We start from the raw sequence: 54,624 nt of genomic DNA, 5'->3' as shown, positions 1-54,624 counted from the left end.
ATCGCGGAAATCCTCCAGCAGGAGGGCTTCATCACGGGCTGGAAGGTCGAGGACGCCGAGGTCGGCAAGAACCTCGTCCTCGAGCTCAAGTTCGGTCCGAACCGTGAGCGCTCCATCGCGGGCATCAAGCGGATCTCGAAGCCCGGTCTCCGGGTTTACGCGAAGTCCACCAACCTGCCGAAGGTCCTCGGCGGCCTGGGCGTGGCGATCATCTCCACGTCCCACGGTCTCCTGACCGGCCAGCAGGCAGGCAAGAAGGGCGTAGGTGGGGAAGTCCTCGCCTACGTCTGGTAGTCGGGAACGGAGGAATAGCTAATGTCGCGTATTGGCAAGCTGCCTATCCAGGTTCCCGCCGGCGTGGACGTCACCATCGATGGCCGCACGGTCACGGTCAAGGGTTCCAAGGGCACCCTGAGCCACACCGTCGCCGCGCCGATCGAGATCGTTAAGGGCGAGGACGGCGTTCTCAACGTCACCCGCCCGAACGACGAGCGTCAGAACAAGGCCCTCCACGGCCTGTCCCGCACGCTGGTGGCCAACATGATCACCGGTGTGACCCAGGGTTACGTGAAGGCGCTCGAGATCAGCGGTGTCGGTTACCGCGTCGCCGCGAAGGGCTCCAACCTGGAGTTCCAGCTCGGTTACAGCCACCCGATCCTGGTCGAGGCGCCCGAGGGCATCTCGTTCAAGGTCGAGTCGCCGACCAAGTTCTCGGTCGAGGGCATCGACAAGCAGAAGGTCGGCGAGGTCGCGGCGAACATCCGCAAGCTGCGGAAGCCCGACCCGTACAAGGCCAAGGGCGTCAAGTACGCCGGCGAGGTCATCCGCCGCAAGGTCGGAAAGGCTGGTAAGTAAGCCATGGCATACGGTGTGAAGATCGCCAAGGGCGACGCTTACAAGCGTGCCGCCAAGGCGCGCCGCCACATCCGCATCCGCAAGAGCGTGTCGGGTACGGCGGAGCGTCCGCGCCTCGTCGTGACGCGTTCGAACCGCGGTATCACCGCTCAGGTCATCGACGACCTCAAGGGTCACACCCTTGCGTCGGCGTCGACCCTGGACGCGTCGATCCGTGGCGGCGAGGGTGACAAGTCCGCGCAGGCCAAGCAGGTCGGAGCCCTCGTCGCCGAGCGCGCCAAGGCCGCTGGTGTCGAGGCTGTCGTGTTCGACCGTGGTGGCAACAGGTACGCCGGGCGCATTGCCGCTCTGGCTGACGCCGCCCGCGAAGCCGGGCTGAAGTTCTAAGCCCCGGTTCCGGGACTAACGGACGTAACAGAGAGAGGTAAATCCAATGGCTGGACCCCAGCGCCGCGGAAGCGGTGCCGGTGGCGGCGAGCGGCGGGACCGGAAGGGCCGCGACGGTGGCGCTGCCGCCGAGAAGACCGCGTACGTTGAGCGCGTTGTCGCGATCAACCGCGTCGCCAAGGTTGTCAAGGGTGGTCGTCGCTTCAGCTTCACCGCGCTCGTCGTGGTGGGTGACGGTGACGGCACCGTAGGTGTCGGTTACGGCAAGGCCAAGGAAGTTCCCGCGGCCATCGCCAAGGGTGTCGAGGAAGCCAAGAAGAACTTCTTCAAGGTTCCGCGCATCCAGGGCACCATCCCTCACCCGATCACGGGCGAGCGTGCCGCGGGCGTCGTGCTCCTGAAGCCGGCTTCCCCCGGTACCGGTGTGATCGCCGGTGGCCCGGTGCGCGCCGTTCTGGAGTGCGCCGGCGTTCACGACATCCTGTCGAAGTCGCTCGGCTCGTCCAACGCGATCAACATCGTGCACGCGACCGTGGCGGCCCTCAAGGGCCTGCAGCGTCCCGAGGAGATCGCGGCCCGCCGCGGTCTGCCCCTCGAGGACGTCGCCCCCGCGGCTCTGCTCCGTGCGCGTGCTGGGGCGGGTGCGTAATGGCTCGCCTCAAGGTCACGCAGACGAAGTCGTACATCGGCAGCAAGCAGAACCACCGCGACACCCTGCGTTCGCTCGGCCTCAAGAAGGTCAACGACGTGGTTGTCAAGGAGGATCGTCCCGAGTTCCGCGGCATGGTGCACACCGTCCGCCACCTCGTGACGGTCGAGGAGGTTGACTGACATGGCGGAGAACAACCCGCTGAAGGCCCACAACCTCCGTCCCGCCCCCGGCGCCAAGACCGCGAAGACCCGTGTCGGTCGTGGTGAGGCGTCGAAGGGTAAGACGGCCGGTCGTGGTACGAAGGGCACGAAGGCCCGCTACCAGGTTCCGCAGCGCTTCGAGGGCGGGCAGATGCCCCTCCACATGCGTCTGCCGAAGCTGAAGGGCTTCAAGAACCCCTTCCGCACCGAGTACCAGGTCGTGAACCTGGACAAGCTCACCGCGCTCTACCCGCAGGGTGGCGAGGTCACGGTGGCCGATCTGGTCGCCAAGGGTGCCGTTCGCAAGAACCAGCTCGTCAAGGTCCTTGGCCAGGGCGAGGTCTCCGTGGCGCTGCAGGTGACGGTCGACGCCGTCTCCGGCTCCGCCAAGGAGAAGATCGCCGCCGCCGGCGGCACCGTCACCGAGCTCGTCTGAGACGACCGCTCGATGGCTTGAACATCCGACCGGGGATGCCTCTCAAAAGGGGCATCCCCGGTTGGTCGTTCCTAGGGGGGCATGGTCGCCGGTAAGGTGGCGTGCACTGTCCGGACTCCGTGTGCCGTGTGCGCGCGGGGTCGATGGCGGAAACCAACTATTCGTCGAACCTCAAGACCGTCACCCTTGACGCATTGCGCGGGGGTCGCAGGAGGCACCGTGCTCACCGCGTTCGCCCGGGCGTTCAAGACGCCCGACCTGCGCAAGAAGCTACTCTTCACGCTCGCCATCATCGTGCTGTACCGCCTCGGGGCCCACGTCCCCGTACCCGGCGTCAGCTACGAGGCCGTCCAGCAGTGCGTCAAGCAGGCCAGCGAGGGCAACAGCAGCCTGTTCGGCCTCGTCAACATGTTCAGCGGCGGGGCGCTGCTGCAGATCACCATCTTCGCGCTCGGCATCATGCCGTACATCACGGCGAGCATCATCCTGCAGCTGCTGACCGTCGTGATCCCGCGCCTCGAGGCCCTCAAGAAGGAGGGGCAGTCCGGTACCGCCAAGATCACGCAGTACACCCGGTACCTGACGATCGCCCTCGCCATCCTCCAGGGCACCGGTCTCGTCGCGACCGCCAAGAGCGGCGCGCTCTTCAGCGGCTGCGCCGTCGCCGACCAGGTCGTGCCCGACCAGTCGATCTTCACCATCGCCACGATGGTGATCACCATGACGGCCGGCACCGCGCTCGTCATGTGGCTCGGTGAGCTGATCACCGACCGCGGCATCGGCAACGGCATGTCGATCCTGATGTTCATCTCGATCGCCGCCGGCTTCCCGGGCGCCCTGTGGGCCATCAAGGAGAGCGGCAAGCTCGCCCAGGGCTGGATCGAGTTCGGCGTCGTCATCCTGGTCGGCTTCGTGATGGTGGCCCTCGTGGTCTTCGTCGAGCAGGCCCAGCGCCGCATCCCGGTCCAGTACGCGAAGCGCATGATCGGCCGGCGCTCCTACGGCGGTACGTCCACGTACATCCCGCTGAAGGTGAACCAGGCGGGTGTGATTCCCGTCATCTTCGCGTCGTCGCTGCTCTACATCCCGGCCCTCGTCGCCCAGTTCTCCAACTCCACCGCGGGCTGGAAGACCTGGATCGAAGCCCACTTCGTCAAGGGTGACCACCCGTACTACATCGCCACCTACTTCCTCCTGATCGTGTTCTTCGCCTTCTTCTACGTGGCGATCTCGTTCAACCCCGAGGAAGTCGCCGACAACATGAAGAAGTATGGTGGCTTCATCCCGGGTATCCGGGCCGGTCGACCTACTGCCGAGTACCTGAGCTACGTGCTCAACAGGATCACTTGGCCGGGCTCGCTGTACTTGGGTCTGATCGCTCTCGTGCCGACGATGGCGTTGGCAGGCTTCGGCGGCGCCAATGCCAACTTCCCCTTCGGCGGGACGAGCATCCTCATCATCGTGGGTGTGGGGCTGGAGACCGTGAAGCAGATCGAGAGCCAGCTCCAGCAGCGCAATTACGAAGGGTTCCTCCGCTGATGCGAATCGTCCTCGTCGGACCGCCCGGTGCGGGCAAGGGCACGCAGGCTGCGTTCCTCGCCAAGAACCTGGACATCCCGCACATCTCCACGGGTGATCTGTTCCGTGCCAACATCTCGCAGGGCACGGAGCTGGGACTCAGGGCCAAGGCGTTCATGGACGCCGGCGACCTGGTGCCCGACGAGGTGACCATCGGGATGGCCAAGGACCGGATGGACCAGCCGGACGCCGCCAACGGCTTCCTCCTGGACGGCTTCCCCCGGAACGTCGCCCAGGCCGAGGCGCTGGACGCCGTCCTGAAGGCCGGCGGCATGGAGCTGGACGCGGTCCTGGACCTGGAGGTCCCCGAGGACGAGGTCGTGAAGCGGATCGCGGGCCGCCGCATCTGCCGCAAGGACAGCGCGCACGTCTTCCACGTGACGTACAACGCGCCGAAGACCGAGGGCGTCTGCGACGTCTGCGGCGGTGAGCTCTACCAGCGCGACGACGACTCCGAGGAGACCGTCCGCCGGCGCCTGGAGGTCTACCACACGCAGACCGAGCCGATCATCGACTACTACCGGGCGCAGAACCTGGTCGTGACGATCTCGGCGCTCGGCAAGGTGGACGAGGTCACCGCCAAGGCGATGGCCGCGCTCAAGAAGTAACCCCGCTCCGTCCGATACGGCCGCGGTGCCCCTCGGGGGCGCCGCGGCCGTATCGTTGTTCTGCTCACCCGTACTCGATGGAAAGGCCCCGGCCACGATGGTGCAGATCAAGACCCCCGAGCAGATCGCGAAGATGCGCGAGGCGGGCCTGGTCGTCGCCGCCATCCACGCGGCGACCCGCGAGGCGGCCGTGCCGGGCGCCACGACGAAGGACCTGGACGAGGTCGCGCGCAAGGTCATCGCCGACCACGGGGCGAAGTCGAACTTCCTCGGTTACGGCGGGTTCCCCGCGACGATCTGCACCTCGGTGAACGAGGTCGTCGTCCACGGCATCCCGGATGACAAGACCGTCCTCAAGGACGGCGACGTCATCTCGGTCGACTGCGGCGCGATCGTGGACGGCTGGCACGGCGACGCGGCCTACACCGCCTTCGTGGGCACCGGACACGCGCCCGAGCTGGTCGAGCTCTCCCGGGTGACCGAGGAGTCCATGTGGGCCGGCATCGCGGCCATGAGGACCGGCAACCGCCTGGTGGACGTCTCGAAGGCGATCGAGACCTACATCAAGCGGCAGCCGCGCCCGGCGGTCGGCGACCACAGCCTCGGCCGGTACGGGATCATCGAGGACTACGGCGGCCACGGCATCGGCACCGAGATGCACATGGACCCGCACCTGCTGAACTACGTCTCCCGCAAGCGCGGCAAGGGCCCGAAGCTGGTCCCCGGCCTCTGCCTGGCGATCGAGCCGATGGTCTCCCTGGGCACCCCGCGCACGGAGGTCCTGGAGGACGACTGGACGGTCGTCACGACGGACGGCACCTGGTCCTCGCACTGGGAGCACAGCGTGGCGGTGACCGAGGAGGGCCCGCTGGTCCTGACGGCGGTCGACGGCGGGAAGGCGAAGCTGGCGGAGCTGGGCGTCACGGCGGCGCCGGACCCGCTGGCGTAGTCCGGACCCCGCGCGGCGGCCTCTCCGCGCGGATTTTCCGCCGCACGGTGGCCCGCGTAAGGATCACCCGGAGTGGGCAGACTTCCCGATTCGTCTTTCGCTTGCTCCTGACGTAGACTGATGCGTCGGCTCTCGTGTACCCGTGTGTCCGCATGCGGGGGCGAAAGTCGATCAAGGTAGCCGATTCGAAAGGCGAAGCGTGGCCAAGAAGCAAGGTGCCATCGAGATCGAGGGCACCGTGATCGAGTCCCTCCCGAACGCCATGTTCAAGGTGGAACTTCAGAACGGTCACAAGGTCCTCGCGCACATCTCCGGCAAGATGCGGATGCACTACATCCGTATCCTTCCGGACGACCGGGTCGTCGTGGAGCTCTCCCCGTACGACCTGACGCGTGGCCGGATCGTCTACCGGTACAAGTAGATCTTGCCCGCACCCCGCGTCCGCGCGCGGGTGGTGGCACTGACCCGGAGAACCTCACATCCCATGAAGGTCAAGCCGAGCGTCAAGAAGATCTGCGACAAGTGCAAGGTGATCCGCCGTCACGGCCGGGTCATGGTCATCTGCGACAACCTGCGCCACAAGCAGCGCCAGGGCTGACGCACGCCGACCGACCTGCAACTTCGCAGTTCTTCGCGCGACGCAAGCACATGTACATCGCAGAGCCCGTCGGACCGTGTTCCACGGTTGACGGCACCTCCGGCGGGGGCCGGGGACCCGATCTGTACCTCGTACGGCAGCCGGGAACGGTTCTGCAGCAGACCCCCGAGAACACAGGAGCCATTGAATGGCACGCGTTTCCGGTGTTGACATCCCGCGCGAAAAGCGTGTGGTGGTCGCACTCACCTACGTCTTCGGCATCGGGCGTACCCGGTCCGAGGAGATTCTCGCCGCGACCGGCGTGAACCCGTCCACCCGTGTCCGCGACCTTGCCGAGGAAGACCTCGTCAAGATCCGCGAGTACGTGGACGCCAACCTCCGTACCGAGGGTGACCTCCGCCGTGAGATCGCCGCCGACATCCGCCGCAAGGTCGAGATCGGCTGCTACCAGGGCCTCCGCCACCGTCGTGGCCTGCCCGTCCGCGGTCAGCGCACCAGCACGAACGCCCGTACCCGCAAGGGCCCGCGTCGCGCCATCGCCGGCAAGAAGAAGCCGGGCAAGAAGTAGTCCTCAGCGGACGCTTGACCAAGCGGTCTTCGCTGTAGGACCGACCACCTCCCGTAGGAGATATAGATGCCCCCCAAGGGTCGTCAGGGCGCTGCCAAGAAGGTGCGCCGCAAGGAAAAGAAGAACGTCGCTCACGGCCACGCGCACATCAAGAGCACGTTCAACAACACGATCGTCTCGATCACGGACCCCTCGGGCAACGTGATCTCCTGGGCCTCCGCCGGCCACGTCGGCTTCAAGGGCTCGCGCAAGTCCACCCCCTTCGCCGCGCAGATGGCCGCCGAGTCGGCCGCCCGCCGCGCGCAGGAGCACGGCATGCGCAAGGTCGACGTCTTCGTCAAGGGTCCCGGCTCCGGCCGTGAGACCGCGATCCGCTCCCTCCAGGCCACCGGCCTCGAGGTCGGCTCGATCCAGGACGTCACCCCCACGCCGCACAACGGCTGCCGTCCCCCCAAGCGCCGCCGCGTCTGACGCCGGCCGCGTGACGGACGCACCCGTGCGTCCTTGAGAGTCCGGGCGGTACGACCCCTCGCAGGGACGTGCCGCCCGTACCCTTGGCAGTACCTGTCGGGCGTCAAATAGTGGGCGTCCACGACTGAAGGAAAAGACATGCTTATCGCTCAGCGTCCGTCGCTGACCGAAGAGGTCGTCGACGAGTTCCGCTCCCGGTTCGTGATCGAGCCGCTGGAGCCGGGCTTCGGCTACACCCTCGGCAACTCCCTCCGCCGTACCCTCCTGTCCTCGATCCCGGGTGCCGCCGTCACCAGCATCCGCATCGACGGCGTCCTGCACGAGTTCACCACCGTGCCGGGCGTCAAGGAGGACGTCACCGACCTCATCCTGAACATCAAGCAGCTGGTCGTCTCCTCGGAGCACGACGAGCCGGTCGTGATGTACCTGCGCAAGCAGGGTCCGGGTCTGGTCACCGCCGCCGACATCGCGCCCCCGGCCGGTGTCGAGGTGCACAACCCCGACCTCGTCCTGGCCACCCTGAACGCCAAGGGCAAGCTGGAGATGGAGCTGACCGTCGAGCGCGGTCGCGGCTACGTCTCCGCCGTGCAGAACAAGCAGGCGGGCCAGGAGATCGGCCGCATCCCGGTCGACTCCATCTACTCGCCGGTGCTCAAGGTCACGTACAAGGTCGAGGCGACCCGTGTCGAGCAGCGCACCGACTTCGACAAGCTGATCGTCGACGTCGAGACCAAGCAGGCCATGCGCCCGCGCGACGCCATGGCGTCCGCCGGCAAGACCCTGGTCGAGCTGTTCGGTCTGGCGCGCGAGCTCAACATCGACGCCGAGGGCATCGACATGGGCCCGTCCCCCACGGACGCCGCCCTCGCCGCCGACCTGGCGCTGCCGATCGAGGAGCTGGAGCTCACGGTCCGCTCCTACAACTGCCTCAAGCGCGAGGGCATCCACTCCGTGGGTGAGCTCGTGGCGCGCTCCGAGGCGGACCTGCTCGACATCCGCAACTTCGGTGCGAAGTCGATCGACGAGGTCAAGGCGAAGCTGGCCGGCATGGGCCTGGCGCTCAAGGACAGCCCGCCCGGATTCGACCCGACCGCCGCCGCCGACGCCTTCGGCGCCGACGACGACGCGGACGCGGGCTTCGTCGAGACCGAGCAGTACTGATCCGCCCGGGGGCCCGCCCCCGGAGGATCGGAACGACTGCGGCCGCCGGCCGGCTCCGGCCGGCCGTGCGGTTCCCCGCGCCCCCCGGGAGCGCGGGTCTCCGACGGGCGACCGCCCGCTCGGACACTGACACCGGTACCTCGTACGGCCGGTGCAGATCACAAGGAGAAAGACCATGCCGCGTCCCGCCAAGGGTGCCCGTCTCGGCGGCAGCGCCGCTCACGAGCGTCTGCTGCTCGCCAACCTGGCGAAGTCCCTCTTCGAGCACGGCCGCATCACCACGACCGAGGCCAAGGCCCGCCGCCTGCGTCCGGTCGCCGAGCGCCTGATCACCAAGGCGAAGAAGGGCGACATCCACAACCGTCGCCTGGTGCTGCAGACGATCACCGACAAGGGCATCGTCCACACCCTCTTCACCGAGATCGCCCCGCGCTACGCGGAGCGCCCGGGTGGCTACACCCGCATCACCAAGATCGGCAACCGTCGTGGCGACAACGCCCCGATGGCCGTGATCGAGCTGGTCGAGGGCGAGATCGCCAAGAAGGCGACCGTCGCCGAGGCCGAGGCCGCCACCAAGCGCGCCGTCAAGGAGGCCGACGAGGCCCCCAAGGCCGAGGAGACCAAGGCCGACGAGGCCGCCGAGGAGTCGAAGGACGCGTAAGCGTTCTTCCGGCTGTTCCGTGTGCGGGCCCGTACCCCTCCGGGGGTGCGGGCCCGTTCCCGTGTGTTTGAGAGGATCTCCGCGTGAGCGACGACGTGCAGGACGGTTTCGTACGGGTCCGGCTGGACCTTGCGTACGACGGCAGGGACTTCTCCGGCTGGGCCAAGCAGGCCCGCGGGCAGCGGACCGTCCAGGGGGACATCGAGGACGCCCTGCGGACCGTGACCCGGTCCACGGAGACGTACGAGCTGACCGTGGCCGGCCGGACCGACGCCGGCGTCCACGCGCGCGGCCAGGTCGCCCACGTCGACCTGCCCGTGGAGCTGTGGGAGGAGCACCGCGACAAGCTGCTGCGGCGGCTCGCCGGGCGCCTGGCCCACGACGTGCGGATCCGGTCCCTGACCGAGGCCCCCAGCGGTTTCAACGCCCGCTTCTCCGCGATCTGGCGCCGCTACGCCTACCGCGTCACCGACGCCCCCGGCGGGGTCGACCCGCTGCTGCGCGGACACGTGCTCTGGCACGACTGGACCCTCGACGTGGACGCCATGAACGAGGCCGCCGCCGCACTCGTCGGCGAGCACGACTTCGCCGCGTACTGCAAGAAGCGCGAGGGCGCCACGACCATCCGCACCCTCCAGGAGCTGCGCTGGGAGCGGCGGCCCGACGGCGTCCTGGAAGCGACCGTCAGGGCGGACGCCTTCTGCCACAACATGGTCCGCTCGCTCGTCGGCGCGCTGCTCTTCGTCGGCGACGGCCACCGGCCCGTGGAGTGGCCGGGCAAGGTGCTCGCCGCCGGCGTCCGGGACTCGGCCGTGCACGTCGTACGGCCGCACGGCCTCACCCTCGAAGAGGTCGGCTACCCGGCCGACGAGCTGCTCGCCGCCCGCAGCAGGGAGGCGCGCAACAAGCGGTCACTGCCCGGGAGCGCCGGCTGCTGCTGACGCCTGGGCGCGCCCGCGGGCGTAGATCTGGTTGAAGGCGAAGGTGCCGAGGTCGTCGCTGGCCAGGAAGACGGCCCGGTCGGCCTTGGTGACCTTCCGGCCGTCGGCGAAGCCGGCCTGGGTGAAGTACGCGTACCGGCCGATGGCGTTCGACCGGCGCAGGCAGACGGTGGCGCGGCAGAAGTCGCCCACGCCCGCGCCGGCCAGCGGGGCGATGCCGCCGGTGGCCTCGTTCTTCGCCTTCAGGGCCGCCGCCTCGGAGGGGAAGACGGCGACGCCGACGGTGGTCGCCACGCCGTCCCGCACGTAGGTGGCGCGGAGCACCCGCTGACAGCCGTTCCCCTTCAGGACGGCGCCGAGGCCGCCCTGGGTGACGGCCGCGCAGTCGGTCGTGGCGGAGGTCGCGCCCTTCTGGTACGGGCGGCCGCTCATGGTCACCTTCCGGCCCGGGAAGAGGCCCTCGGCGGTGAGCGGGGCCCTGTCCTTCTTCGGGTCCGAGATGTAGTCCTTCGGGTTCGGCGGGGGCGGCGGCGCCACCGAGGAGAAGGTCGGTTCCGGGGTGGGGGTCCCGGTGGGGGAGGCCGTGAGGGTGGGGAGCGCCCCGCCCTTCCCGGCGGCCTCGTTCTTCTTGCCGGTGGCCACCACGGCGGTGGCGACGACCGCGCCGACGACCAGGGCGGCCAGGACGCCGCCGCCGATCATCAGCCGGCGCCTGCGGCGGTCGCGGGCGGCCGTGGCGTCGGCCAGGGCGCTCCAGTCGGGGGCCGGGCCGCCGCCGGGCTGTCCGGGCCCCTGTCCCCCCTGCCCGTACCCGGGCTGCTGCCACCCCGGCTGCCCGGGTGCGCCCGGCTGCTGCCACCCCGGCTGTGCGGGGTTCCCGGGCTGCTGCCCGCCCCCCGGCTGCGGACCGTGTCCCGGCTGCCCCTGCCCCTGTCGCTGCGGCTCCTGCGGCCACTGCGGTCCCCCAAAGCTCATGCCGCGCATCCTAAACCGCTTGGGTCCGGCCGGGGCGGGCGGCGACAATGCACTCCATGGGACACGTCGAGGCCGCACATCTTGAGTACTACCTTCCCGACGGGAGGGTCCTGCTCGGGGACGCCTCCTTCCGGGTGGGGGAGGGCGCCGTCGTCGCGCTCGTCGGGGCCAACGGCGCCGGGAAGACCACGCTCCTCCGGATGATCGCCGGGGAGCTCCAGCCGCACGGCGGCTCCGTCACCGTCAGCGGCGGCCTCGGCGTGATGCCGCAGTTCGTCGGCTCCGTACGGGACGGGTCCACCGTCCGCGACCTGCTCGTCTCGGTCGCGCAGCCCCGCGTCCGGGAGGCCGCGAAGGCGGTGGACGAGGCCGAGCACCTGATCATGACGGTGGACGACGAGGCCGCGCAGATGGGGTACGCGCAGGCCCTCTCCGACTGGGCCGAGGCGCAGGGGTACGAGGCGGAGACCCTGTGGGACATCTGCACCACGGCGGCGCTCGGCGTCCCGTACGAGAAGGCGCAGTTCCGGGAGGTCCGGACGCTCTCCGGCGGCGAGCAGAAGCGGCTGGTGCTCGAAGCGCTGCTGCGCGGCCCGGACGAGGTGCTGCTCCTCGACGAGCCGGACAACTACCTCGACGTGCCCGCCAAGCGGTGGCTGGAGGAGCGGCTGCGGGAGACCCGCAAGACCGTGCTCTTCATCTCCCACGACCGGGAGCTGCTCTCCCGGGCCGCGCAGAAGATCGTCGCGGTCGAGCCCGGCCCGGCCGGTTCGGACGTGTGGGTGCACGGCGGCGGCTTCGACACCTTCCACGAGGCGCGGCGGGAGCGGTTCGCCCGCTTCGAGGAGCTGAAGCGGCGCTGGGAGGAGAAGCACGCCCAGCTGAAGAAGCTGGTGGTGAACCTGCGGCAGGCGGCGGCGGTCAGCCACGAGATGGCCTCGCGGTACGCGGCGGCGCAGACCCGGCTGCGGAAGTTCGAGGAGGCGGGACCGCCCCCGGAGCCGCCGCGCGAGCAGGACATCCGGATGCGGCTGCGCGGCGGCCGGACCGGAGTCAGGGCCGTGACCTGCGAGAACCTCGAACTGACCGGGCTGATGAAGCCGTTCTCCCTGGAGATCTTCTACGGGGAGCGGGTCGCGGTCCTCGGCTCGAACGGTTCCGGCAAGTCGCACTTCCTGCGGCTGCTCGCCGGGGACGGGTCGGTCGCGCACACGGGGACGTGGAAGCTGGGCGCCCGGGTCGTGCCGGGGCACTTCGCGCAGACCCACGCCCACCCGGAGCTGGCGGGCCGCCCGCTCGTGGACATCCTGTGGACGGAGCACTCCAAGGACCGGGGCGGGGCGATGTCCGTCCTGCGCCGGTACGAGCTGGAGCGCCAGGGCGACCAGCCCTTCGACAAGCTCTCGGGCGGCCAGCAGGCCCGGTTCCAGATCCTCCTCCTGGAGCTGGCGGGCACCACCGCGCTGCTCCTGGACGAGCCGACGGACAACCTGGACCTGGAGTCGGCCGAGGCGCTCCAGGACGGCCTGGAGTCGTACGAGGGAACGGTGCTGGCCGTCACGCACGACCGCTGGTTCGCGAAGAGCTTCGACCGGTTCCTGGTCTTCGGCTCGGACGGGGTCGTACGGGAGACGGGCGAGCCGGTGTGGGACGAGCGGCGGGTGGAGCGGGCACGCTGACCCCGGGTCCCGGCCGGCGGGGGCGGGCGCGGCGGGGCCGACGCGTTTTGACCCGCCCGGGGCGGCGCGGGTACTGTGGCGGTTTGTTACGCGTAGGGGCTTCGCCGTGTCCGCACGAAGGGTCCCCGCGCAGGTTCCCTGGAGCAGTTACCAGTGGCTCGCATACGGGCGGCGTCCCGGCAGTGCAGGCCCCAGCTGCATGATCGCTTCAGGTGTGTCTGGACTCCATCCACTGAAGAAGCGAAGGCTACGAAGTGCGTACGTACAGCCCCAAGCCCGGCGATGTCACTCGCCAGTGGCACATCATCGACGCGCAGGACGTTGTCCTGGGCCGTCTCGCGACCACGGCTGCGAACCTCCTGCGAGGCAAGCACAAGCCCGTCTACGCGCCCCACATGGACATGGGCGACTTTGTCATCATCATCAACGCCGACAAGGTCCACCTCTCCGGCAACAAGAAGACCCAGAAGCTGGCGTACCGCCACTCCGGCTTCCCGGGCGGTCTGCGCTCCGTCCGTTACGACGAGCTGCTCTCCAAGAACCCCGAGAAGGCCGTCGAGAAGGCCATCAAGGGCATGATCCCCAAGAACACCCTGGGCCGTCAGATGCTCTCGAAGCTGAAGGTCTACGCGGGCGAGAACCACCCGCACGCTGCTCAGCAGCCGGTCCCGTTCGAGATCACCCAGGTCGCGCAGTAGTTCCGGCCACACCCCCTAAGAACGAAAGAAATCTGAGGAGCATCGTGGCCGAGACCACCCCCGAGACCCCCGTCGACGAGTTCGAGGGCGTCGAGGAGTACACCACCGAGACCGAGCTCGTCGAGGGTGAGTACACCTCCGAGTCGCTCGCCTCCCGCTTCGGCGACCCGCAGCCGGCCGCCGGCCTGGGCCGTCGCAAGAACGCCATCGCCCGCGTCCGGATCGTTCCGGGCACCGGCAAGTGGAAGATCAACGGGCGCACCCTCGAGGACTACTTCCCCAACAAGGTGCACCAGCAGGAAGTCAACGAGCCCTTCAAGGTGCTCGAGCTCGACAACCGCTACGACGTCATCGCCCGCATCGCGGGTGGCGGTGTCTCCGGCCAGGCCGGCGCCCTGCGCCTCGGCGTGGCCCGTGCGCTGAACGAGGCGGACGTCGAGAACAACCGCCCGGCGCTGAAGAAGGCCGGCTTCCTCTCCCGCGACGACCGTGCGGTCGAGCGCAAGAAGGCCGGTCTCAAGAAGGCCCGCAAGGCCCCGCAGTACAGCAAGCGTTAATCACGCCTGCTCGGTCTGTATCTCGTACGCCCCGGCGGCACTGCCCGTGCCGTCGGGGCGTACGTTTTTTCGTACTCTCCTTTCATAAGCCTCTCTTTCATGGGCCTCTCTTTCACGGGCCTGGGCACGTCATTCTCGGAGGACAGCTGTGGGACGACTCTTCGGCACGGACGGCGTACGGGGCGTCGCCAACGCGGACCTGACGGCGGAGCTGGCGCTCGGCCTGTCGGTCGCGGCGGCGCACGTACTCGCCGAGGCGGGCACCTTCGAGGGCCATCGCCCGACCGCCGTGGTCGGCCGTGACCCGCGCGCGTCCGGAGAGTTCCTGGAGGCCGCCGTCGTGGCCGGTCTCGCCAGCGCCGGCGTCGACGTGCTGCGCGTCGGCGTCCTGCCCACTCCGGCCGTGGCCCACCTCACCGGCGTCCTCGGCGCCGACCTCGGCGTGATGCTCTCCGCGAGCCACAACGCCATGCCCGACAACGGCATCAAGTTCTTCGCGCGCGGCGGCCACAAGCTGGCCGACGAACTGGAGGACAGGATCGAAGCCGTGTACGAGGAGCACCGCACCGGCGCCCCCTGGGAGCGCCCGACCGGCGCCGGCGTCGGCCGGGTCCGCGACTACGACGAGGGCTTCGACACGTACGTCGCCCACCTCATCGCGGTCCTCCCCAACCGGCTCGACGGCCTCAAGGTCGTCCTGGACGAGGCCCACGGCGCCGCCTCCCGCGTCTCGCCCGAGGCGTTCTCCCGGGCCGGTGCCGAGGTCGTCACCATCGGCGCCCGGCCGGACGGCCTCAACATCAACGACGGCTGCGGCTCCACCCACCTGGACCTGCTCCGCGCCGCCGTGGTCCAGCACGGCGCCGACCTGGGCATCGCGCACGACGGCGACGCCGACCGCTGCCTGGCCGTGGACGCGGAGGGCAACGAGGTCGACGGCGACCAGATCCTCGCCGTGCTCGCTCTCGCCATGCGCGAGGCCGGCACGCTGCGCGGCGACACCGTCGTCGCGACCGTCATGTCCAACCTGGGCTTCAAACTGGCCATGGAGCGCGAGGGCCTGACCCTCGTCCAGACGTCGGTCGGCGACCGCTACGTCCTGGAGGCCATGAAGGAGCACGGCTACGCGCTCGGCGGCGAGCAGTCGGGCCACGTCATCGTGCTCGACCACGCCACCACCGGCGACGGCACCCTCACCGGCCTCATGCTGGCCGCCCGGGTCGCCGCCACCGGCAGGCCGCTCGCGGAGCTCGCCGGGGTGATGGAGCGGCTGCCGCAGGTCCTCATCAACGTGAAGGACGTCGACAAGTCGCGCGTCGCCACCTCCGGCGACCTGGCCGCCGCCGTCACCGAGGCCGAGCGCGAACTCGGCTCGACCGGCCGCGTCCTGCTCCGCTCCTCCGGCACGGAGCCGCTGGTCCGCGTCATGGTCGAGGCCGCCGACATCGAGCAGGCCCGCGCGGTCGCGCAGCGCCTCGCGGACGTCGTGAAGTCCGCCCTGGGGTAACGGTGCCCGCCGGGGGAAGCCTCCCCGCGGCACCGTCGTGCGCAGTCGGCCCCGCCGTCCCGGAACCCGGGACGGCGGGGCCTCCTCCGTACGGGCCCCTACCGCTTCGCCGCCCGGCGGGGGCCCGCCGGGCGGCGCCCGGCCGCCGTCCGGCGCCAGCGGCCGCGCTGGGTGCGCCACAGCGCCCGCTGCGCGTACAGCGTCACCGTCCCGGCCAGCACGATGCCGAAGAGGTTCAGCGTCAGCTGTTCGAGCGAGCCCCACATCTGGCCCAGTTCGCCGTAGGCGAGCGCCACCGCCGCGTTCGCGCCCGCCGGGACCGTCGTCACCGAGATCGCCACGCCCACCAGGGCCCCCGACTTGGCGGAGGTCAGGGAGAGCGTGCCGGCGATGCCCGCGAGCACCGCCACGACGAACGAGAACAGGTCCGGCTGCCAGATGAAGCGGGTGTTGGGGCGGTCCGCGTCCAGCTGGGCCCGGCTGAACAGGTCGAAGGCGTCCATCGCCAGGCTGAACAGGGTGGTGGCGGCGATCGCCACCGCGAACCCCACGAACAGCGCGAGCAGCGAGCGCGCCGCCGCCCTCGGGGCGCGCCGCACCACCCCGGTGAAGATCCCGGCGAGCGGACCGAACTCCGGACCCACCGCCATCGCGCCCACGATCAGGATCGCGTTGTCCAGGACGACGCCGCAGGCCGCGATCATGGTGGCCAGGACCATGAACGCGCAGTACGTGAGCGAGAGCGTCGACTCCTCGTGGGTGGCCTCCGAGAGCTCCTCCCAGATCACCGCGTCGGCGGGGTCGCCCGGCGCCTCCGCCTCGGCCGCGTCGGCCCGCGCGGACAGCGTGAGGCCGATGTCCTGGACGGTGATCGCGCCGTCCCGGTCGATCCCGAGCCCGCGCAGCTCGGTCAGCAGTTCGTCGCCCGCCTCGCGGGCCACGTCGCACGTCACCAGGTCCCCGGCCGGGTCGCGGGCCGCGCCGGGGACGACCACCAGATGGGCGGTCCCGACGGTCGACTCGATCAGGCCGACCGCGGCCCGGGTGCGGGCGGGGGGAACGATCATCCGCAGATGCAGCATGCGGAGAGCTTACGGAGGCCCCGCCGGGTGCCGGGCGTTCAGAGCTTGCGGAGGCTCAGCCGCCGCACCTTGTGGTCGGGGCCCTTGCGGACCACCAGGGTCGCCCGGCCGCGCGTGGGCGCGACGTTCTCCAGGAGGTTCACCTTGTTGATGGTCCGCCACATGGTGCGCGCGTAGTCGAACGCCTCCTCCTCGGAGACCTGGGTGTAGCGCCGGAAGTACGAGGAGGGGTCCTGGAACGCGGTGTCGCGGAGCTTGCGGAAGCGGTTGAGGTACCACCGCTCGATGTCCTCCGGCCGCGCGTCCACGTACACCGAGAAGTCGAAGTAGTCGGCGAGGCCGACGCGGGTGCGGCCGTCCTTGCCGGGCAGGGCGGGCTGGAGGACGTTCAGGCCCTCCACGATGAGGATGTCCGGACGGCGCACGACGAGCCGTTCGCCGGGCACGCGGTCGTAGATCAGGTGCGAGTAGACCGGGGCCGAGACCTCGTCCCTGCCGGCCTTGATGTCCGCGACGAACCGGGTCAGGGCCCGGCGGTCGTACGACTCGGGGAAGCCCTTGCGGGACATCAGGCCGCGCGCCTTCAGCTCCTCCATCGGGTAGAGGAAGGCGTCCGTGGTCACCAGCTCCACGCGCGGGTGCTCCGGCCAGCGGGCGAGGAGCGCCTGGAGGAGGCGGGAGACCGTGGACTTGCCGACGGCGACCGACCCGGCGACCCCTATGACGAAGGGGGTGCCGCGCTGCTCGGCGCTCTCGCCGAGGAAGGTGTTCAGGGCGCCGCGCAGGCCGCTGGTGGCCTGCACGTACAGGTTCAGCAGCCGGGACAGCGGGAGGTAGACGTCCCGCACCTCGTCGAGGTCGATGACGTCCCCGAAGCCGCGCAGCCGCTCCACCTCCTCGGCGGTCAGGGGCAGCGGCGTCTTGTCGCGCAGGGCGCTCCACTCGGCGCGGGTGAGGTCGACGTAGGGGGTGGTGGCCTCGGAGGGGCGGCGGTGGCCGGACCGGGGACATTCCCCGGTCCCGGCGTCGTCGCGGGGGCCGTCTCCGTGCGGGGGGCCGTCCCCCTGCGGGGAGCCGCCTCCGTGGGAGGGACCGTTCCCGTCGGCGGGGCCGTCCCCGTGGGGGCTTCGTGGCGGCGAAGTGATCACACCGCCATTGTCGGGGGTCGGGGACGGCCGTGGGTGGTGGGGTCGGTCACGCGGCGCGGGGGTTGGTCCGGTCCGCGGGGGTGGGGGATCATGCGGGGGCCGCGTGTGCACGGATTCCACGCGGGGGGAGCCGCCGAGGGGCGGCACGAAGAGAAGCAGAGAGCCACACGCATGCGCACGTCCATCCGCACCGCCACCGTCGCCACCACCGCCGTCTCCCTCGCGCTGCTCGTCACCGCCTGCGGCGGGACGAAGAGCGACGACCGGGGCAAGGGCAAGGAGAGCACCCCCGCCGCCTCCGCCACGTCCGAGGCGCCCGCCGCCAAGGCGCTGTCCGCGGCCGAGCTGGAGAAGCTGATCGTCGAGCAGGGCGACGTCAAGGGCCACCAGGTGCGGAAGGCCGGCGCCGAGGACGTCGTGACGGCCGACAAGGTCACGACCGACAAGGCCGCCTGCGCGCCGATCGCCCACGCCATGTCCTTCATCTCGCCCGGCTCGCCCGCCGCGTCCGCGCAGCGCAAGGTGATGGAGGAGCCGAAGAAGAGCGCGACGGCCTCCCCGGAGGACGCGGTCCGCGAGGGGCTCGGCGTCCGGATCACCGCGGTGACCCTCGGCTCGTACGACGGCAAGGGCGCCCAGGACGCCTTCGCCTCGGTGAAGAAGGCCGGCGCCGAGTGCGCCGGCGGCTTCACGGTGACCCAGCTCACGGAGAAGACCAAGGTCACCAAGGTCGCCCCGGAGAGCGTCACCGCCGGGGACGAGGCGGTCGCCTTCACCGTCACCACCGACATCGAGGGCGAGCCGCTCGTCAGCAAGCTGGTCGTCGTCCGCAAGGGCGGCACGCTGGCGTCCTTCTCGACCGTCAGCGCGGCCCCCGGCGGGGTCAAGGAGCTGCCGAAGGCGGTCGTGGACGCGCAGGTCGCCAAGCTGGGCTGATCCGGCGGCGCCCCGGATTCCTCCCCGGCCGGAGGACGGCGCGACACGGGCCCCCGCGCCGTCTCCGGCCGTGGGGCCCCTTCGCCGTAGTCTTCCGGCATGTGCGGAATCGTGGGATATGTCGGCGGGCAGTCGGCACTTGATGTGGTGGTCGCGGGTCTCAAACGACTCGAATACCGGGGCTACGACTCGGCCGGTGTCGCGGTGCTCTCCGACGGGGGGCTCGCCGCGGCCAAGAAGGCGGGCAAGCTCGTCAACCTGGAGAAGGAGCTGGGCGAACGCCCCCTGGCCGACGGCTCCGTGGGCGTCGGGCACACCCGGTGGGCCACCCACGGCGGCCCGACCGACGCCAACGCCCATCCGCACCTGGACAACGCCGGGCGGGTCGCGGTCGTCCACAACGGCATCATCGAGAACTTCGCCGTCCTGCGCGGGGAACTGGCGGAGCGCGGTCACGACCTGGCCTCCGAGACGGACACCGAGGTCGTCGCGCACCTCCTCGCGGAGGAGTTCTCCTCCGCCGGGGACCTGGCGGAGGCCATGCGCCTGGTGTGCCGGCGGCTCGACGGGGCGTTCACCCTGGTCGCCGTGCACGCCGACCAGCCGGACGTGGTGGTCGGGGCCCGCCGGAACTCGCCGCTCGTCGTCGGCGTCGGCGAGGGCGAGAACTTCCTCGCCTCCGACGTGTCCGCCTTCATCGCCCACACCCGTTCCGCGATCGAGCTGGGCCAGGACCAGGTGGTCGAGCTGACCCGGGACGGCGTCACCGTCACCGACTTCGACGGGGTGCCCGCCGACGTGCGGGCCTACCACGTGGACTGGGACGCCTCCGCCGCCGAGAAGGGCGGCCACGACCACTTCATGCTCAAGGAGATCGCCGAGCAGCCCAAGGCCGTCGCGGACACCCTCCTCGGCCGGATCGACGCCTCCGGCCGGCTCACCCTGGACGAGCTGCGCATCCCCGCCGCCGTGCTCCGCGAGGCCGACAAGGTCGTCGTCGTCGCCTGCGGCACCGCCTTCCACGCCGGGCTCATCGCCAAGTACGCCATCGAGCACTGGACCCGCGTCCCCTGCGAGGTGGAGCTGGCCAGCGAGTTCCGCTACCGGGACCCGATCCTCGGCCCGCGCACCCTGGTCGTCGCGATCTCGCAGTCCGGCGAGACCATGGACACCCTGATGGCGGTCCGGCACGCGCGCGAGCAGGGCGCGAAGGTCCTCGCCGTCTGCAACACCAACGGCTCCACCATCCCGCGCGAGTCCGACGCCGTGCTCTACACGCACGCCGGGCCCGAGGTCGCCGTGGCCTCCACCAAGGCGTTCCTGACCCAGCTCGTCGCCTGCTACCTGCTCGCCCTCTACCTCGGGCAGGTGCGCGGCACCCAGTGGGGCGACGAGATCCGGGCCGTCGTCCGCGACCTGGCCCGGATCGGGGACGAGGTCGAGCGCGTCCTGGAGACGATGGAGCCGGTCCGGGCCCTCGCCCGCTCCCTCGCCCACAAGGACACCGTCCTCTTCCTCGGCCGGCACGTCGGCTACCCGGTGGCCCTGGAGGGCGCGCTGAAGCTGAAGGAGCTGGCGTACATGCACGCCGAGGGCTTCGCGGCGGGCGAGCTCAAGCACGGGCCGATCGCCCTGGTCGAGGAGGACCTGCCGGTCGTGGTCGTGGTGCCCTCGCCCCGGGGGCGCTCCGTCCTCCACGACAAGATCGTCTCCAACATCCAGGAGATCAGGGCGCGCGGCGCCCGCACGATCGTGATCGCGGAGGAGGGCGACGAGAGCGTGGTCCCGTACGCCGACCACCTCGTCCGCGTCCCCGCGACGCCTACGCTGCTCCAGCCGCTGGTCGCCACGGTGCCGCTCCAGGTCTTCGCCTGCGAGCTCGCCACGGCGCGGGGCAACGAGGTGGACCAGCCGCGCAACCTGGCCAAGTCCGTGACCGTGGAGTGAGGGGCCCCTCGGACGAGGGGGCCCGGGAGCGAGGGGACCCTTGAGCGAGGGGACCCGGGAGTGAGTGGGAAATGATCATCGGGGTGGGGATCGACGTGGCCGAGATCGACCGTTTCGCCGCGTCGATCGAACGGACGCCGGGGCTGCTCGGGCGTCTCTTCGTGGAGGAGGAGCTGCTGCTTCCCGGCGGGGAGCGGCGCGGGACCGCCTCGCTCGCGGTGCGGTTCGCCGCGAAGGAGGCCCTGGCGAAGGCGCTGGGCGCGCCGGCCGGACTGCACTGGACGGACGCCGAGGTGTACGTCGAGGAGTCGGGCCGGCCGAGGCTGCGGGTCCGGGGGACGGTGGCGGCGCGGGCGGAGGAGCTGGGCGTACGGCACTGGCACGTCTCGCTGAGCCACGACGCGGGAGTGGCGTCGGCGGTGGTGATCGCGGAGGGGTGAGGGACGGCGGGAGGCGCGCGGACGCGGCGCGGGCCCGGCCGCCGTACGTGGCCGGGGCGTGTGCGGCGCGCGGTTGCCGGAACGGGCCGGGGGCGTGGCGCGCCGCGCTTCCCGTGGTCCCGGAAGCGGGCGCCCCGGGCGGGCCCGGCCCGACGCGGCGCGGAGGCGGCGCCGGCCCCGCCCCGGGCGCCCGTCGGCCCCCGGGCATCCCGCCCGCCCCCGGGCGCCCGCCCGCCCCCTGCGGCAGACTGCTGCCCATGCGTACCGCTTACCGCGTGGAGACCGTACGGGCCGCCGAGGCCGCCCTCATGGCCCGCCTTCCGGAGGGCGCCCTGATGGGCCGGGCCGCCGCCGGACTCGCCGCCGCCTGCTGCTCGCTGCTCGGGAGGGGGCGGGTGTACGGGGCCCGGGTCGTCCTGCTCGTCGGGAGCGGCGACAACGGCGGGGACGCGCTGTACGCCGGGGCCCGGCTCGCCCGGCGGGGCGCGGGCGTGACCGCCGTGCTGCTCGGCGGGCGCGCCCACGAGGGCGGACTCGCGGCGCTCCGGGCGGCGGGCGGGCGGACCGCCGACGAGCCGTTCGGGCCGCTCGCCGAGGCCGACCTCGTCCTCGACGGGATCACCGGCATCGGCGGACGGGGCGGACTGCGCCCCGACGCCGTCCCCGTCGCCCGGGCCGCCCGGGGCTCCGGGGCCGTGGTCGTCGCCGTCGACCTGCCGAGCGGCGTCGACGCCGACACCGGGGAGGTCGCCGGGGAGGCGCTGCGGGCCGACGCCACGGTCACCTTCGGGACGTACAAGCCGGGGCTCCTCGTCGACCCGGCGCGGGAGTACGCGGGCGCGCTGCGCCTCGTGGACATCGGGCTCGGCGCGGCCCTGCCGGGGGTGCCGGACCTCGAAGCGCTCCAGCACGAGGACGTGGCGCGGCTGCTTCCGGTGCCGGGCGCCGAGAGCGACAAGTACCGGCGCGGGGTCGTCGGCGTCGCCGCCGGCTCCGCCCGCTACCCCGGCGCCGCCGTCCTCGCCGTGTCGGGGGCGCTGCGGGGCGGGGCGGGGGCCGTGCGGTACGCGGGGGACGGCGGGGACGCGGTGCTCGCCGCGCACCCCGAGACCCTGGTGCACGCGGGGCCGCCGCGGAAGGCCGGGCGGGTGCAGGCGTGGGCCGTCGGGCCGGGGCTCGGCGAGGAGGCCGGGGCGCGGGCGGCGGTGGCCGACGTCCTCGCCTCGGACGTGCCGGTCCTGGTCGACGCGGACGGACTGCGGGGCCTCGACCCGGCGGCGGTGCGGGGCCGCGACGCCCCCACCCTGCTCACCCCGCACGCGGGCGAGGCGGCGGCGCTGCTCGGCACCGGGCGGGAGGAGGTCGAGGCGGGCCGCCTCGCGGCGGTGCGGGAGCTGGCGGAACGGTTCGGCGCGACGGTCCTCCTGAAGGGCTCCACGACGCTGGTGTGCGGGCCGGACGGCGGACCCGTACGGGTCAACCCCACCGGGACGTCCTGGCTGGCCACGGCCGGGAGCGGCGACGTCCTCTCCGGCCTCGCGGGTTCCCTCCTCGCGGCGGGTCTCCCCCCGCTGGACGCGGCCTCCTGCGCCGCCTACCTCCACGGCCTGGCGGCGCGCCGCGCCGTGTCGCGGGGGACCCCGATCACGGCGACGGAGGTCGCGGACGCGCTGCGGGAGGCGTGGCGGGACGTGACGGGACCGGCGTAGAGCCCGCCCGCCCTCCTGGCCTCGCCCGCCCTCCTGGTCCTGCCCGCTCTCCTGGTCCTGCCCGGCCTCCTGGCCCCGTCCGTCCTCCCGCCCCGTCCCGACCCGTCCTCCCGCCCCGCCCTCCCGCACCGGCCCCTCCCGGGCCGCGGACGCCGGGCGCCGGGGACGCCGGAAGCGCGCGGCGCTCCCGCGAGGGTGACCGGTGCCGCACCGGGCGGAAAACGGGTCCGGCCCCCGCACCTGAGAGACTGTGCGCGATGACTGAGACACCGCCGCCCCGCAGAGCCCGCGCCGAGATCGACCTCGGCGCGCTGCGTGCGAACGTCCGCACGCTGCGCGCCCGCGTCGCCCCCCACGTCCGGATCATGGCCGTGGTCAAGGCTGACGCGTACGGACACGGCGCCCTGCGCTGTGCCCGCGCCGCCCTGGACGCGGGCGCGGACTGGCTCGGCACGGCCACCCCGCACGAGGCCCTGGCCCTGCGCGCCGCCGGGATCACGGACGTGCCGGTCATGTGCTGGCTCTGGACCCCCGGCGACCCCTGGGACGAGGGCATCGAGGCCGGGCTCGACATGTCCGTCAGCGGGATGTGGGCCCTGGAGGAGGTCGTCGCGGCCGCACGGGCCACCGGGAAGCCGGCCAGGATCCAGCTCAAGGCCGACACCGGGCTCGGCCGCAACGGCTGCCAGCCCGCCGACTGGCCCGAGCTGGTCGGCGCGGCGCTCGACGCCGAGGCCGGGGAGCTCCTCAAGGTCACCGGCCTCTGGTCGCACTTCGCCTGCGCCGACGAACCCCACCACCCCTCCATCGCCGCCCAGCTCGACGTCTTCCGCTCGATGCTCGACCACGCCGAGAAGGCCGGCGTCGAGCCCGAGGTCCGGCACATCGCCAACTCGCCGGCCACCCTCACCCTCCCCGAGGCCCACTTCGACCTGGTCCGGCCCGGCATCGCCGTCTACGGCGTCTCGCCCGCCCCCGAGCTGGGCACCTCCGCCGAACTCGGCCTGCGGCCCGTCATGTCGCTCAAGGCGGGCGTCGCGCTCGTCAAGCGGGTCCCGGCCGGGCACGGCGTGAGCTACGGCCACCACTACGTCACCGACCGCGAGACCACCCTCGGTCTCGTCCCCCTCGGGTACGCCGACGGGGTTCCCCGGCACGCCTCCGGCCGCGGCCCCGTCCTCGTCGGGGACACCGTCCGCACGGTTGCCGGGCGCGTCGCCATGGACCAGTTCGTGGTCGACCTCGGCGGGGACGCCCCCGAGCCCGGCACCGAGGCCGTGCTCTTCGGCCCCGGCGACCGGGGCGAGCCGACGGCCCAGGACTGGGCGGTGGCCGCCGACACCATCGCGTACGAGATCGTCACCCGGATCGGGGCGCGCGTCCCGCGCGTCTACCTGGACGACTGAAGGGGGAGTGACCGTGGGGGAGTCCAGCGGGGGCGGCGTCTGGCGGCGCGCCGGGTTCGCCGGTGCCGCGCTGGGCGTCCTGGCGGCCGGCGCGGCCGCCGGCGTCGCCGTCGAACGGCTCACCGTCGGCCGTTCCGTACGCCAGAAGGCGCGGCTCGCCCTGGACGCCACCGGCCCCTACGGCGGCCTGCGCGGCACCCCGGGCCGGGCGCTCGCGGACGACGGCACCGTCCTGTACTACGAGATCGACGAGGTGGAGGGGGACGGGACGGACGACGCGTCCGCCCCCCGGCGTCCCCGCGGGGCCGGGGCGCCCGCCCCCCTCACCGTCGTCTTCAGCCACGGCTACTGCCTCAACCAGGACTCCTGGCACTTCCAGCGGGCCGCCCTGCGCGGCCTCGTGCGGACCGTCCACTGGGACCAGCGCAGCCACGGCCGCTCCGGCCGGGGCGTCGCCCAGGACGGCCCGGCCGGCGTGCCCGTCTCCATCGACCGGCTCGGCCGCGACCTCGGGGCCGTCATCGACGCCGCCGCCCCGGAGGGCCCGCTCGTCCTCGTGGGGCACTCCATGGGCGGCATGACGGTGATGGCGTTCGCCGAGCAGTACCCGGAGACGGTGCGCGACCGGGTCGTCGGCGTCGCCTTCGTGGGCACCTCGGCCGGAAAGCTGAACGAGGTGACGTACGGGCTCCCCGTCATGGGCGTCAACGCCGCCCGGCGCGTCCTGCCGGGCGTCCTGCGCACCCTCGGCGCCCGGACGGAGCTGGTCGAGCGCGGCCGCCGGGCGACGGCGGACCTCTTCGCCGGGCTGGTGAAGAAGTACTCGTTCGCCTCGGAGGACGTGGACCCGGCGGTCGCCCGCTTCGCGGAGCGCATGATCGAGTCCACCCCCATCGACGTCGTCGCCGCCTTCTACCCCGCCTTCGCGGAACACGACAAGTCGGCCTCCCTGCCCGCCCTCCGCGGCCTGCCGGTGCTGGCGCTCGCGGGGGAGCGGGACCTCATCACCCCCAGCTCCCACACCGAGGCCATCGCCGCCCTCCTCCCCGACGCGGAACTGGTGATCGTCCCCGACGGGGGCCACCTGGTGATGCTGGAGCACCCGGAGACGGTCACCGCCCGGCTGACCGACCTGCTCGTGCGGGCCGGGGCCGGGCCGGGGGCGACGGCGGCGGGGACGGGTCCCGCCACGGGCTAAATTGGCGGGTATGGAAGCAGCGCACCCGTCCGTGGCCGGTGGCACCACCTCCGTCTCCGAGGCCACCCTCTCCGTCGACTCCCCCCAGCGGATGCAGGACCTGGGCCGCCGGCTCGCGGAAGTCCTCCGCCCCGGCGACCTCGTCATGCTCACCGGCGAACTGGGCGCCGGGAAGACCACCCTCACCCGCGGCCTCGGCGAGGGGCTGGGGGTGCGCGGCGCCGTCACCTCGCCGACCTTCGTCATCGCCCGCGTCCACCCGTCCCTGGTCGGCGGCCCGGCCCTGGTCCACGTGGACGCGTACCGCCTCGGCGGCGGCCTCGACGAGATGGAGGACCTGGACCTGGACGTCTCGCTCCCCGAGTCCGTCGTGGTCGTGGAGTGGGGCGACGGCAAGGTCGAGGAGCTGACCGACGACCGGCTGCACCTCCTGATCCACCGCGTCACCGGCGACACCGACGACGACCGGCGCACGGTCGTGCTGCGCGGCATCGGCGCGCGCTGGGCCGGGGAGGACCTGGACGCCCTTGGGGAGCCCGGCCGGTCGTAGTTTCCGACAACGTGTCGGCACCATGTTGCGCGGGCCGTACGTGCCGTGGTGACATGGAGGCACGAGCTGGTTAGGTGTACCTAACCTACGGGAGGCAGGCATGGCGAGGCCGAAGCACGCGGAACCCGGCCGGGAGCACGTCCCGATGAGCGAACTGCTGGCGTCCTGCGCGGCCGCCCGCGCCCTGTCGACCCCGCCGCGACGGCCCGAGGACGGCGAACGCGGCGAGCACGCCGTGCGCGACGCGCGCGGACGGGCGGAGGCCGCCGAGGCGGCGTAGCCCCCCCCCGCGGCCCGATCCCGGTCACCCGGTTCAGGCGACGACGACGACCTTCGCGCCGATCACCGCGAACGCCCACAGCGCGTTCCCGTCGGCCCGCGTCATGCGGACGCCGCCGGTCCGCTTCGACGGGTCGGGGGACGGCGTCGAGCCGTCCACCGCCGCGCTGAAGCCGATCGCCACGTCCTGGACGGTCGCGAACCGCACCACGTGTTCGATCCGCACCCCGTCCGAGCCCCGTACGGAACCGGACCGCGAGGTCACCGCGTACGCCCCGGGGGGCGGGGAGACCGTGCTCGGCATCACCGGGAAGGTGCGGGTGACCCCGCCCTTCCCGTCCACCAGCCACACCCGGTGCCCGGCAAGCGAGTACACGACCCGCTCGCCGGTGCCCGAGTTCGCCGGGAGCGCCAGCGGGTCCCTGACCGGCCGCTTCGGGGCGCCGCTCGGGGAGACCGAGGGGGCCGCCGCGCTCGGCGCCGGGGGCTTCGCCGACACGTCGGCGGGGGCGTTGGCCGACGCCTGGTAGGCGAGGAAGCAGACCGCGGCGACCGCCGCCGCCGTGAGCCCGGCCACGAATCCCGAGCTGCTCCGTGCCACCGTGCCCACCTCTCGTACGAATGTGTCGAAGGGTGACGGTAGCAGCCGGTGCTCCGGGGTTCGGGGCAGCGTGCCCGGGAGCCGTAGGCTGTTCGCGTGCTGTTGCTCGCCATGGATACCGCCACCCCCGCCGTCACCGTCGCCCTCCACGACGGCGAGGCCGTCGTCGCCTCGTCGTGCCAGGTCGACGCCCGCCGCCACGGGGAGCTGCTGCTGCCCGCCGTGGACCGGGTCCTCGAGGAGGCCGGGCTGGCCCTGGACGCGGTCACCGGCCTCGTCGTCGGCGTCGGCCCCGGCCCCTACACCGGTCTGCGCGTCGGCCTCGTCACGGCCGCCGCCTTCTCGTCCGCGCTCGGCGTGCCCGTGCACGGCCTGTGCACCCTCGACGGCCTCGCGTACGCCTCCGGGATCGACGAGCCCTTCGCCGTCGCCACGGACGCGCGCCGCAAGGAGGTCTACTGGGCGCGGTACGACGACTCCCGCACCCGGGTGACCGACGCGGCCGTGGACCGGCCCGCCGACATCGCCGGGACCCTCGCCGGGCTCCCGGTCGTCGGCGCGGGCGCCCGCCTCTACCCCGGGGACTTCCCCGACGCCCGCGACCCCGAGCACCAGTCGGCCGCCGCGCTCGCCGCCCTCGCGGCGGAGCGGCTGGCGGCGGGCGGGGAGGGCCTCCTCGACCCGCTGCCGATGTACCTGCGCCGCCCCGACGCCCAGGTGCCGAAGAACTACAAGGTGGTCACCCCCCGGTGACCGACGGCACGGAACTGCGCGAGATGCGCTGGTGGGACATCGAACCGGTGCTCGCCCTGGAGGACGAGCTGTTCCCCGAGGACGCCTGGTCGGCCGGGATGTTCTGGTCGGAACTGGCGCACTCCCGGGGGCCGGGCGCCACCCGCCGGTACGTCGTCGCGGAGGACCCCGGCGGCAGGCTCGTCGGGTACGCCGGGCTCGCCGCCGCCGGCGGCCTCGGAGACGTACAGACCATCGCCGTCGCCCGCGACCAGTGGGGCACGGGCCTCGGCGCCCGGCTCCTCACCGACCTGCTCCAGCACGCCACCGCCTTCGAGTGCGACGAGGTCCTGCTCGAAGTGCGCGTGGACAACACCAGGGCCCAGAAGCTCTACGAGCGCTTCGGCTTCGAGCCCATCGGCTTCCGGCGCGGCTACTACCAGCCGGGGAACATCGACGCGCTCGTGATGAGACTGACCGTTCAAGGAACCGGGACCGATATCTGATGGCTGCTGACGAACCGCTGGTACTCGGCATCGAGACCTCCTGCGACGAGACCGGCGTCGGCATCGTCCGCGGGACCACCCTCCTCGCGGACGCCGTCGCCTCCAGCGTGGACACCCACGCCCGCTTCGGCGGCGTCGTGCCCGAGATCGCCTCCCGCGCCCACCTGGAGGCGATGGTCCCGACGATCGAGCGCGCCCTGAAGACCGCGGGGATCTCCGCCCGGGACCTCGACGGCGTCGCCGTCACTGCCGGGCCCGGCCTCGCGGGCGCGCTGCTCGTCGGCGTCTCGGCGGCCAAGGCGTACGCCTACGCCCTCGGCAAGCCGCTCTACGGCGTCAACCACCTGGCCTCGCACATCTGCGTCGACCAGCTCGAACACGGCAAGCTGCCCGAGCCGACGATGGCCCTCCTGGTCTCCGGCGGCCACTCCTCGCTGCTGCTCTCCTCCGACATCACCTCCGACGTGCGCCCGATGGGCGCCACCATCGACGACGCGGCCGGCGAGGCGTTCGACAAGATCGCCCGCGTCCTCGACCTCGGCTTCCCCGGCGGCCCGGTCATCGACCGGCTCGCCAGGGAGGGCGACCCGGCCGCCATCGCCTTCCCGCGCGGGCTGAGCGGCCCCAGGGACCCGGCGTACGACTTCTCCTTCTCCGGCCTCAAGACCGCCGTGGCCCGCTGGATCGAGGCGAAGAGGGCGGCCGGCGAGGAGGTGCCGGTGCGGGACGTGGCCGCGTCCTTCCAGGAGGCGGTCGTGGACGTCCTCACCCGCAAGGCCGTCCGGGCCTGCAAGGACGAGGGCGTCGACCACCTGATGATCGGCGGCGGCGTGGCGGCGAACTCGCGCCTCCGGGCCCTCGCCCAGGAGCGCTGCGACCGCGCCGGGATCCGGCTGCGGGTGCCCCGGCCGGGCCTGTGCACCGACAACGGCGCGATGGTCGCGGCCCTCGGCTCCGAGATGGTCGCCCGCAACCGGGCCGCCTCCGACTGGGAGCTGTCGGCGGACTCGTCGCTGCCGGTGACGGACCCGCACGTGCCGGGCGCCCACGCGCACGACCACGATCACGTGCACGAGATCAGCAAGGAGAACCTGTACTCGTGAGGCTCACCCTCATGTGGGAGGCCAGGGCCGTCCAGGGCCGGGGCGCCGAACTCCTGGAGTGGGCGCGGTCCCGGACCCTCGCCCGCGAGCCGCTGCGCCGGGAGGTCTTCCGGGCGCCCCAGGACCGGGTCCTCGTCCTCACCTGGTGGGAGGCGGAGACCTTCGGCGCGGAGCTGCCCGAACTTCCGGAGCCGGACGCGGAGCTGATCGCCCGTCCGGTCCACCGCTGGCGGTTCGAGGCGGTGGAGTGACCCCGGGCGGCCGTACGGCGGCCCCGGCCGCGCGGGGAGTCGGATAGGCCACACGTACGCCGGTCGGGCAACCTTTCGACGCGCGGGGTCATCTCCCCGCGCGTGAAGAAGACGATCGCGCTCTGGGTGGCCCTGACCGCCTCGGCCCTGCTGGCGGCCGGCTGCACGGCGGAGCGCCCCGCCGCACCCGCGTCCGCGCCCGCCCCGAGGACGTCGTCCGTCCCCTCCCCGGCGCCCCCCGCGGAGGACGGGGCCCCGGGAGCCCCCGCGGACACCGCCGCCGCGTACCGGAAGTGGGGGCTCGACCCCCTCCCGGCGCCGCCCGCCCCGCCGGCGGTGAAGCCGGTGGTCCGGCGCCCGGGGCAGCCGGTGCCGGTGATCAGCGAGATCCCCACCCGGGAGAAGGTCGTCTTCCTCACGATCGACGACGGGGCGGAGAAGGACCCCCGCTTCGTCGCGATGATGAAGGACCTGGGGGTCCCCTTCACCATGTTCCTCACCGACGCGGCCGTCCGCACCGACTACGGGTACTTCGACCCGCTGGTCGCCCAGGGCCACGGCGTCGCCAACCACACCCTCACCCACCCGAACCTGCGCACCCTCTCCCCGGACGCCCAGCGCCGGGAGATCTGCGGCCAGCAGCAGAAGCTGGCGAAGCGGTACGGCACGGCCCCGCGCCTCTTCCGCCCGCCGTACGGCAACTGGAACGAGGCCACGCGCGCGGCCGCCGGGACGTGCGGGGTGGACGCGATCGTGCTGTGGCGCGAGTCCATGCAGATCACGAACATGCAGTACCAGCGCGGCGACCGGAAGCTCCACCCCGGCGACATCGTCCTCGCCCACTTCCGGGGCCCCGCCGAGCTCAAGGGCCGCACGATGACCGAGATGACGGCCACCCTGCTGCGCCGCGTCCGGGAGCAGGGCTTCACGGTGGCGCGCCTGGAGGACTACGTCTGAGATTCCTCCGGGCGCGGTGTCGATGCGGGCGGTCCCCGTTCGTCGGAGGGGTGAGAGGCGGGGAACGGCCCCGCCACCGCATCCACGAGGAGACACCATGCCCCGCTTCATGACGCTCGTCCGCGCCGAGGAGGACACCGTCGACATGGCGGACGCCGACCCCGGGTTCGAGGAGCGGATGGGCGCGCTCTTCGAGGAGATCACCCGGGCCGGCGTCATGCTGGACACGGCCGGGCTCCGGCCGACCTCGGAGGCCACCCGGATCACCTGGTCGGACGGGAAGCTGTCCTTCACCGACGGCCCCTTCACCGAGACCAGGGAGGTCGTCGGCGGCTACGCCCTGATGAAGTGCGCGGACATGGCCGAGGCGCTGGAGTGGGCCGGGCGCTTCCTGTCGGCCCACCCGCCGCACTGGAAGCTGGGCCTGGAGGTCCGCGAGGTCGAGGGGGAGCCGGGGGCCTGAGCCCGGCCCCGCTGTCGGTGCCGTGTGCTGTCATGGGGGACGTGACGGCACACGGCACGGGGACGGGGCGCGGGGCGGGTCCGGACCGCGGCTCCGGCCCGGGTCCGGGACGGGGGCGCGGGGCGGACTCGGTGGAGGGCGTGCTCGACACCGTCTTCCGGGCGGAGTCGCCGAGGATCGTCGCGACCGCCGCACGGATCGTCCGCGACCTCGGCATCGCCGAGGAGATCGCCCAGGACGCCCTGGTCACCGCCCTCGAACAGTGGCCGCGCACCGGGGTCCCGGAGCGGCCGGGAGCCTGGCTGACGACCGCCGCCAGGCACCGCGCCGTCGATCTCGTGCGGCGGCGCGAGACGTACGCCCGGAAGCTCACCGAGGTGGGCCGCGCGCTCACCGGGGAGGCGTACGACCCCGAGCCCTCCGGCCCCGGCGACATCGACGACGACGTGCTGCGGCTGGTCTTCACCACCTGCCACCCCGTCCTCTCCGCCGGGGCGCGGACGGCACTGACGCTGCGGCTCGTCGGCGGGCTCCGGACGGACGAGGTCGCCCGCGCCCTCCTCGTGCCCACGGCGACGGCCGCGGCCCGGATCACCCGCGCCAAGCGGACGCTCGCCGGGGCGGGCGTGGAGTTCGAGGTGCCGTACGGGGAGGAGCGGGCCGCCCGGCTCGGCTCCGTCCTGGAGGTCGTCTACCTGATCTTCAACGAGGGGTACGCGGCGACCTCGGGCGACGACCTGCTGCGGCCCGGCCTGTGCGAGGACGCCCTCCGGCTCGCCCGCGTCCTCGCCGCCCTCGTCCCCGGGGAGGACGAGGCGCAGGGCCTGGCCGCCCTGCTCGAACTCCAGGCGGCCCGGACGGCCGCCAGGACCGGTCCCGACGGCCGGCCGGTGCTGCTGGCCGACCAGGACCGGCGCCGCTGGGACCGGTCGCTGGTCCGGCGCGGCTTCGCGGCCCTGGAGCGGGCCGGGGACCCGCGGGACTACGGGCCGTACGCCCTCCAGGCCGCCGTCGCCGCCTGTCACGCGCGGGCCGCGTCGTACGGGGAGACGGACTGGGCGCTCATCGCCGCGCTGTACGGGCGGCTCGGCGCCGTCGCCCCCTTCCCGGTGGTCGAGCTGAACCGCGCGGTCGCCGTGTCGAGGGCCGAGGGCCCGGCGGCGGCCCTCCCGCTGGTCGACGCCCTCGCCGCCGTGCCGGCCCTGGCCCGCTACCACCTGCTGCCCAGCGTCCGGGGGGACCTGCTGGCCCGGCTGGGGCGGACGGCGGAGGCGCGCGCCGAGTTCGAGCGCGCGGCGTCCCTCACCCGCAACGGGAGCGAGCGGGCGCTGCTGCTCGGGCGGGCGCGGGAGACGGGCGCGCCCCCGCCCTGACCCCCGGGGGCACGGAGGCACGGGGACCCGGGCCCCACGAGGCGTGAACCGTGCGGGGCGCGGGACCGGCGAGGACCGTCGGCGCCGGCCCCGCCGGAGCGCGGCGCGGCCCACCGGCCCGGCCGGCCCGGGGCGCCGCCCGGCGCTCCCGCCGGCGCCCGGCGCGGCTCACCGCTCCCCGTCCGTCCGGACGGGCCGGCCGATCAGCATCGTCGGGGCCCCCGCGACCCGGGTGAGCAGCACCATCGCCGCGTGGGGGCCCTTGGGCCGCACCCTGCGCCGGACCTCTTCCGGTTCGACCGCGGAACCGCGCTTCTTCACCGTCAGGGTGCCGACCTCGCGCTCCCGCAGCAGTGCCTTCAGCCGCTTCAGGTTGAAGGGGAGTTCGTCGGTGATCTCGTACGCGGCGGCGTACGGGGTGGGGACGAGCGCGTCCGCCGTGACGTACGCGATCGTCCCGTCGATCAGGCCGCCGTCCAGCTCCTCGGCCACCTCGGCGACGAGGTGCGCGCGGATGACGGCGCCGTCCGGCTCGTACAGGTAGCGGCCGACCGGCCGGACCGCCGGGTCGGGCAGCCCGCGCCCGGTGAGGCCCGCGCCGGAGGGCAGCAGGGTGGCCCGGCGCGCGCCCGGCTCCGTACCGAACCAGAGGACGGCCTCCTTCACGTCCCCGCCGTCCGAGATCCACTCGGCCTCGGCCTCCGCGGGAACGGCCTCGTGCGGGATGCCCGGCGCCACCTTCAGGGCGGCGTGCGGGGCCTTCCGGGCCGCCTCGACGGCCCAGGACAGCGGCGGGGAGTACGCCTCCGGGGCGAAGATCCTGCCCCGGCCGCCGCGCCGCGCCGGGTCCACGAAGACGGCGTCGTACGGGCGCGTGTCGATCTCCGTCACGTCCGCGCACCGGACCTCGATCAGTCCGGACAGGCCGAGCGCCTCGGCGTTGGCGCGGACCGCCTCGGCGGTCAGCGGATCGCGGTCGACGGCGAGGACGGAGATCCCGGCGCGGGCGAGGGCGATCGCGTCGCCGCCGATCCCGGAGCACAGGTCCGCCACGCTGCCGACGCCCAGCGCCTTCATCCGGGCCGCCCGGTACGCCCCGACCGAGGCCCGGGTCGACTGCTCGACGCCGTTCGGCGTGAAGTACATCCGGAACGCGTCCTCCGCGCCGAACTTCGCCACCGCCCGCTGCCGCAGCCGTGCCTGGCCGAGCGCGGCCGTGACCAGCTCGACCGGGTGGTCACGGCGCAGCCGGGAGGCCACCGCCAGTTCCCGGGCGGGGTCGTGGTCGCGCAGGGCGGTGAGGAGCGCCTGCCCCTCGGGGGTGAACAGGGCGGCGAAGGAGGCGAGGTCGGTCACCGCCCCATTGTGGTCCCTGGAGGGCTGTGGGCCGGCCGGGGGACGGCGGGCGCGGTACGGCGGTGTCGCGGCCCGGCAGGGGTTCCCGCGCTGACAGGATGCGGCGCCATGCAGCTCGTACGACAAAAGGAAGAAAAGATGGCACAAGGGGTGCACCGCTCCCGCCGGACGTTCGGGGCGGCGCTCGTCGTCGCCGCCCTCGCCGCGACCGCCACGGCCTGCTCCGGAGCCGCCGCGCCGGACCGCGCCGCGCCGCCCGTCCCCGCCGCCGGCCAGCAGGCCCCGGAGCAGGAGGCCGGGCCCCGGGCCGCCCCCCGGTCGCGGGCCGAGGAGCTCCGCGCCCAGCGGGCCGCCCGGGTCCTCGCCGCCCGGAAGTGGGGCCTCGCGAAGCCCCCGCTCGAAGCGCCCGCCCCACCGGCCGTCAAGCCGGCGATCGGCACCCGCAAGGGCTTCGAGACGAAGAGCGACGGCATGCCGCCCGTCTTCACCACCGTGCCGACCAAGGAGAAGATCGTCTTCCTGACGATCGACGACGGCGCGGAGAAGGACCCCGAGCTGCTGCGGATGATGGACGAGCTCCGGCTGCCGTACAGCGCCTTCCTCAGCGACTACGTCATCAACGACGACTACGCGTACTTCTCCCGGATGCAGAAGTCCCAGAAGGGCGGGATCGCCCTCCACAACCACACCCTCCACCACCGCTACCTGCCCGGACTCTCGTACGAGGAGCAGAAGCGCGAGATCTGCGGCATGCAGGACGTCATCGGGAAGAAGTTCGGCAAGCGGCCCGAACTCTTCCGCCCGCCGTACGGCAACTACAACGACGACACGCTGCGCGCGGCCAAGTCCTGCGGCATCAGGGCGGTCCCGCTGTGGGCCGCCGAGGCGTTCCCCGACCATATGGAGTGGCGCGAGTGGGACCGGGACCTGCACCCCGGCGACATCGTGCTCACCCACTTCCGGGGCAAGGAGGACTGGGACGGCAGCATGGCAGACATGGTCCGCCGCGTGATGAACGTGATCACGGCCAAGGGGTACGCGGTGGCGAAGCTGGAGGACTACGTCTGAGACCGGCGGGGAGCGAGGGGGGCGGGGGACGGCCCGTACGGGAGGCGCGGGAGAACCCCGCCCGACCGCGTCCCCGGCCGCGCCCCGGGCCGTGCCCGACCGCGTCCCGACCCCGTCCCCGATCACGCCACGGAGCGATCAATTGGCACTCCGCTTGACCGAGTGCTAATCGCGGTCATAGTGTCAGCTCTGGCACTCCCCACCGGAGAGTGCCAACACAGCGACGGGCAGGTCCGGCACCCGCGACGACGGATCCACCTGGTTCGCCACCTCAGACAGTCAACCCCGTGATCTCCGAAGGGGGAGGTCGGATCGTGACGACCACCAGCTCCAAGGTTGCCATCAAGCCGCTCGAGGACCGCATCGTGGTCCAGCCGCTCGACGCCGAGCAGACCACCGCCTCTGGCCTGGTCATCCCGGACACCGCCAAGGAGAAGCCCCAGGAGGGCGTCGTCCTGGCCGTCGGCCCGGGCCGCTTCGAGAACGGCGAGCGCCTGCCGCTCGACGTCAAGACCGGCGATGTCGTGCTCTACAGCAAGTACGGCGGCACCGAGGTGAAGTACAACGGCGAGGAGTACCTCGTCCTCTCGGCCCGCGACGTGCTCGCGATCATCGAGAAGTAGTTCACCGAAGTACCGAAGTACCTGAAGCAGATGCTTTGAGCTGCGCCCCGAGGCCCCTTCCAGGCGCCCCGGGGCGCGGTTCGTTCCACCCGATTCCGAGAGGGCTGAACCGCTCCCATGGCGAAGATCCTGAAGTTCGACGAGGACGCCCGTCGCGCCCTTGAGCGCGGCGTCAACAAGCTTGCCGACACGGTGAAGGTGACGATCGGCCCCAAGGGCCGCAACGTCGTCATCGACAAGAAGTTCGGCGCCCCCACCATCACCAACGACGGTGTCACGATCGCCCGCGAGGTCGAGATCGAGGACCCGTACGAGAACCTCGGTGCCCAGCTCGTGAAGGAGGTGGCGACCAAGACCAACGACATCGCGGGTGACGGCACCACCACCGCCACCGTGCTCGCCCAGGCGCTCGTCCGCGAGGGCCTGCGCAACGTGGCCGCCGGCGCCTCCCCGGCCGCCCTGAAGAAGGGCATCGACGCCGCCGTCAAGGCCGTGTCCGAGGAGCTGCTCGCCACCGCGCGCCCGATCGACGACAAGTCCGACATCGCCGCCGTCGCCGCGCTCTCCGCGCAGGACCAGCAGGTCGGCGAGCTCATCGCCGAGGCGATGGACAAGGTCGGCAAGGACGGTGTCATCACCGTCGAGGAGTCCAACACCTTCGGCCTGGAGCTGGACTTCACCGAGGGCATGGCCTTCGACAAGGGCTACCTGTCCCCGTACATGGTGACCGACCAGGAGCGCATGGAGGCCGTCCTCGACGACCCCTACATCCTGATCCACCAGGGCAAGATCTCCTCGATCCAGGACCTGCTCCCGCTCCTGGAGAAGGTCATCCAGGCCGGCGCCAGCAAGCCGCTCCTGATCATCGCCGAGGACGTCGAGGGCGAGGCCCTGTCGACCCTGGTCGTGAACAAGATCCGCGGCACCTTCAACGCGGTGGCCGTCAAGGCCCCCGGCTTCGGCGACCGCCGCAAGGCGATGCTCGGCGACATGGCGACGCTGACCGGCGCCACCGTCATCGCCGAGGAGGTCGGCCTCAAGCTCGACCAGGCCGGCCTGGACGTGCTCGGCACCGCCCGCCGCGTCACGGTCACCAAGGACGACACCACCATCGTCGACGGTGGCGGCAACTCCGAGGACGTGCAGGGCCGCGTCAACCAGATCAAGGCCGAGATCGAGTCCACCGACTCCGACTGGGACCGCGAGAAGCTCCAGGAGCGCCTCGCGAAGCTGGCCGGCGGCGTGTGCGTGATCAAGGTCGGCGCCGCCACCGAGGTGGAGCTGAAGGAGAAGAAGCACCGTCTGGAGGACGCCATCTCCGCGACCCGCGCCGCGGTCGAGGAGGGCATCGTCTCCGGTGGCGGCTCCGCGCTCGTCCACGCCGTCAAGGTCCTGGAGGGCAACCTCGGCAAGACCGGCGACGAGGCCACGGGTGTCGCGGTCGTCCGCCGCGCCGCCGTCGAGCCGCTGCGCTGGATCGCCGAGAACGCCGGCCTGGAGGGCTACGTCATCACCTCCAAGGTGGCGGAGCTGGACAAGGGCCAGGGCTTCAACGCCGCGACCGGCGAGTACGGCGACCTGGTCAAGGCCGGCGTCATCGACCCGGTGAAGGTGACGCGCTCCGCCCTGGAGAACGCCGCCTCGATCGCCTCCCTCCTCCTCACCACCGAGACCCTCGTGGTGGAGAAGAAGGAAGAGGAGCCGGCGGACCACGGCCACGGCCACGGTCACGGCCACTCCCACTGAGGCGCGTAACTGACCACTGAGGCCCGGTGCCCCCGTCGCGGGGGCACCGGGCCTCGGCGTTCGCCTCCCCGCCGCGCCCGGCGCTGGCAGCATGGGGCCCATGGAGCGGGGGATCGAGGTCGACAACGGGGCGGGCGTCGTCGTCGTGGGCGACGGCAACACGGTCGGCTTCGGCACGGGTACGGCGGTCCGCTCGGCCTACCGGGAACAGGTCCGCCGGATCGCCCCGCCGGAACTCGTCGGCCGCGAGGAAGAGCTGGCGGAACTGGCGGAGTTCTGCCGCACCGGATCCGGCTACCGGTGGTGGCGGGCGGACGCCTGGGCCGGGAAGACGGCGCTGATGGCCTCGTTCGCCCTCGCCCCGCCCCCGGGCGTGCGGATCGTCCCCTTCTTCGTCACGGCCCGGCTCGGCGCCCAGAACGACGTGGCCGCGTACGTGGACGTGGTCCTGGAGCAGCTCGCGGAACTGGCCGGAGAGGGCCTCCCGGCCCTGCTGACCGCCGCCACCCGGGAGGCCCACCTGCTGCGCCTGTACGCCACCGCCGCCGGGGCCTGCGCGGCGCGCGGCGAGCGCCTGGTCCTCCTCGTGGACGGTCTTGACGAGGACCGGGGCGTGACGACGGGCCCGGACGCGCACTCGATCGCGGCGCTCCTGCCGTACGACCCGTCGGGCCTCCCCGTCATCGTCTCCGGCCGCCTCAACCCGCCGCTCCCGGCGGACGTCCCCGGGGACCACCCGCTCAGGGACCCGTCGACCGTCCGCCTCCTGGCCCCCTCCCCGGAGGCCCGCGCGATCCGGTCGGAGGCGGAACGGGAGCTGAAGTACCTCGTGGAGGGCGGCGGCGGCCTCCCGTACGAACTCCTCGGACTGCTCACGGCGGCGGGCGGCGGCCTGACGGCGGACGACCTGGCGGAGCTGACGGGCGAGGTCCCGTACCGGGTGCGGGACGTGCTGCGGACGGGGCCGGGACGGACGTTCGCGCTGCGGGGCGAGGCGTACCTGCTCGCGCACGAGGAACTGGTGGTCCAGGCACGGGAGATGCTGGGGACGCGCGAACTCGGCCGGTGGCGGGTTGCGTTGCGCGACTGGGCGGAGGGCTGGCGGGAACGGGGCTGGCCGCAGGACTCCCCGGCGTACCTGCTCCACGGCTGGTTCCCGATGCTGCGGGCCACCGGGGACCCGGACGCGATGGCGGAGTGCGCCCTCGACGCCGTACGGCACGACCGGCTGCTCGCCGAGACGGGCGGCGACGGGGTGGCGCTCGGGGAGATCGCGGCGGCGGGCGAGGCACTGCTCGAACGGGGGGACCGGCCCGCCCCGGTCGCCGCCCTGCTGCGGCTCGCCCTGCGGCGGGCGGCGTTGCGGGACCGGAACGGGCGGGTGCCGGCGGAGCTGCCCGTGGCGTGGGCGGAGGTGGGGGAGGCCGACCGGGGGCTGGCGCTCGCGCGGGGGCTCGAACCGGTGAGCCGCGTACCGGCGCTGTGCGAGGTCGCACGGCTCCTGCACGCGCGCGGCGAGGTCCGGCGGGCCCGCGCCCTGCTCGTCGAGGCCGACGCGTCGGCCCGTGCGATGCACGGCGTCACCGAGCGGCCCTCCGTCCTGCGGACCGTGGGGGACGCCTGGCTCGCGGTGGAGGAGGCGGACCGCGCGGAGGAGGTCGCGAGCGAACTGGGGGAGGTCCTGGGGAACCGCCTCCTGCTGGACGTGGTGGCGTTCCGCTGCCGGGCGGGCGAGTTCCGGCGCGCGCTGGACCTGCTGGACGGGCAGAGCCCCCTGGGCAAGGCGCGGACGGAGGCCCAGGGGCGTGCGATCGTCTGCGCCGCCCTGGCCGGGGCCGGACGCGAGGCCGAGGCGCTCGGCCTCGCCCGTTCCGCGCACGGCGCCGGACGCGCGCTCGCCCTGGTGCGGATCGCCGCCGAGGTGCGCGAGGGCGCGGACGCGCTGATCGACGAAGGACTGGGCACGCCCCCGGCGGAGGGGTGGGCACACACGGGCGGCCTCGTCGCCGAACTGATCGAGACCCTCGTCGTGGCCGGGGCCGCGGAGCGCGCCGAGGCCCTGGTCCCCGGGGGGAGGGTCCCGTTCGTCCGGGGCCTGGTGCGAACGGGCGCGTTCGACCGTGCCGAGGCGCTGATCGACCGGATGGCCTCGGTCACCGACCGGGACGACGCGCGGACGGCGCTGATCGAGGCCCGGGCGCGGGCCGGCGCCGTCGAGGGACTCGGGTCCTCCCTGGCCGGGCTGACCGTTCCGGCCCGCCGTTCCCGTGCGGTACGGGCCGTGGTCGGCGCCCTGGTCCGGGCGGGGCGCGTCGAGGAGGCCGAGGCGCTCGTGTCGCACGGGGGCACCCTGTCCGTCACCCGCCGGATCTGTCTCGCGCGGGCCCTGGCCGACGCCGGGCACCGCGAGCGGGCCGTCGCGCTCCTCGAGCGCGTCGAGGCGGCGAGCCGCGCGGCCCGGCGCGAGGAGGTCCCCTCCGTCCTGGCGGCCGTCGCGGAGGCACTCGCCCTCGCCGGACACGGCGAGCGCGCCCGGACCCTCACGGACGGCCTGAGGGCGTTCACGGACCGGGAGCCGGAGGTGCTCGCGGTCGTCCGCGCCCTGCTGGCCACGGGCCGCTTCGAGGAGGCCGAACTGCAGGTGCGGAGGGCCCCTCTCAGGCAGCGGGACCACCTGTACGACCTGCTCGCCCGCGCCCTGGGGGAGTCGGGGCCGAGCGGACCGCCGGGGCGCTCCGGGGCGGAGTGGGGCGAGAACCGGCCGATCACCGTCGAGGACGGGACGCACCGGCTGCTGCCCGCCCCCGAGGACGGGGTCGGCGTCGTGGAGACGGAGCGGCGTGCGGCGAACGCCCTCGCCCTGCACGGGCAGGGCCGCTTCGAGGAGGCCGCCCGGGAGCTGGCCCGTGCCGTGGCCGCCGTACGCGGGACCCTGCGGTACACGGCGGCCCCACTGCCCGCCGTCGTACGGGCGCAGGAGGCCCTGGGACGGACCGGGGAGGCCGCCGCCCTGCTCCGGGAGGCCGCCCTGTACGTGAAGTACCTGGACGGGGAGCGGGAGAGGTCCTTCCTCGCGGCGGCCCTGGTCGCCGCCGGGAGGTACGGCGAGGCCGTCGGCGTCGCGCGGACGCAGAGGTACGCCGCGGAGGACCTCACGGCCGTACAGCTCGACCTCGTCGGGTTCCTCGCCCGGGCCGGGCAGCACGAGCGGGCCGAGTGCCTCCTCGGCGAACTCGCGCGCCGCGGCCTCGCCCGCGCCCGGGCCTACGCCGACCTGGCCCTCACCCGCTCCGATCCCGTCCGCGCCCGTGAACTCACCGCCCTCGCCCTGCACACCGGCCCCTGGTACGAGGCGCTGCCCGCCGTCCTGCGGTACGAGCCCGGGGCCCTGCCGCTCGTCCTCGCCGAGGCCGACCGCCTACGCCGAGCGCTGGAGGTCTGACGCCCGCACCTCCTCCGCGAACGCCTCCCCCCGTACGTACCGCTCCACCTCCCCCACCGCCTGGTCCGCCATCCGGTGCAGCTCGTTGCCGAGCGAGCCGGCCACGTGCGGGGTGAGGAGGACGTTCGGAAGGGTGTAGAGGGGGGAGTCCGGCGGCGGCAGGTCCGGGTCCGTGACGTCGAGGACCGCGTGGAGACGGCCCGTGACGAGGTGGCGGAGGAGGGCCGGCTCGTCCACCAGGGAGCCCCGGGACGTGTTGATCAGGGTCGCCCCGTCCGGCATCGCCGCGAGCTGCGCCGCGCCGATCATGCGGTACGTGGACGGGAGCTGCGGCGCGTGGACCGAGACGACCGTGCTGCGGGCGCACAGCTCGTCCAGGCCCACGAGTTCCGTGCCCGGGGGCGGGACCTCGGCGTACGGGTCGTACAGCAGGACCTCGAAGTCGAAGGGGCGCAGGAGGTCGATCACCCGGCGGCCGATGCGGGAGGCCCCGACGACGCCGACCGTGCGGCGGTAGTTGCCCCAGGCCGAGGACTCGGCGAGCCAGTCGTGGCCGGCGCGGAGCCCGGCGTACCGCCGCGCCGAGCGCAGGACGCCCTTCCCGGCGAAGAGGATCGCGGCGAGCGTGTACTCCGCGACCGGCAGCGCGTTGGCGGCGGCGGCCGACGTGACCCGCAGGCCCCGCTCCCAGCAGGCGTCGGTGATGTGGTGCTTGACCGATCCGGCCGCGTGGACGACGGCCCGCAGGCGGGGCGCCCGGTCCAGGACCTCGGGGGTGAGCGGGGTCGCCCCCCAGCAGGTGAGCAGGAGTTCGGCCTCCGCGAGGGCGGCGGCGGTCCGCTCGTCCGGGGCGGTGAGGTCGTGGGCGACGAGGTGCGGATCGGTGCGGGTCAGGGCCGCGAGGCGGGTCCGGTGGGCCTCGGTGAGGAGGCGTTCGTCGACGCCCCGGCCCATCGCGAGGAGGAGGGAGGGGCGGTTGTCGGTGGCGGGGCGCATGGCGGGAGCTGCCTTCCTCACTTGACGCTGCCGGCGGTCAGGCCGGCCTTCCAGTGGCGCTGGAGGGAGACGAAGGCGATGACGAGGGGCAGGACGGCGAGCAGGGAACCGGTGACGACGAGGGGGTAGTAGTCGGGTTCGGCGTGGGCGTTGCTGTTCCACGCGTACAGGCCGAGGCTCAGCGGGTACAGCTTCTGGTCGGACAGCATCACCAGCGGGAGGAAGAAGTTGTTCCAGACCGCGGTGAACTGGAAGAGGAAGACGGTCACGAAGCCGGGCATGACCATCGGCAGACCGATCGACCAGAAGACGCGCAGCTCGCCCGCCCCGTCGATGCGGGCGGCCTCCAGGGCCTCGTCGGGGACGTAGCCGGCGCAGAAGACCCGGGAGAGGTAGACGCCGAAGGGGTTGACGAGGACGGGGAGCAGGACGGCCCAGTAGGTGTTGACGAGCCCGATCTCGCTGGCCAGGAGGTACATCGGCAGGGCGAGCGCGGTGGTGGGGACGAGCACGCCGAGGAGGACGAGGCCGAAGAGCTTCTCCTTGCCCCGGAAGGCGTAGACGTGGAAGGCGTATCCGGCGGCGACGCTGACGAGCGAGCAGGCGAGGGCGCCGAACCCGGCGTAGAGCAGGCTGTTCAGGTACCAGCGGAAGTAGACGCCGTCGTTGTACTCGGCCAGCCGGGAGAGGTTGCCGCCGAGGTCGAAGCCCTCGAAGGAGAAGGCGTTCCCGGCGAGGAGCCCGCCGGCGTCCTTGGTGGCGGCGGTCAGCAGCCAGACGAGCGGGAAGAGCATGTAGACGGTGGCGAGGGCGAGGGCGCCGTTGACGGCCGTCTTCGAGAGCCAGCGGTGGTCGCGGCGGGAGCCGTTCACGCGGCGCGCTCCTTCCGGGCCGCCCGGCGGCCGGTCAGACGCGTCACCGCGAAGGAGAGCAGCGCGGCCGTCAGGGCGAGGAGCACGGAGGCCGCCGCGGCGAGCCCGTAGTCGTTGCGGTCGAAGGCCGCGGTGTACGCGTACATGTTCGGCGTCCAGGTGGAGGTGACGGCGGAGCCGGTGCCCCTGTTGAGGATGAGCGGCTCGGTGAAGAGCTGGAGGGAGCCGATGACCGTGAAGAGGCCGACCATCGCCAGCGACGCCTTGACGAGCGGGACCTTGATGGAGAAGGCGGTCCGCCAGGCGCCCGCCCCGTCGACGGTGGCCGCTTCGAGGACGGAGCGGTCGATCGCCTGGAGGGCGGCGTAGAAGATCACCATGTTGTAGCCGAGCCACTCCCACAGGGCGATGTTGACGACGGAGGGGAGGGCGCCTCCGGGGGAGAAGAAGTCGAAGCCGACGCCGCCGGCCTCCATGGCCCGGACGACCGGACTGAGCTGGGGCGTGTAGAGGTACACCCAGATCAGGGCGGCGATGATGCCGGGGACGGCGTGCGGCAGGAAGAGCGCGAGCTGGAAGAAGCGGCGGGCGCGGGCGAGCGCCGAGTCCAGCAGGAGGGCGAGGCCGAGGGCCCCGGCGAGCAGCAGCGGGATGTAGAGCAGGCAGTAGCCGAGCAGGACGCCGAAGCCCTCGCGGAAGGCCCGGTCACCCAGCGCCGCCGCGTAGTTGTCGAGGCCGCTGAAGACGGTCTCGGAACCGCCGAAGCCCAGTCCGGACTGCTTCTCGGTGAAGAGGCTGAGCCGGACCGCGTATCCGATCGGCACCACCATCACCGCGGTGAAGAGCACGAAGAAGGGCGTCAGCAGGATCGTGGCGGCACGGGTGCGGGCCTTCACGCGGTCAGCCCTCGACCTTCAGGCCGCGCTTGGTCAGTTCGGCGACGGTGGCGTCGTGGCCGGCCTTGACGGCGTCGGCGAGGGACGGGCCGCCCGGGGCCGTCTTGCCGAACTGGTCCTTGATGGTGGTGTTGGTGGTGCCGGTGGTCGGGCCCCAGGCCCAGCCGGGGGTGATGGAGGCGCCGGCGGCCTCGAAGAGGGCGTAGATGTCCTGGCCGCCGTAGTAGCCGGCGTCGAACGCCTTCTTGGCGACGGGGCGGAGGACGGCCGCGGCGGGGAAGGCGGAGGAGGTGCCGGAGGCGATGCGGGCCCTGACGCCCTCCTCGGTGGTGGACATCCACTTGGCGAAGGTGACGGCCGCGGCCTTCTGCTTGCTGTTCTTGGTCACGGCGAAGGAGGTGCCGCCGAGCATGCCGCTGGCGGGCTTGCCGTCCCAGGTGGGGACGGGGGCGACGGCCCACTTGCCGGCCTGTTCGGGCAGGGTGCCCTTGAGGACGCCCGCGCCCCAGGAGGCGCCCAGGTAGCCGATGGTGGTGCCGTTCTTGAGCGAGCCGGTCCACTCGGGGGAGAACGAGGCGTTCTTGTGGACGAGCCCGTCGTCGAGGAGGCCCTGCCAGTAGGCGGTGACCTTGGCGGTGGCCGGGTCGGTGGTGTCCACCTTCCAGGTCTCGTTCTCGGCCTTGAACCACTGGGCCCCGGCCTGCCAGACCATGGCCTCGAAGGTGGTCGGGTCGTCCGGGAAGAAGGTGGCGATGCGGACCTTGGAGTCGGCCTTGCTGACCTGCTCGGCGGCCTTCCGGAACGCGTCCCAGGTGGCCGGGACCGGGACCTTGTACTTCTCGAAGAGGTCCTTGCGGTAGAAGAACGCCTGGGGGGCGGCGTCGAAGGGGACGGCCCAGTTCCTGCCGCCCAGGGTGGTGAGCTCGACGGCCTGGGAGAGGAACTTGGCGCGGTCGGTCTCGGTGAACTCGCCGCCGATGTCCTGGAGGGCGCCGGAGCTGACGAACTCGGGGAGCGAGGGGTACTCGACGGAGACGAGGTCGGGGGCGTTGCCCGCCTTCACGGCGTTGGAGATCTTGGCGTAGCCACCGGCGTTGCCGGAGGGGATCTCCTCGAACTTCACCTTGATGTCGGTGTGGGAGGCGTTGAAGGCGTCCACGACGTCCTTGGTGCCCTTGGCCCAGCCCCAGAAGGTGATGGTCACGGGCCCGTTCGGCTTGTCGGCGGCGTCGCCGCCGGCACCGCCGCAGGCCGTGAGGACGGCGAGGGCGGTGGCGGTGCCCGCGACGACGCGGGTCGTTCTGCTCCGGATGGGGGACACGGCACGGCTCCTGGGGGCGGGGCGGCTGGGAGGTTGTGGCCGTGATCCTGTGACCCTTCATGAACGAAGTCAAGAGCGAAAGATTGATTGATCGAAAAAAGATCAAAGTGGGGGTGGAGGCAGAGGGGACGGACGGGTGTGCGGCCGGGGGAGGGCGGAGGCGCGGCCGGGGCGGCGGACGCGCGGAGGGAGCGAGGAGGAGGCGGGCGGACGGAGCGGGCTCACGGGGTGCCGGGGACGGACCCCGGCGCCCCGCACGAGGCCCGTACCCGCAGCCGGGGCAGCAGGCTGAGGTGGCGCCGCGCCTCCGCCTCCCCCGTCTCCCCGGCGGCCCCCTCGGCGAGCCGCTCCAGCAGGAGTTCCGCCGCGTGCCGGCCGACCTGCCGCTTGGGCGGGGCGACCGCCGTCAGCGGGGTCTCGGCGAGCGCGGCGACCTCGTCGTCGTACGCGATCAGGGCCAGGTCCCCGGGCACCCGGACGCCCAGTTCGGCCAGGCGCCGCGTGATCTCGATGGCGTCCACGTCGTTGTGGACCAGGGCCGCGCTCGCCGGGCCGGACCGGACGGCCTCGTACAGCGCCCGCACCGCCCGCTCGAACCCCTCCGGGTCCTCCTCCGCCGGTACGGAGTCGATCACCGGGCGCGGCTCCGTCAGGCCCAGCGCGGCCAGCGCCCCGGCGTACCCGGCGCGCACCGCGAGCGCGGTCGGCGAGTCCCGGCGGGCGACGAGCAGCGGTGTCGCGCGGCCCAGGGCGAGCAGGTGCCGCAGGGCGAGCAGCACGCCGTGGCCGTGGTCGGAGACGACCCGGTCCAGGCCGTCCAGCGGGCTGCCGGGCTCGGCGCGCCGCTCCAGGAGCACCGTCGGCACGGGCAGCCCGGCCAGCCAGTCGCCGTACGCGAGCCGGTCCTCGGGGCCCCGCCAGCCGGGCGCGACCAGGACGCCCTCGGCGCCCGCCGCGAGCAGCCCCTCGGTGCGGGCGCGGTCCTCCTCGGGCCGGTAGTCCGAGACGCGCAGCACGAGCCGGGCCCCGGCGCGGGCCGCCGCCTCGTGCGCCCCCCGGACGACCTCGGCGAAGTAGTACGTGGCGGAGGGGGCGAGCAGGCCGATGACCGGGCCCTCGCCGGGCCGCCCGCCGCCCGGGGCGTCCCGCCGGGCCGGCCAGGACACCTGGCCGTGCACCCGGTCGAGCAGCCCCCGGCCGGCCAGGGCCTCGACGTCCCTGCGGGCGGTGACGGGGGAGACCCCGAGCCGTTCGGCCAGCTCGGAGACGCGGGCGGTGCCGCGCTCGCGCACCAGGGCCAGCAGTCGGTCGTGTCGTTCGGCGGCACTCTCGCGCACGGTGCGGATCCCCTCGTGGTGGTGGACCTCCGAGCTTAAGGCCAGAATGATCGAACGACAGGATTTTCGATCATTCGCTCCCCAACTCTTGACGCCCGATCGAAGTCTGTCGAGGATTCCCGGCGACGCCAGACCCGCCCCGGACCCCGAAACCGCCCACGGTCACCGGCACTCGTCGGCGGTCACCGGAAGCCGCCGGGTCCGCCCCGGAGCCGCCCGACCGCGGGGAGCCGGGGCCACGAGCCCCCGAGCCGCCGGAAAGCCACAGGGAGCACCATGCCCGCGCCGCCCGAGAACCGCGGGCTCAGCCCGTACACCGGCTGGACCCGCGCCCACTGGGAGGCCGCGGCCGACCGTCTCCTCCTGGACGTGCGCCCGTTCGCCTCGCCCCGGTACGGCCTCGTCGGCCTCCCCGGACCCCGCCCCAGCTGGTCGGGGGCCCGCTCGGACGGCCTGGAGGGCTGGGCCCGCACCTTCCTGCTCGCCGCCCTCCGCGTCGCGGGCGACGGCGGCGCCGACCCGCACGGCCATCTCGACCGGTACGCCGAGGGCCTCGCCGCAGGGACGGAGGAGCCCGGCCGGGAGGACGCCGAGTCCTGGCCGCTCCTGTCCGGCACCCGCCAGGCGGTCGTCGAGTCCGCCTCGGTCGCCCTCGGCCTCCGCCTCACCCGCCCCTGGCTCTGGGACCGGCTCGACGACCGCGTCCGCGAACGGGTCGCGGAGTGGCTGCTCCCCGCCCTCGGCCCGTCCCCCGTCGACAACAACTGGTGGCTCTTCGGCCTCACCGTCGCGGGCTTCCTCGGGGACGCCGGGATCGAGACCGACCGCGCCGCCGCCACGATCGACCGCTCCCTCGCCCGCGTCGAGGACTGGTACCTCGGCGACGGCTGGTACAGCGACGGCGACAACCGCGCCTTCGACCACTACAACGCCTGGGCCCTGCACTTCTACCCCGTGCTCCACGCCCACCTCGCCGGCGACCGCGCCCTCCTCGACCGGTACGGGCCCCGGCTCCGCGCCCATCTGGACGACTACGTCCACCTCTTCGACGCGAACGGCGCCCCCGCCCCGTACGGGCGTTCCCTGATCTACCGCTTCGCCGCCGCCGCCGCGCCCTGGCTCGGCACCCTCACCGGCCACACCCCGCTCACCCCCGGCGCCACCCGCCGCCTCGCCTCCGGCACCCTGCGGTACTTCCTCGACCGGGGCGCCACCGACGAGAACGGGCTCCTCACCCTCGGCTGGCACGGCCCGTACCCGCCGCTCGTCCAGGAGTACTCGGGCCCCGGCTCCCCCTACTGGGCGTCCAAGGGTTTCCTCGGCCTCCTCCTGCCCGCCGGCCACCCGGCCTGGACCGACCCCGAGGAACCCCTGCCCGCCGAACGCGCCGACACCGTCCGCGCCTTCGCCCCGGCCGGGCTGCTCGTCCAGACCACCGCGGCCGACGGGCTCGTACGCCTCCACAACCACGGCAGCAACCACGTGGGCAGCCGCGAGGGGGGCGAGGACGACCCCGGCTACGCCCGCCACGCCTACTCCACCCGCACGGGCCCCACCACCGGGACCACCCCGGCCGACAACCACTTCGCGCTGCTCGGCGCCCCCACCGGCTCCGCCGACCCCACCGGCCCCACTGACCCCACCGGCTCTGCCGACCCCACCGGCCCCGCGTCCGGCACCCGGGCCACCACCAGGGGGCCCGCCGTCCCCGCCGGCACCGGTCCCGGCTGGGCCGCCTCCCTGCACACCCCGCGCCCCGGCGTCCGGGTCCTCTCCGCGACCCTCGCCCACGGCCGCGCCGAACTCCGCGCCCACCTCGTCCTCGGTGCCCCGGAGGGGACACCCGTACGGCAGACCGGCTGGGCCGTCCCGCCCGGGGGGCCGAGCGCCCAGCTCCACCCGGTCCACGGCTACCCGTCCGGGGAACCGGCCGCCGCGCTCCCCACCGGGGAGACCCTTCAGGGTCCCGGCAGCCGCACCCTCGCCCTGTACGGCGTCACGCGCGGTCCGGCCGCCCTCTTCGCCGCCCTCGCCTCGCTCACCGCCGAACCCGGTCCGGAGCCCGTCGACCGCCTCGCACGCGTCCGGATCGACGGTCACACCCTCGACGTGACCTGGCGGGACGGCACCACCACGCGCCTGGACCTCGACACCCTGCTGTGAACGCCCGGCCCGATCCGTGCCCGCGCCCCGCGTCGGACCGCGCTTCGTGTCGGGCCGCCTTTCACGTCGACCCGCGCCTCACGTCGGCCCGTGCCTCACTTCGGCCCGTACTTGCGGCCCGCCTTCGAGGAGACCCCGCCCAGCAGACCGCGCGGCGCCAGCTTCACCACGCCCATCAGGGCCTTGTACCGGGGATCGGGGATCGACAGCGTCTTCCCCCGGTCCAGGTCCGCGAGCGCCGCCGACACCAGCTTGTCCGCGTCGAGCCACATCCAGCCCGGGATGTTGCCCGTGCCCATCCCGGCCCGCTCGTGGAACTCGGTCCGCACGAAGCCGGGGCAGAGCGCCATCAGCCGCACGCCGCTGCCCGCGAGGTCCCGCGCCGCGCCCTGGGTGAACTGCACGACCCACGCCTTCGAGGCCCCGTACGTGCCCCGGGGGACGAAGGCCGCCACCGAGGCGACGTTCACCACCCCGCCCCGGCCGCGCTCCTTCATCGAGGCGGCGGCGGCCGAGGTCAGCCGCAGCACCGCCTCGCAGTGCACGGTGAGCATCCTCAGCTCGTCGGCCATGGACACTTCCAGGAACCGGCCCTTGTTGCCGAAGCCGGCGTTGTTCACGAGCAGGTCCACCGACCGCCTCGGGTCCGAGAGCCGCGCCTCGACGGCGGCGATCCCCGCCTCCTCGGCGAGGTCCGCCGCGAGCACCTCGGCCTCGACGCCGTGCCGGTCGTGCAGCTCGGTCGCCTGCTCCCGGAGCCGCTTCACGTCCCGGGCCACGAGCACGACGTGGTGGCCGTCCGCCGCGAGTCTCCGTGCGAAGGCGGCCCCGATGCCCGCGGTGGCGCCCGTAATCAGTGCAGTCGTCATACGGGCACGGTAGTGCCCCGCCCGGCGGCTACGCGCGGGCGTGCTTCTCGGTGTACGCGCGGGCGAGGGCGAGCAGGCCCGACTCCATCCACGCGGCGGCGGCCAGCGTGCCGGGCAGCAGGGCGCGTTCGGAGGTCGCGGCCCGGTGGAGCAGCGCGACGGTGACCCCGTGGTCCGGCCGGTGCACGACCTCGATCGGGTCGCCCGCCCGCACCTCGCCCGGCGCGATCACCCGCAGCAGCGCGCCCGGCCCGGCCTCCGCCCGGGTGAACCGCTTGACCCAGCCCCTCTCCCCGAGGAAGCCCGCGAAGGTGCCGCACGGGATGCGGCCGCCGGTCACCTCCAGGACCACCTCCTCCCCGATCCGCCAGCGCTCGCCGATCAGGGCGCCGTTGACGTCGAGGCCGCGCGTGGTGAGGTTCTCGCCGAAGGAGCCGTTGGCCAGCCCGCGGCCCAGCTCCCGCTCCCACACGTCCAGGTCCTCGCGGGCGAAGGCGTACGCGGCCCGGTCGTCGCCGCCGTGGAAGCGCAGGTCGCAGACGGCGTCCCCGGCGACCCCGCTCGCCCCGGCGCCGGACGCGCCGGGCGCCTCGATCCGCACGGGACCCTCGACGGGGCGCTTGTCGATGCCCGTGAGGCCGGAGGGGGCGCCGGTGTAGTCCACGGCCCGGGCGCGGCCCACGTTCACGCTCAGCAAGGTCATGCGGGCACCTTAAGGGGATCCGCCTCAAAGCCGCTCGGCATTATCGGAGGGCTTTCCCAAGCGTCCCTTATGCTGGAGCCCATGATCGAGGCCCGCCACCTCCGTGTCCTGCGCGCCGTCGCCGCCACCGGCTCCTTCTCGGCCGCCGCGCGTGAACTCGGCTGCACCCAGCCCGCCGTCAGCCAGCAGATGAAGGCGCTCGAAGCCTCCGCCGGAACGCCGCTGCTCGTCCGCACGGGACGCGAGATGCGCCTCACCCAGGCCGGCGAGGTCCTGGTGCGCCACGCCTCCGGCATCCTCGCCGGGCTCACCGCCGCCGAGGAGGAGGTCGCCGCCATCGCCGGGCTGCGCGCCGGCCGGGTCCGCCTGGTGTCCTTCCCCAGCGGCAGCTCCACCCTCGTCCCCACCGCCCTGGCCGCCCTGCGGGCCGCGCACCCCGGCACCCGGGTCTCCCTGGTCGAGGCCGAACCGCCGCGCTCGATCGAGATGCTCCGCGAGGGCGACTGCGACATCGCCCTCGCCTTCCGCTACGGGGCCGGGCGGGCCGAGTGGGACGACCTCGTGGTCCGCCCGCTCCTCGCCGACCGGCTCGTGGGCCTGGTCCCCGAGGGGCACCGGCTCGCCGGGACCGGTCCGGTGGGCATCGCGGAGCTGGCGGACGAGTCCTGGATCGCGGGCTGTCCGCGCTGCCGCCGCCAGCTCGTGGACGTCTGCGAGGAGGCGGGCTTCACCCCCCGCATCGACTTCGCCACCGACGACTACCCGGCTGTCGTGGGCCTGGTGGGCGCGGGCCTGGGCGTGGCCGTCCTGCCGGAGCTGGCCATCGAGTCCGTACGGCCCAAGGGGGCGCGGACCGTGACCGTGGAACCCGCGGTGGAGCGGGAGATCGTGGCCCTGACCCTGCCGGACCTCGCACAGGTCCCGGCGGTCGCCGCCACGCTGGACGAACTCGCCCGCGCCGCCGCGCGCGCGTAGGCGCCGGCCGGCGCCCTCGCGCGGGCCCGTCACGGGCCGTGCGGGCCGTGCGGTGGGGTCGTACGGGTGAAGAAACGTTCCTTCACAGGGGTGCGGACGTGGCGGCGGTGGACGCCGACGTCGGCGCCGTCGTGATCAGGCGGTTGCGGGCGCGTCCCATGAGCTCCTCGCGTTCGTCCTCGGTGAGGCCGCCCCAGACGCCGTAGGGCTCCCGCACGGCGAGCGCGTGGGCCGCGCACTCCGCGCGCACCGGGCACCGCATGCAGACCTCTTTAGCCGAGTTCTCACGCGCGCTCCGCGCCGCGCCGCGCTCTCCCTCCGGGTGGAAGAACAGGGAGCTGTCGACCCCGCGGCAGGCCGCGAGCAGCTGCCAGTCCCACAGATCGGCGTTGGGTCCGGGAAGGCGGGAGAAATCTGCCATTGCGCTTGTCCCCTTGAAACCGTGTCGAACGGATAGGCGGGCGGGTGGATGGCCGCCGGCCGGGGCTCCTCCGGTCCCCGACAGGTCGGGTCGTAACACCTACTGTCTAAGTAGATGTAAATATGACTCATTGCGAATCTAGCCTCAGACACCGCGAAAAGGGAAGAAATCCCGCTAAATGGTGCATAGCCTTTGATCTCGCGACGGAAGGGTCGCGTCGCGCTTCTCCGCGCACGGCCCCTCACGTAGAGTGCCGAAGCCTGCCGTCCGGCCCGTAACTCTTTCGGGTGACCGTCGTTGAGAGTGCGGAGGCGGTTGGAGGAACAAGCGATCGGGCAGGTGTCCGAGAGCGTCGACCGCACAGGTGACGATACGTACAGCCCTGGAGGCTCAAGGTGACGCGCAACAGCTGCGAGAGCCGCGGAGGTCACGCATGACATCCGTCCTCGTCTGCGACGACTCCCCGCTTGCCCGAGAGGCGCTTCGCCGCGCGGTCGCGACCGTGCCCGGCGTCGAGCGCGTGACCACCGCCGCCAACGGCGAGGAAGTCCTCCGCCGCTGGGGAGCGGACCGCTCGGACCTCATTCTGATGGACGTGCGCATGCCCGGCCTGGGCGGCGTGGAAACCGTCCGCCGGCTGCTCTCGGCCGACCCCGGCGCCCGCATCATCATGCTGACGGTCGCCGAGGACCTCGACGGCGTCGCGCTCGCGGTCGCCGCGGGTGCCCGCGGTTACCTGCACAAGGACGCCTCGCGCGCCGAACTGCGGGCCACGGTCACCCAGGCGCTCGCGGACCCGACCTGGCGGCTCGCCCCGCGCCGGCTCCGCTCGGCCGAGATGGGCGCCGCGCCCACGCTCACCGCGCGCGAGATCCAGGTCCTCGAAGGCATGAGCCACGGCCGGTCCAACGCGGAGATCGGGCGCGAGCTCTTCCTCTCCGAGGACACGGTCAAGACCCACGCCCGGCGCCTCTTCAAGAAGCTGGGCGCCTCGGACCGCGCCCACGCCGTCGCCCTCGGCTTCCGCTGGGGCCTGGTGCGCTGAACCGCAGGTCACCCGCCGCATCCCCGTCCTCGCCCGCGCCCGTCGCGGGACGGACGGGGTGGGCTTGTGTCACTTCCCCGCCGGATGACGCATCCTTGAGATGTGGAGTTCCTCGGGGACGAGTCGATCGAGCGGGAGGGGAGGGCGCGGGAGATGAGTTCCGGCGTACCCGCTCATAACGCTTCGGTGCACAACTACGGACGCGGTGCCACGAACGCGGAAGCGTCGGGGCACCATGGAGCGATGCGCGACGACGAGACCGCGGGGTCCCCCCTGCCTGCCGGGCGGGGAGAGATCGGCGCGCTCGTCCACCGCGCGGTCGACGGCGACGCGCAGGCCACGCACGACCTGCTCGCACGCGTGCATCCGCTCGCCCTGCGGTACTGCCGCACCCGTCTCAGCCGGCTTCCGGGCGACGCCCGCCACTTCGTGGAGGACCTGGCCCAGGAGGTCTGCGTCGCCGTCCTGATGGCGCTGCCGCGCTACAAGGACACCGGCAGGCCCTTCGAGGCGTTCGTCTTCGCCATCGCCGGGCACAAGGTCGCCGACCTCCAGCGGGCCGCCATGCGGCACCCCGGGTCCACGGCCGTGCCCTCCGACGAGATGCCCGAGCGCCCCGACGACTCCCTCGGTCCCGAAGAGCGCGCGCTGCTCAGCGACGACGCCGAATGGGCCAAGAAGCTGCTCGCCAACCTCCCGGAGAACCAGCGCGAGCTCCTCGTGCTCCGGGTCGCCGTCGGGCTCACCGCCGAGGAGACCGGACAGATGCTCGGCATGTCACCCGGCGCCGTCCGGGTCGCCCAGCACCGCGCCCTCAGCCGTCTGCGCGCGCTGGCGGAGCAGTGATCCCGTCCCTTCCCCGCGCGGATGTACGAAGGTCCGAAGTTCGCGGCTGATCTTGATCGTGGAATGAGACACCGCTCCGGCCCGTTAGCATGGACATCCGCACCGATCAAGGCCATTTGGGGAAGGTGTCATGACTGCCAACGTCGACGGAGTGCCCGAGAAATTCGCGACACTCGGGCTGACCTACGACGACGTGCTGCTGCTGCCGGGGGCCTCCGAGGTGCTCCCCAACGCGGTCGACACCTCGTCCCGCATCTCCCGCAACGTCCGGGTGAACATCCCGCTGCTCTCCGCGGCGATGGACAAGGTCACCGAGTCCCGCATGGCGATCGCGATGGCCCGTCTGGGCGGCGTCGGCGTGCTGCACCGGAACCTCTCGGTGGAGGACCAGGTCAACCAGGTCGACCTGGTCAAGCGCTCCGAGTCCGGCATGGTCACCGACCCCATCACGGTGCACCCGGAGGCGACGCTCGCCGAGGCGGACGCCCTGTGCGCCAAGTTCCGCATCAGCGGCGTCCCCGTCACCGACCCGGCGGGCAAGCTCCTCGGCATCGTGACCAACCGCGACATGGCCTTCGAGAGCGACCGCACCCGTCAGGTCCGCGAGGTCATGACGCCGATGCCGCTGGTCACCGGCCAGGTCGGCATCTCCGGCGTGGACGCCATGGAGCTGCTGCGCCGGCACAAGATCGAGAAGCTGCCCCTGGTGGACGACCGGGGCGTGCTCAAGGGCCTCATCACCGTCAAGGACTTCGTCAAGGCGGAGAAGTACCCGCACGCCGCCAAGGACGCCGAGGGCCGTCTGCTCGTCGGCGCCGCCGTGGGCGCCAGCCCCGAGGCCCTGGACCGCGCCCAGGCGCTCGCCGGCGCCGGGGTGGACTTCCTGGTGGTGGACACCTCGCACGGCCACAGCGGCAACGCCCTGAGCTGGATGGCGAAGATCAAGTCGAGCGTGGGCATCGACGTGATCGGCGGCAACGTCGCCACCCGTGACGGCGCGCAGGCCCTGATCGACGCCGGTGTCGACGGCATCAAGGTCGGCGTGGGCCCCGGCTCGATCTGCACCACCCGCGTGGTCGCCGGCATCGGCGTCCCGCAGGTCACCGCCATCTACGAGGCGTCCCTCGCGGCCCGTCCCGCCGGCATCCCGCTGATCGGCGACGGCGGCCTGCAGTACTCGGGCGACATCGGCAAGGCGCTGGCCGCCGGCGCCGACACCGTGATGCTCGGCAGCCTCCTCGCGGGCTGCGAGGAGTCGCCCGGCGAGCTGCTCTTCATCAACGGCAAGCAGTTCAAGTCGTACCGCGGCATGGGCTCGCTCGGCGCCATGCAGTCCCGCGGCCAGGGCCGGTCGTACTCGAAGGACCGTTACTTCCAGGCCGAGGTCGCCTCCGACGACAAGCTCGTGCCCGAGGGCATCGAGGGTCAGGTGCCCTACCGGGGCCCGCTGGCCAACGTGCTGCACCAGCTCGTCGGCGGCCTGCGCCAGACGATGGGCTACGTCGGCGCCGCCACCATCGCGGAGATGGAGAGCAAGGGCCGTTTCGTCCGGATCACCTCGGCGGGCCTCAAGGAGAGCCACCCGCACGACATCCAGATGACGGTCGAGGCACCGAACTACAGCAAGAAGTAGCGCCCGCGTGAGTGGGGGGGGGGGGGGGGGGGGGGGGGGGGCGCCCCCCCCCCCCCCCGGGGGGGGGGGGGGGGGGGGGGGGGGGGGGGGGGGGGGGGGGACGTGGTCAAGACCGGCTCCTGGGGTGTGCCGCTCGGGTGAGCAGTCGTG

57 protein-coding genes (1 of these 57 only partly in view) are annotated in these 54,624 nt (G+C 73.1%); 44 read left to right on the top strand and 13 right to left on the bottom strand.

Going from position 1 to position 54,624, the window contains the following annotated elements:
- From rpsH to truA, 16 genes are all read left to right on the top strand, one after another.
- On the top strand, positions 1-294 hold the 3' portion of the coding sequence (gene rpsH, locus ACFYZY_RS00285) for a 30S ribosomal protein S8 (RefSeq protein ID WP_015035585.1). The gene continues 105 nt to the left of window position 1, outside the view; 294 of the gene's 399 nt are visible here — the last part of the coding sequence; the start codon falls outside the window, past its left edge; its stop codon occupies positions 292-294.
- A 21-nt stretch (positions 295-315) separates the two neighbouring features.
- The gene (gene rplF, locus ACFYZY_RS00280; protein WP_388687939.1) at positions 316-855 is read left to right on the top strand and encodes a 50S ribosomal protein L6; all 540 of its coding nucleotides are present in this window, start codon (positions 316-318) and stop codon (positions 853-855) included.
- Between the two features lie 3 nt (positions 856-858).
- A complete protein-coding gene (gene rplR / locus ACFYZY_RS00275) occupies positions 859-1,242 on the top strand; it encodes a 50S ribosomal protein L18 (RefSeq protein WP_388687937.1) in 384 nt (127 codons plus the stop codon).
- A gap of 46 nt (positions 1,243-1,288) precedes the next feature.
- Positions 1,289-1,891, top strand: a complete 603-nt coding sequence (gene rpsE, locus ACFYZY_RS00270; RefSeq protein WP_030214033.1) for a 30S ribosomal protein S5 — start codon at positions 1,289-1,291, stop codon at positions 1,889-1,891.
- On the top strand, positions 1,891-2,073 hold the full coding sequence (rpmD, locus tag ACFYZY_RS00265; RefSeq protein ID WP_015035589.1) for a 50S ribosomal protein L30: 183 nt from the start codon (positions 1,891-1,893) through the stop codon (positions 2,071-2,073). Before rpsE ends, rpmD begins: the two co-directional genes overlap by 1 nt.
- A gap of 1 nt (position 2,074) precedes the next feature.
- A complete protein-coding gene (gene rplO / locus ACFYZY_RS00260) occupies positions 2,075-2,530 on the top strand; it encodes a 50S ribosomal protein L15 (RefSeq protein WP_093874532.1) in 456 nt (151 codons plus the stop codon).
- 219 nt (positions 2,531-2,749) lie between these two features.
- Positions 2,750-4,069 carry a preprotein translocase subunit SecY gene (gene secY, locus ACFYZY_RS00255; protein ID WP_388687932.1) on the top strand — a complete coding sequence of 440 codons (1,320 nt, stop codon included), beginning with the start codon at positions 2,750-2,752 and terminating at the stop codon, positions 4,067-4,069.
- Positions 4,069-4,716, top strand: a complete 648-nt coding sequence (locus ACFYZY_RS00250; RefSeq protein WP_388687929.1) for an adenylate kinase — start codon at positions 4,069-4,071, stop codon at positions 4,714-4,716. Before secY ends, ACFYZY_RS00250 begins: the two co-directional genes overlap by 1 nt.
- A gap of 97 nt (positions 4,717-4,813) precedes the next feature.
- The gene (gene map / locus ACFYZY_RS00245; protein ID WP_388687926.1) at positions 4,814-5,665 is read left to right on the top strand and encodes a type I methionyl aminopeptidase; all 852 of its coding nucleotides are present in this window, start codon (positions 4,814-4,816) and stop codon (positions 5,663-5,665) included.
- 199 nt (positions 5,666-5,864) lie between these two features.
- Entirely contained in the window at positions 5,865-6,086 is a 222-nt protein-coding gene (infA, locus tag ACFYZY_RS00240; protein ID WP_003956442.1) for a translation initiation factor IF-1, read from the top strand.
- A gap of 63 nt (positions 6,087-6,149) precedes the next feature.
- Positions 6,150-6,263, top strand: a complete 114-nt coding sequence (gene rpmJ, locus ACFYZY_RS00235; protein ID WP_003956441.1) for a 50S ribosomal protein L36 — start codon at positions 6,150-6,152, stop codon at positions 6,261-6,263.
- A 187-nt stretch (positions 6,264-6,450) separates the two neighbouring features.
- Positions 6,451-6,831: a 30S ribosomal protein S13 gene (rpsM, locus tag ACFYZY_RS00230; protein ID WP_030209021.1), complete on the top strand. Its 381-nt coding sequence runs from the start codon at positions 6,451-6,453 to the stop codon at positions 6,829-6,831.
- A gap of 66 nt (positions 6,832-6,897) precedes the next feature.
- Positions 6,898-7,302, top strand: coding sequence for a 30S ribosomal protein S11 (gene rpsK / locus ACFYZY_RS00225; protein WP_003956432.1), 405 nt, complete (start codon positions 6,898-6,900; stop codon positions 7,300-7,302).
- A 138-nt stretch (positions 7,303-7,440) separates the two neighbouring features.
- Positions 7,441-8,463 (top strand): DNA-directed RNA polymerase subunit alpha, encoded by a 1,023-nt coding sequence (locus ACFYZY_RS00220; protein ID WP_030209023.1) that lies wholly within the window; start codon positions 7,441-7,443, stop codon positions 8,461-8,463.
- A gap of 175 nt (positions 8,464-8,638) precedes the next feature.
- Positions 8,639-9,124, top strand: a complete 486-nt coding sequence (gene rplQ / locus ACFYZY_RS00215) for a 50S ribosomal protein L17 (RefSeq protein ID WP_388687922.1) — start codon at positions 8,639-8,641, stop codon at positions 9,122-9,124.
- Positions 9,125-9,207: 83 nt separating this feature from the next.
- Positions 9,208-10,065, top strand: coding sequence for a tRNA pseudouridine(38-40) synthase TruA (gene truA, locus ACFYZY_RS00210; RefSeq protein WP_388687920.1), 858 nt, complete (start codon positions 9,208-9,210; stop codon positions 10,063-10,065).
- On the opposite strand, the gene ACFYZY_RS00205 is transcribed toward truA, so the two are convergent.
- Positions 10,036-11,040, bottom strand: a complete 1,005-nt coding sequence (locus ACFYZY_RS00205; RefSeq protein WP_388687918.1) for a hypothetical protein — start codon at positions 11,038-11,040, stop codon at positions 10,036-10,038. The genes truA and ACFYZY_RS00205 overlap by 30 nt on opposite strands.
- 56 nt (positions 11,041-11,096) lie before the next feature.
- On the opposite strand from ACFYZY_RS00205, the gene ACFYZY_RS00200 reads away from it, so the two are divergent.
- The 4 genes from ACFYZY_RS00200 (at position 11,097) to glmM (ending at position 15,481) form a co-directional block, all read left to right on the top strand.
- Positions 11,097-12,719 (top strand): ABC-F family ATP-binding cassette domain-containing protein, encoded by a 1,623-nt coding sequence (locus ACFYZY_RS00200; protein WP_388687915.1) that lies wholly within the window; start codon positions 11,097-11,099, stop codon positions 12,717-12,719.
- A 254-nt stretch (positions 12,720-12,973) separates the two neighbouring features.
- Positions 12,974-13,417, top strand: coding sequence for a 50S ribosomal protein L13 (rplM, locus tag ACFYZY_RS00195; RefSeq protein WP_388687912.1), 444 nt, complete (start codon positions 12,974-12,976; stop codon positions 13,415-13,417).
- Between the two features lie 44 nt (positions 13,418-13,461).
- Positions 13,462-13,974, top strand: a complete 513-nt coding sequence (gene rpsI / locus ACFYZY_RS00190) for a 30S ribosomal protein S9 (RefSeq protein WP_015035601.1) — start codon at positions 13,462-13,464, stop codon at positions 13,972-13,974.
- A 148-nt stretch (positions 13,975-14,122) separates the two neighbouring features.
- Positions 14,123-15,481 (top strand): phosphoglucosamine mutase, encoded by a 1,359-nt coding sequence (gene glmM / locus ACFYZY_RS00185; RefSeq protein WP_388687909.1) that lies wholly within the window; start codon positions 14,123-14,125, stop codon positions 15,479-15,481.
- A 98-nt stretch (positions 15,482-15,579) separates the two neighbouring features.
- Here glmM and ACFYZY_RS00180 read toward each other — a convergent pair whose 3' ends face one another.
- A complete protein-coding gene (locus ACFYZY_RS00180; RefSeq protein ID WP_388687907.1) occupies positions 15,580-16,563 on the bottom strand; it encodes a DUF389 domain-containing protein in 984 nt (327 codons plus the stop codon).
- 38 nt (positions 16,564-16,601) lie between these two features.
- Positions 16,602-17,711 (bottom strand): type I pantothenate kinase, encoded by a 1,110-nt coding sequence (gene coaA / locus ACFYZY_RS00175; RefSeq protein WP_388687905.1) that lies wholly within the window; start codon positions 17,709-17,711, stop codon positions 16,602-16,604.
- Between the two features lie 171 nt (positions 17,712-17,882).
- Here coaA and ACFYZY_RS00170 point away from each other — a divergent pair, with 171 nt between their 5' ends.
- The 8 genes from ACFYZY_RS00170 (at position 17,883) to ACFYZY_RS00135 (ending at position 26,177) form a co-directional block, all read left to right on the top strand.
- Positions 17,883-18,647: a hypothetical protein gene (locus tag ACFYZY_RS00170; RefSeq protein ID WP_388687903.1), complete on the top strand. Its 765-nt coding sequence runs from the start codon at positions 17,883-17,885 to the stop codon at positions 18,645-18,647.
- A gap of 99 nt (positions 18,648-18,746) precedes the next feature.
- Entirely contained in the window at positions 18,747-20,594 is a 1,848-nt protein-coding gene (gene glmS / locus ACFYZY_RS00165; RefSeq protein ID WP_388687900.1) for a glutamine--fructose-6-phosphate transaminase (isomerizing), read from the top strand.
- 71 nt (positions 20,595-20,665) lie between these two features.
- Positions 20,666-21,034, top strand: coding sequence for a holo-ACP synthase (locus ACFYZY_RS00160; protein ID WP_388687897.1), 369 nt, complete (start codon positions 20,666-20,668; stop codon positions 21,032-21,034).
- 257 nt (positions 21,035-21,291) lie between these two features.
- A complete protein-coding gene (locus ACFYZY_RS00155; protein WP_388687894.1) occupies positions 21,292-22,743 on the top strand; it encodes an NAD(P)H-hydrate dehydratase in 1,452 nt (483 codons plus the stop codon).
- A 257-nt stretch (positions 22,744-23,000) separates the two neighbouring features.
- Positions 23,001-24,149 (top strand): alanine racemase, encoded by a 1,149-nt coding sequence (gene alr / locus ACFYZY_RS00150; RefSeq protein ID WP_388687891.1) that lies wholly within the window; start codon positions 23,001-23,003, stop codon positions 24,147-24,149.
- Positions 24,150-24,162: 13 nt separating this feature from the next.
- Positions 24,163-25,347 carry an alpha/beta fold hydrolase gene (locus ACFYZY_RS00145; protein ID WP_388687888.1) on the top strand — a complete coding sequence of 395 codons (1,185 nt, stop codon included), beginning with the start codon at positions 24,163-24,165 and terminating at the stop codon, positions 25,345-25,347.
- Between the two features lie 10 nt (positions 25,348-25,357).
- Positions 25,358-25,897: a tRNA (adenosine(37)-N6)-threonylcarbamoyltransferase complex ATPase subunit type 1 TsaE gene (gene tsaE / locus ACFYZY_RS00140; protein WP_388687886.1), complete on the top strand. Its 540-nt coding sequence runs from the start codon at positions 25,358-25,360 to the stop codon at positions 25,895-25,897.
- Positions 25,898-25,997: 100 nt separating this feature from the next.
- A complete protein-coding gene (locus ACFYZY_RS00135; RefSeq protein ID WP_388687884.1) occupies positions 25,998-26,177 on the top strand; it encodes a hypothetical protein in 180 nt (59 codons plus the stop codon).
- Positions 26,178-26,210: 33 nt separating this feature from the next.
- Here ACFYZY_RS00135 and ACFYZY_RS00130 read toward each other — a convergent pair whose 3' ends face one another.
- On the bottom strand, positions 26,211-26,777 hold the full coding sequence (locus ACFYZY_RS00130) for a L,D-transpeptidase (protein ID WP_388687882.1): 567 nt from the start codon (positions 26,775-26,777) through the stop codon (positions 26,211-26,213).
- A gap of 96 nt (positions 26,778-26,873) precedes the next feature.
- Between ACFYZY_RS00130 and tsaB the strand changes: the two genes are divergently transcribed.
- From tsaB to ACFYZY_RS00095, 7 genes are all read left to right on the top strand, one after another.
- A complete protein-coding gene (gene tsaB / locus ACFYZY_RS00125) occupies positions 26,874-27,530 on the top strand; it encodes a tRNA (adenosine(37)-N6)-threonylcarbamoyltransferase complex dimerization subunit type 1 TsaB (RefSeq protein ID WP_388687879.1) in 657 nt (218 codons plus the stop codon).
- A 23-nt stretch (positions 27,531-27,553) separates the two neighbouring features.
- Positions 27,554-28,015 carry a ribosomal protein S18-alanine N-acetyltransferase gene (gene rimI, locus ACFYZY_RS00120; protein WP_388688763.1) on the top strand — a complete coding sequence of 154 codons (462 nt, stop codon included), beginning with the start codon at positions 27,554-27,556 and terminating at the stop codon, positions 28,013-28,015.
- Positions 28,015-29,118 carry a tRNA (adenosine(37)-N6)-threonylcarbamoyltransferase complex transferase subunit TsaD gene (gene tsaD, locus ACFYZY_RS00115; RefSeq protein ID WP_388687877.1) on the top strand — a complete coding sequence of 368 codons (1,104 nt, stop codon included), beginning with the start codon at positions 28,015-28,017 and terminating at the stop codon, positions 29,116-29,118. The genes rimI and tsaD overlap by 1 nt, the downstream gene beginning before the upstream one ends.
- Before the next feature lie 11 nt (positions 29,119-29,129).
- Positions 29,130-29,369, top strand: a complete 240-nt coding sequence (locus ACFYZY_RS00110; RefSeq protein ID WP_388688762.1) for a hypothetical protein — start codon at positions 29,130-29,132, stop codon at positions 29,367-29,369.
- Positions 29,370-29,471: 102 nt separating this feature from the next.
- Positions 29,472-30,326, top strand: a complete 855-nt coding sequence (locus ACFYZY_RS00105; protein WP_388687875.1) for a polysaccharide deacetylase family protein — start codon at positions 29,472-29,474, stop codon at positions 30,324-30,326.
- Positions 30,327-30,423: 97 nt separating this feature from the next.
- Positions 30,424-30,789, top strand: coding sequence for a YciI family protein (locus tag ACFYZY_RS00100; RefSeq protein ID WP_388687873.1), 366 nt, complete (start codon positions 30,424-30,426; stop codon positions 30,787-30,789).
- Between the two features lie 32 nt (positions 30,790-30,821).
- The gene (locus ACFYZY_RS00095; RefSeq protein ID WP_388687870.1) at positions 30,822-32,162 is read left to right on the top strand and encodes an RNA polymerase sigma factor; all 1,341 of its coding nucleotides are present in this window, start codon (positions 30,822-30,824) and stop codon (positions 32,160-32,162) included.
- 168 nt (positions 32,163-32,330) lie between these two features.
- On the opposite strand, the gene ACFYZY_RS00090 is transcribed toward ACFYZY_RS00095, so the two are convergent.
- Positions 32,331-33,518: an SAM-dependent methyltransferase gene (locus ACFYZY_RS00090; protein WP_388687867.1), complete on the bottom strand. Its 1,188-nt coding sequence runs from the start codon at positions 33,516-33,518 to the stop codon at positions 32,331-32,333.
- A 138-nt stretch (positions 33,519-33,656) separates the two neighbouring features.
- Here ACFYZY_RS00090 and ACFYZY_RS00085 point away from each other — a divergent pair, with 138 nt between their 5' ends.
- The 4 genes from ACFYZY_RS00085 to ACFYZY_RS00070 all read left to right on the top strand — a co-directional run bounded on the left by ACFYZY_RS00085 (position 33,657) and on the right by ACFYZY_RS00070 (position 40,397).
- Positions 33,657-34,586, top strand: a complete 930-nt coding sequence (locus tag ACFYZY_RS00085) for a polysaccharide deacetylase family protein (RefSeq protein ID WP_388687865.1) — start codon at positions 33,657-33,659, stop codon at positions 34,584-34,586.
- A 314-nt stretch (positions 34,587-34,900) separates the two neighbouring features.
- Positions 34,901-35,209: a co-chaperone GroES gene (gene groES / locus ACFYZY_RS00080; RefSeq protein WP_190121666.1), complete on the top strand. Its 309-nt coding sequence runs from the start codon at positions 34,901-34,903 to the stop codon at positions 35,207-35,209.
- 117 nt (positions 35,210-35,326) lie between these two features.
- Positions 35,327-36,955, top strand: coding sequence for a chaperonin GroEL (gene groL, locus ACFYZY_RS00075; protein WP_388687863.1), 1,629 nt, complete (start codon positions 35,327-35,329; stop codon positions 36,953-36,955).
- Positions 36,956-37,055: 100 nt separating this feature from the next.
- Positions 37,056-40,397: a hypothetical protein gene (locus tag ACFYZY_RS00070; protein ID WP_388687861.1), complete on the top strand. Its 3,342-nt coding sequence runs from the start codon at positions 37,056-37,058 to the stop codon at positions 40,395-40,397.
- On the opposite strand, the gene ACFYZY_RS00065 is transcribed toward ACFYZY_RS00070, so the two are convergent.
- From ACFYZY_RS00065 to ACFYZY_RS00045, 5 genes are all read right to left on the bottom strand, one after another.
- A complete protein-coding gene (locus tag ACFYZY_RS00065; RefSeq protein ID WP_388687858.1) occupies positions 40,374-41,393 on the bottom strand; it encodes a hydroxyacid dehydrogenase in 1,020 nt (339 codons plus the stop codon). The two genes, ACFYZY_RS00070 and ACFYZY_RS00065, sit on opposite strands and share 24 nt — an antisense overlap.
- A gap of 17 nt (positions 41,394-41,410) precedes the next feature.
- Entirely contained in the window at positions 41,411-42,265 is an 855-nt protein-coding gene (locus tag ACFYZY_RS00060) for a carbohydrate ABC transporter permease (protein ID WP_388687856.1), read from the bottom strand.
- Positions 42,262-43,161 (bottom strand): carbohydrate ABC transporter permease, encoded by a 900-nt coding sequence (locus ACFYZY_RS00055; protein ID WP_388687853.1) that lies wholly within the window; start codon positions 43,159-43,161, stop codon positions 42,262-42,264. Before ACFYZY_RS00055 ends, ACFYZY_RS00060 begins: the two co-directional genes overlap by 4 nt.
- 4 nt (positions 43,162-43,165) lie before the next feature.
- Positions 43,166-44,482 carry an ABC transporter substrate-binding protein gene (locus ACFYZY_RS00050; RefSeq protein WP_388687850.1) on the bottom strand — a complete coding sequence of 439 codons (1,317 nt, stop codon included), beginning with the start codon at positions 44,480-44,482 and terminating at the stop codon, positions 43,166-43,168.
- A 221-nt stretch (positions 44,483-44,703) separates the two neighbouring features.
- On the bottom strand, positions 44,704-45,819 hold the full coding sequence (locus ACFYZY_RS00045; protein WP_388687848.1) for a substrate-binding domain-containing protein: 1,116 nt from the start codon (positions 45,817-45,819) through the stop codon (positions 44,704-44,706).
- A 276-nt stretch (positions 45,820-46,095) separates the two neighbouring features.
- Here ACFYZY_RS00045 and ACFYZY_RS00040 point away from each other — a divergent pair, with 276 nt between their 5' ends.
- Positions 46,096-47,982 carry a DUF2264 domain-containing protein gene (locus ACFYZY_RS00040; RefSeq protein WP_388687845.1) on the top strand — a complete coding sequence of 629 codons (1,887 nt, stop codon included), beginning with the start codon at positions 46,096-46,098 and terminating at the stop codon, positions 47,980-47,982.
- Between the two features lie 95 nt (positions 47,983-48,077).
- Here ACFYZY_RS00040 and ACFYZY_RS00035 read toward each other — a convergent pair whose 3' ends face one another.
- Together ACFYZY_RS00035 and ACFYZY_RS00030 are read right to left on the bottom strand one after the other, a co-directional pair.
- A complete protein-coding gene (locus tag ACFYZY_RS00035) occupies positions 48,078-48,851 on the bottom strand; it encodes an SDR family NAD(P)-dependent oxidoreductase (protein ID WP_388687842.1) in 774 nt (257 codons plus the stop codon).
- Positions 48,852-48,879: 28 nt separating this feature from the next.
- Positions 48,880-49,554, bottom strand: a complete 675-nt coding sequence (locus ACFYZY_RS00030) for an MOSC domain-containing protein (protein WP_388687840.1) — start codon at positions 49,552-49,554, stop codon at positions 48,880-48,882.
- Positions 49,555-49,635: 81 nt separating this feature from the next.
- On the opposite strand from ACFYZY_RS00030, the gene ACFYZY_RS00025 reads away from it, so the two are divergent.
- Complete coding sequence (locus ACFYZY_RS00025; protein ID WP_388687837.1) at positions 49,636-50,529, top strand: LysR family transcriptional regulator; 894 nt, start codon at positions 49,636-49,638, stop codon at positions 50,527-50,529.
- Between the two features lie 82 nt (positions 50,530-50,611).
- On the opposite strand, the gene ACFYZY_RS00020 is transcribed toward ACFYZY_RS00025, so the two are convergent.
- The gene (locus tag ACFYZY_RS00020) at positions 50,612-50,950 is read right to left on the bottom strand and encodes a WhiB family transcriptional regulator (protein ID WP_388687834.1); all 339 of its coding nucleotides are present in this window, start codon (positions 50,948-50,950) and stop codon (positions 50,612-50,614) included.
- A gap of 433 nt (positions 50,951-51,383) precedes the next feature.
- Here ACFYZY_RS00020 and ACFYZY_RS00015 point away from each other — a divergent pair, with 433 nt between their 5' ends.
- The 3 genes from ACFYZY_RS00015 to guaB all read left to right on the top strand — a co-directional run bounded on the left by ACFYZY_RS00015 (position 51,384) and on the right by guaB (position 54,474).
- Positions 51,384-51,995, top strand: a complete 612-nt coding sequence (locus ACFYZY_RS00015; protein WP_003948568.1) for a response regulator transcription factor — start codon at positions 51,384-51,386, stop codon at positions 51,993-51,995.
- Between the two features lie 243 nt (positions 51,996-52,238).
- Positions 52,239-52,841: a sigma-70 family RNA polymerase sigma factor gene (locus ACFYZY_RS00010; protein WP_388687832.1), complete on the top strand. Its 603-nt coding sequence runs from the start codon at positions 52,239-52,241 to the stop codon at positions 52,839-52,841.
- A gap of 130 nt (positions 52,842-52,971) precedes the next feature.
- Entirely contained in the window at positions 52,972-54,474 is a 1,503-nt protein-coding gene (gene guaB / locus ACFYZY_RS00005) for an IMP dehydrogenase (protein ID WP_388687829.1), read from the top strand.
- Positions 54,475-54,624: the final 150 nt, after the last annotated feature.

The sequence above is a fragment of the Streptomyces sp. NPDC001744 genome, from assembly GCF_042892575.1.
Lineage (GTDB): Bacteria > Actinomycetota > Actinomycetes > Streptomycetales > Streptomycetaceae > Streptomyces.
Note: the sequence above shows the minus strand (reverse complement) of the source record. Positions and strands in the feature narration are given on the sequence as shown.

Excerpts from the sequence above, each read along its gene's own strand:
- rplF (WP_388687939.1), top strand. The coding sequence starts at position 316 with ATGTCGCGTATTGGCAAGCTGCCTATCCAGGTTCCCGCCGGCGTGGAC.
- rplR (WP_388687937.1), top strand. The coding sequence starts at position 859 with ATGGCATACGGTGTGAAGATCGCCAAGGGCGACGCTTACAAGCGTGCC.
- rpsE (WP_030214033.1), top strand. The coding sequence starts at position 1,289 with ATGGCTGGACCCCAGCGCCGCGGAAGCGGTGCCGGTGGCGGCGAGCGG.
- rpmD (WP_015035589.1), top strand. The coding sequence starts at position 1,891 with ATGGCTCGCCTCAAGGTCACGCAGACGAAGTCGTACATCGGCAGCAAG.
- rplO (WP_093874532.1), top strand. The coding sequence starts at position 2,075 with ATGGCGGAGAACAACCCGCTGAAGGCCCACAACCTCCGTCCCGCCCCC.
- ACFYZY_RS00250 (WP_388687929.1), top strand. The coding sequence starts at position 4,069 with ATGCGAATCGTCCTCGTCGGACCGCCCGGTGCGGGCAAGGGCACGCAG.
- map (WP_388687926.1), top strand. The coding sequence starts at position 4,814 with ATGGTGCAGATCAAGACCCCCGAGCAGATCGCGAAGATGCGCGAGGCG.
- rpmJ (WP_003956441.1), top strand. The coding sequence starts at position 6,150 with ATGAAGGTCAAGCCGAGCGTCAAGAAGATCTGCGACAAGTGCAAGGTG.
- rpsM (WP_030209021.1), top strand. The coding sequence starts at position 6,451 with ATGGCACGCGTTTCCGGTGTTGACATCCCGCGCGAAAAGCGTGTGGTG.
- rpsK (WP_003956432.1), top strand. The coding sequence starts at position 6,898 with ATGCCCCCCAAGGGTCGTCAGGGCGCTGCCAAGAAGGTGCGCCGCAAG.
- ACFYZY_RS00220 (WP_030209023.1), top strand. The coding sequence starts at position 7,441 with ATGCTTATCGCTCAGCGTCCGTCGCTGACCGAAGAGGTCGTCGACGAG.
- rplQ (WP_388687922.1), top strand. The coding sequence starts at position 8,639 with ATGCCGCGTCCCGCCAAGGGTGCCCGTCTCGGCGGCAGCGCCGCTCAC.
- ACFYZY_RS00205 (WP_388687918.1), bottom strand. The coding sequence starts at position 11,040 with ATGAGCTTTGGGGGACCGCAGTGGCCGCAGGAGCCGCAGCGACAGGGG.
- ACFYZY_RS00200 (WP_388687915.1), top strand. The coding sequence starts at position 11,097 with ATGGGACACGTCGAGGCCGCACATCTTGAGTACTACCTTCCCGACGGG.
- ACFYZY_RS00180 (WP_388687907.1), bottom strand. The coding sequence starts at position 16,563 with ATGCTGCATCTGCGGATGATCGTTCCCCCCGCCCGCACCCGGGCCGCG.
- ACFYZY_RS00170 (WP_388687903.1), top strand. The coding sequence starts at position 17,883 with ATGCGCACGTCCATCCGCACCGCCACCGTCGCCACCACCGCCGTCTCC.
- glmS (WP_388687900.1), top strand. The coding sequence starts at position 18,747 with ATGTGCGGAATCGTGGGATATGTCGGCGGGCAGTCGGCACTTGATGTG.
- ACFYZY_RS00160 (WP_388687897.1), top strand. The coding sequence starts at position 20,666 with ATGATCATCGGGGTGGGGATCGACGTGGCCGAGATCGACCGTTTCGCC.
- ACFYZY_RS00155 (WP_388687894.1), top strand. The coding sequence starts at position 21,292 with ATGCGTACCGCTTACCGCGTGGAGACCGTACGGGCCGCCGAGGCCGCC.
- alr (WP_388687891.1), top strand. The coding sequence starts at position 23,001 with ATGACTGAGACACCGCCGCCCCGCAGAGCCCGCGCCGAGATCGACCTC.
- tsaE (WP_388687886.1), top strand. The coding sequence starts at position 25,358 with ATGGAAGCAGCGCACCCGTCCGTGGCCGGTGGCACCACCTCCGTCTCC.
- ACFYZY_RS00135 (WP_388687884.1), top strand. The coding sequence starts at position 25,998 with ATGGCGAGGCCGAAGCACGCGGAACCCGGCCGGGAGCACGTCCCGATG.
- rimI (WP_388688763.1), top strand. The coding sequence starts at position 27,554 with ATGCGCTGGTGGGACATCGAACCGGTGCTCGCCCTGGAGGACGAGCTG.
- tsaD (WP_388687877.1), top strand. The coding sequence starts at position 28,015 with ATGGCTGCTGACGAACCGCTGGTACTCGGCATCGAGACCTCCTGCGAC.
- ACFYZY_RS00110 (WP_388688762.1), top strand. The coding sequence starts at position 29,130 with ATGTGGGAGGCCAGGGCCGTCCAGGGCCGGGGCGCCGAACTCCTGGAG.
- ACFYZY_RS00100 (WP_388687873.1), top strand. The coding sequence starts at position 30,424 with ATGCCCCGCTTCATGACGCTCGTCCGCGCCGAGGAGGACACCGTCGAC.
- ACFYZY_RS00095 (WP_388687870.1), top strand. The coding sequence starts at position 30,822 with ATGGGGGACGTGACGGCACACGGCACGGGGACGGGGCGCGGGGCGGGT.
- ACFYZY_RS00085 (WP_388687865.1), top strand. The coding sequence starts at position 33,657 with ATGGCACAAGGGGTGCACCGCTCCCGCCGGACGTTCGGGGCGGCGCTC.
- groL (WP_388687863.1), top strand. The coding sequence starts at position 35,327 with ATGGCGAAGATCCTGAAGTTCGACGAGGACGCCCGTCGCGCCCTTGAG.
- ACFYZY_RS00070 (WP_388687861.1), top strand. The coding sequence starts at position 37,056 with ATGGAGCGGGGGATCGAGGTCGACAACGGGGCGGGCGTCGTCGTCGTG.
- ACFYZY_RS00065 (WP_388687858.1), bottom strand. The coding sequence starts at position 41,393 with ATGCGCCCCGCCACCGACAACCGCCCCTCCCTCCTCCTCGCGATGGGC.
- ACFYZY_RS00040 (WP_388687845.1), top strand. The coding sequence starts at position 46,096 with ATGCCCGCGCCGCCCGAGAACCGCGGGCTCAGCCCGTACACCGGCTGG.
- ACFYZY_RS00035 (WP_388687842.1), bottom strand. The coding sequence starts at position 48,851 with ATGACGACTGCACTGATTACGGGCGCCACCGCGGGCATCGGGGCCGCC.
- ACFYZY_RS00030 (WP_388687840.1), bottom strand. The coding sequence starts at position 49,554 with ATGACCTTGCTGAGCGTGAACGTGGGCCGCGCCCGGGCCGTGGACTAC.
- ACFYZY_RS00025 (WP_388687837.1), top strand. The coding sequence starts at position 49,636 with ATGATCGAGGCCCGCCACCTCCGTGTCCTGCGCGCCGTCGCCGCCACC.
- ACFYZY_RS00020 (WP_388687834.1), bottom strand. The coding sequence starts at position 50,950 with ATGGCAGATTTCTCCCGCCTTCCCGGACCCAACGCCGATCTGTGGGAC.
- ACFYZY_RS00015 (WP_003948568.1), top strand. The coding sequence starts at position 51,384 with ATGACATCCGTCCTCGTCTGCGACGACTCCCCGCTTGCCCGAGAGGCG.
- ACFYZY_RS00010 (WP_388687832.1), top strand. The coding sequence starts at position 52,239 with ATGCGCGACGACGAGACCGCGGGGTCCCCCCTGCCTGCCGGGCGGGGA.
- guaB (WP_388687829.1), top strand. The coding sequence starts at position 52,972 with ATGACTGCCAACGTCGACGGAGTGCCCGAGAAATTCGCGACACTCGGG.